The following is a 55037-nucleotide window of genomic DNA, read 5'->3' on the forward strand; positions in this document are numbered from 1 at the left end:
CATAAGATCCATAGCAATTTTGAATTTATTAGGGGTTTGCCCTTTTAAATCACGCTTGGCTTTTGTTTAGTTTTCAAGGAACATTCTCAGTCATCTCTATCAGACGACTTAAACAATTATACTTTCTTGTGTTTCTTTTGTCAATACCTTTTTTTGATTCAATTTCAATCACTCGATCACATCAAATCAATTTCCGGAAAGACAACAAAATTTATTCTACCATCTATCCGCAAAATGTCAACAGTTAATTTTCATTTTTTTATAAAGAAGAAGTTAATCCTTGTCCCATCGCGATACCTGATCAGTTCGCATATTCAGGAAAGCTTGCCCATAGAATGGTACAAACATCTGGAATGGAGTGGGTCACCCATGCTTTGGATCATCAATGGAAAAAGGTTGAAAAACATAATGCTGATTATCATCGCGGCTTTCTTTGCAGCGCTGATTTTATTCGTTCAAAAACAGGACACGGATGTTTTCACACCGATAAAACAACCCGGAGCACTTTCTAAAGTGATGACAAACCAAAAGCATCTCTCGCTTACCTTTGATATTAATTGGGGTGATCAGCAAATTCCGCTTATTCTAAAAACACTTAATGAAGAACACGTAAAGGCGACCTTTTTTATTTCCGGTGAATGGGCAGAACGTCATCCTAATATTGTCCGCGGCATTCTGAGAGGCGGCCATGAAATCGAATCCCATGGTATGCGCCATGAAGACTATACACAGCTGGATGCCCAGAGAGTCCGCTCGGATATTCTATTTGGCCGTGAGGCGATCTACAAGTCCGGTGGTGAAAGACCGGATATGATCCGTCCGCCATTTGGGAAGCTGAACAAAGAAGCTTTGAAGACAGCAACCGGTTTACACCAGCAAGTTGTTTTATGGAGTGTCAATCCGCAAGATGAAACGAATCCGGGCTATAAAACAATTGTCAGCCGTGTTCTTGAGCATGCAGGCAAAGGCGACATCATCAAGCTTCACGCTTCGGATGCTGCCAAAGGAACGGACCGAGCACTGCCGTTAATCATCAGAGAACTAGAAAACAGAGGGTATACTTTCGTTACTTTGAAAAGCTTGATTTCTGATACACAATCAAAGAGTAATCAAATGAATTAGGCTATTTCTGCTTTTCCTGCTCTTTTTTCAAGGTATCGACAATCACATCCGCAAGTTCTTTTTTGAAAAGCGGGGTTGCCATTAACTCGGCAATGCTTTTGTCAATCTGCTGGCGAAAAGGCTTTGTTTTTAACAGACTCAGATATTGCTGCTGAAGCTCAGGAGCTTTTAAAATATCCATCATCATTCCTTGGTAGCCGGGATCTTTCATCATCTGTTTCAGCAACTTTTCATTTTCACTTTCCATGGTCTTTGCCAGCTGTTCGGAGAAATCCGGATCTTTAAGGAGTTCCTGCCACAGCTTTTTTCCTTGTTCTGTGGTTAGGGTTTGGATGAGCGTTTTGCTTACGGCTTTATCATCAAGCATGATGGCTCCTCTCATCTCTTTATCTTTCAGCAACTCGCGAACGGCTTTTTTCCCATCATCCGTTTTCAGGATATCCAGCACCATTTTTTTGTTCTCCTGATAACTTGGCTGTTTCTGCTGCCCACCGCATCCCGCTAGGCCAATCAAAACGACCACACTCATGATCAAAGGTCCCACTCTAGCCATACTTTTTCCTCCCTGATCGCATATCCTTTGCTTAATATGTGTGAGTGATGATTTTTTATACGATGCGAGCAACGATAATCAACAGTAAGGGAAAAAGTTGGCAAGTATAAACTTAAGTTGAACGAACGTAGCCCCCTCATCAGTCTGGCGTTCATGCATATTTTCTCCGGCGCGCGCATATTTCCTGCTTTTCCACGCATAAATCCCACCGCGCCGCGCGCAAACAACAAAAAATCCCTGCCGCAGCAGAGATCTTCAACTATTTTTCTTTAGTTTTTGCTTAATTTATTAATTACCTTAATTGCTATATCGTCATAAGCCGGAGCGATCGGATCGTCTTTAAAATAAACGCCAGGAGCAAAAACGCCTTTCTTTTGCGCTGGTTGTGTGAGCGGCACCCGGCCAAGCAAATCCGTTTTCAGCAGATCACTGAGTTTGTCTCCGCCGCCTTTTCCAAAGACGTATTCGATTTCTCCCGTTTTTTTACTCTGATAGTAAGCCATGTTCTCGATAACGCCCAAAATCTCATGCTTCGTTTGCGTCGCCATCGCGCCCGCACGTGCTGCGACAAAAGCGGCGGTCGGATGCGGTGTAGTGACAATGATTTCTTTGGAATGCGGAAGCTTGTTGTGAATATCCATAGCCACGTCGCCCGTTCCCGGCGGCAAGTCTAGAACTAGATAGTCTAGCTCGCCCCAATCCACGTCGTTGAAGAAATTATTGAGCATCTTCCCAAGCATCGGTCCGCGCCAAATAACCGGTGAATTATTCTCAACGAAAAAGCCCATCGAAATCACCTTGAGACCAAAACGTTCAACTGGCATAATTTTTTCATCCTGAATAGCCGGCCGATTTTCAATACCCATCATATCCGGCACGCTGAACCCATAGATATCCGCATCAAGAAGGCCGACTTTCTTGCCCTGCCGTGCCAAAGCCAAGGCGAGATTGACCGAAACCGTTGATTTACCGACACCGCCCTTGCCACTTGCCACGGCAATGAATTCTGTTTTCGTTCCCGGCGAAAGAAGTGTCGGCCGTGCATTCGGAAATCCACCCAATTCATGAATCTCCTGCTCACTAAGCACCCCAAAGCGCACGATAACCGATTCAGCGCCTTGCTCCTTTAACTTAGAGGAGATCTCCACCTGAATCTGCATTTGTTTTACTTTATCCTGCTTCGATAAAGCAACTTCCAGTCTGACGCGTCCATCCTCAATAGATAACTTTTTTAACGCCTGTGTCTCCAAAAGATTTTTATGTAAAAAGGGGTCCTGAACGGTCTTTAACACGTCCAAAACCTTCTGTTGATCCATCATTGCGTCACCAGCTCTCCAATAATTTCACCTACAGTATAGCAGACCTTGGATTAGAAAACCCGCGTTTTGAATTAATCAGAGGGAACCTTTTCATTGGTGAAATAGCGCATGATGCCTTGACTGATCGAAGCAGCTGCCTGTTTCTGATAATTCCGCTGAATTAGTAATGCGCGCTCCTGTTCATTGGACAAAAAACCTACTTCGACTAATGCCGATGGTGATTCGGCTTTCTTTAATAAATACACGTGACTGATCGGCTTGGCATAACGGTTCGTATTGCCAAGGTTGCGTTTCAGGGAATCCTGAATAAATAACGCCAACTTGCGATTTTCAGCTGACTTCGGGTGATAAAACGTTTGCGCGCCATGTAGACTGGGCATCGGAATCGCATTCATATGCACACTGACAAAGGCATCAGGATGTGATTTATTAATAAGCTCTGCCCGACGTACAAGATCTTGTCTCTTGTGCCGGCCGTGATAATTCTCATCTGAGAGATCTGTATCTGTTTCCCGGGTCATGATTACAATAGCTCCGGCCTCCTGAAGATAATTGCGAAGATCTTTTGCGACTGTCAGTGTTATTTTTTTTTCCTCTGTACTCCCGCCTACCGCCCCGCCATCCGGTCCGCCGTGTCCGGCATCAACGACAATCACACGTCCTGCCAGCGGTGTGTGCCAGTTTTGGCTGGCATGCCAGCTCACGAGCCATTTAACGCCTGCAAGTGTCACAAATGCCAGAACAGCAATTGTGCATCCCCAGAAAAGCCATCTCCTTCTCAATCCAATCCCCCCAACTAGCAAGCCTGTCTCTATCTCATATATATGGACAAAGCCAGCAAATATGCGGGGTGTTCTCTTTTAATGAAGTTTCAGTCTCCAGCGTTTCAACGAGGCATTAAAGCCTTCCGTCCACCATGAATACAAATATTTCCGGCAAACGTCTTGCAATTCACTCAGCGATTCCTGATCAGATCCCCAGAACAGCCAGAAATCGAAAAAATCATCTAAAAGTGCATAAAATTCGATTTTGCTCCGTTCAAAAGCTTTTCCCATTTCTTCCCCATAAAAGCCGAAACGTCCCATTGAGGAGCCAAGAAGAAAACTCTCCAACGCATATTCCGCACACATTTCTTTTCCTGTTGCTCCTGCGGCAGGAACAAGCGCCAAATATTGATCAAAATAGCTGTGGACGGACTCTTCAATTTTTGTAAAAGATAAATCCTGCAGTGCGCGCCTTTCTGAATCCAACTGTTTGTGGCGCTGTTTCTCTCTAAAATCCATAACAATACCCATCATCGCTCCTCCTTTCCTTATTTAGCATCCGGCAAGAATCACGCGATCAAACGTAACAGCTTTTTCCATAGCGTAGCCGTAAGAACGGAAAGCAATGACAAGGTAAATGTTGGGGCTTATTTTTCATTGCAAGGTATTGAAAAAAAGGCGCTCAACCCAATCCGGTTAAACGCCTTGTATTATCAATTGATTTAATTTTCCAACCCTGACTTCATTTCATTACTGCTTTTCCATAAAAATCCTTAATGATTTTATTATCCGGTTTACTTACAAGAAGCGTCTTCTTTCCATTCTTCATTTTCAGCTCCATAGTCTGGGTCAATTTACCCCAGATCTGTGTTCCGTCACCGTGAAGCGTTACATGCTGCAAATACAAAGTATTATTTCTAACAACGGCATTCTTCGATTTGACAACCGCGATGACTGCTCCGGGATCATAATTAAAATAAATATAGTTTTTTGTAATTAAAATCTGTCGGGAAACATGTGCGTTAACTTTGCCTAAATACCATGATCCCTCAAAATCCTTATAAGTCGCAGCTTTTGATTTTGTTAGATTCTTCACATTGATGTACCCTGAACTTTTGCTGTACGTTACACGATAGAAACCCCGTGACGGCTTATGGCGAATATAAAATTTTGTATTCACCGACAGCGTGCGGATCGTTTTTACGCCCTTCTTGTCTTTATAAAGATGTGTACCTGCTGCTGTGTAGTAAATGGTAGCTTTGGCAGTTTCAGCAGAAGCAAATGACGAAAAACTCAAGCAAGAAATAAGTAGAGCAACAATGACCATTATTGAAAAACGCTTTTTCATTTTTCAATCTCCTCTGTAACATAAATGTAATATTATCGAAACAAATGTAATATAGTCGTTTTTATTTCCATCGTCAATAGTACTTTGGATGTTGTAACCGTTTAGTCATTTTCATGTATCATTCATGCCCGCGATTTATTCCACTGTCTCTCTTTACCGCGTTTCTTTATGCCTTTTTCTTTCTCGTAATTTTCTTATCAAAAACTTCATAAGTTATGGAATAAAACTTTATTGGGGTTGTGATAATGATGGCTCAACAGATCAGCATGGCGGAGGCTGAATTAAGAAATCATCTGAGAATGCTTTGGGAACAACATGTCTTCTGGACTCGGCTGACAATAAGCGGAATCGTGTTTGATCTGCCCGATATCACAGTCACTACAAATCGCCTGCTCAGAAATCCTAAGGATTTCGAACAACTTTTAGCCCCTCTGTATGGCCCTGCAATCGCTTCGAGATTTTCAACCTTGTTTACAGAACATCTGGTTATCGCAGCTCAACTCGTTAAGGCTGCGAAAGCCGGGAATAGTACAGCCGCTGCAGAAGCCGAAAAGAAATGGTATGCCAACGCCGATCAAATTGTCGCATTCCTAGGCAGCATCAATCCCTACTGGTCGGCAAGAGACTGGCAAACAATGCTGCACGCACATCTAAAAATGACTAAGGATGAAGCTGTTGCCTTCTTATCGAAAAAGTACGCAGACAGCGTCACAGTCTTCGATCAAATTGAGCAACAAGCCTTGGTCATGGCAGATGTTATGGCCTATGGAATTGCCCGGCAGTTTCCAGCGCAATTTTCTTAGAACAAGAGCCAAATCAGTATCTACATTTTTGATGTTTATCCGTTTGAAAATCAAGTATTCCGGTGATAATGAATGTATTCCCTCTGCTTTTTACCCTGTGCGCAGCATGGGGATTTTTTTATGTATAGTATAGTTTACTTTTTGGCATAATAAGGAAAATTTATTGCTATAATTAATTTCCGAAATGATGTTTATTACATATCACATCGTATTAGGGGGATTAATAAGTGATTCGTAACATGTACATTATTCAATATATTGATCACTCAACAGCCTGGCATTTAGATGAAACGGTACAAATCGACGCAAAAAGACGAAAGTATAAAAAGGGAGATGTTATCCTAGTTAAGGATAAAAAGTATGTCGTCATCGAAGATTTCACTCGTTTGAGAGTGAAACACTTTCAACGAGAAATAAATCCCCTAAAACCATTAATTTCGCAAATTCCTAATATATAAGTACATCCTCGATCAATAGATCCTATCTAATTATGTTCACCAATCGTTTATATCTTCTTCCAGTTCCTTGTGCTATAGCCACAAGGAGCTTTTTTATGGCTGCAATTATCTTGGGCGATAAGCAGCGAAGTTAAGTTACATTAAGGATGGCCTCTATAAAACAGATGATTTGATATTCTCGTCGTCTTAATCCTTTGAATAAATTAATGATTGCTTATGATACGTACGGAATGAATAAACATTATGCATTCCTGGACATCATTGACACTCAAACTAGCAAGTTTTTGATCAACCCTCGATTCAATTTTTTTAAGTTCGTTTAAGGTCTCTTAAATTTCAACTTTTTTCTTCTCAACCAAGCGAGTAAATGAAATAGAACGGATCTTTTTGTTTAATGTGTTTTCAGTTTAGATTCAGTTTTTTCCCTTAGAATAATCAATGTGATATATGAGTATGAAACAGAACCCAAGAGGAGGAACAAAAATGAGTTTTTCGAAAACCTTAGCCAATCGTTCAATTATGTTAATCATGTTAGTCATTGGTTACGAGATGCTAATGTCTGGTTTAAGTAAAGTGTTTGGTGGATTTGTCACGGGATTCCATCATGAACTAAGTACATCCATAACTGACGCGTTCGGATTTTATCACCCAATTCTTAAAGGTATTGTCTTGCCAAATTCAGTGCTGTTTGCTACGGGTGCAACACTCACTGAACTATTTGTTGGTATCTCTTTTATATTGATTCCCATACTTGGATCTCGTTCTTTTTCATCAGGATTAGCGAAATGGGGATTGGTAACATCTGTTATAGCCGCGTTTTACAACTTAAACCTCTTCTTATATAGTGGAGATCCCTTTTTTGTGAATCCTAGCGCTCCCTATGAGGAATCTGTATCAATTGACTTACTCTTAGCATTAATGGAGCTGGTACTGTTCTACCACTTTTATCAGGCAATTCGATGGATTAAAGAGGAGACTAACAACGAAGAACCAAAAATAGTTCACAGTGCTATACAATAAATACTGTAATAAAAAAATGAAATGCATTCCACTTCCCCGTGATTAATGGGGATTTTTTTATCCCGGCATAACCGGGGATACATACTGTAAGAAGGTCTCGGCTTTTTAATCTTTACAAGATCAATGTGATGTTTAATATGAATAACAAAAGTGCCACCAGTTACGGTAACAACTGTTTTTGCTGTCTGTATGTCCAATTGAAATGATTGTTTGAAACACGTAAGTCGCTTCCTTTTATTTTTTTAAACTTTACTGACCAAGCTCTAATACCAACGATGCCATCTATCGCAGGACCATGATTCTTTGAAAAGCCTTAACTACTGCAGCTGTTTTAACTCTATAAATCCCATCCGCTGTAATATTAAGCAACTTCTGGATCTTCTTCGCGTCGGAACCACGGCTACCAATCTGAATTAAATGTCTTGATAAAGATCACCTCACTTTTAATGAGATTTGCCATAAAAAATAGGACTCCGAAGGGTCCAGATTTGGAATATCCAAAATTAAATTAATTAGCCTTAGAGAATAAAAACGAAAGCCTGTTAAGCTTCGTTTATAATGATAATTAAACAAACTGAAAATCAAATGAATTTTTTCAATGCTTGGTCCCGCAATTCAATTTCTCATTAATATGTAGCGTACAAAAAAATGAACCCTGGAGATCCGTACAGGTAGTCAAAATGTAGCCATCCGATTTTTTTATAAGGAGATGCAGCTATCGTGAGTTATAAACAGTATCTATTGTTGGCGATACCCTTTGTATCTGCCTTTATCTTGATCACTTTATTTGGTCCAGCTGATCTCAAACTTTGGGCAGTTATTCTTATTACTATCCCAGGAGCCATTCGAGAAATAGTTAACTTCGTGCTCAAAAGGAAAGAGAGAAAGAAGCAGTAGGGTTGTACTGCGAATTAAACTTTTTTAAAGCATTCTTCGCAATATAATTGCCCATCTATTAACAGCCACTTTTTTATAAGGCAGTGTATCGTATTCTCTACCTAAAACAAAGTGATAATTGTTATGCCATTTAACATAAATAACTTTCATAAATACTCCTTCCTTGCTTCGCATTTGCTGTCTACATTACAATAAATCCATTATTAGATACCCTGTTCATCCAGACTCGGAGTATAATAATTCCATGTCAACTCAAAGGGATGTGCAAAAAATGAACTGGAAACTTTATGGTTTACTTACTATTCCCGCTCTTATCATCATGACAGTTCTAGTAGTTGTTAATCAGCATTTATTGTTCGCATGTGTTCCAATTATTTTTTGGATTTTTTATTATTCCATAAACTTCATCCAAAAGAGGAGACGTAGCAAGAATCAGAATAATGATTACTGATAAGATTGATTCATTCCGCCACAGCCCATCTGTATTTCTTAACGCACAGCTCCGGCATGTTCGCTCTCATCAATGCCTCGACATATTTCTGAGGTATAAATTTTATTGTAACTATTTTCTGATATCCTGCATAATAAGTTCTAGTCAGAGGAGCTGATCTCAGTGCTTGAAAAAGCAAAGCGTTATATCACCTCAAGACGGTTTCTGATCCTGGATGTTCCATTTTTATTGGCGGGCCCAGCAGCCATTTTTCTTCTTCACCGCCATGGATTTCTATCCTCTACTGTTACTTTTCTGCTCGTTGTCTCATACTCAATCGTGAATGGAATATTGGATAGGAAAGCATGTAAAAACCAGAAAGCAAAATAAGTTATTCCTGATAATAATGTGTGCTACTCTGCAACAGCCCACTTGTACTTCTTAACACATGGTTCCGGCAAATTTGCTCTCACCAACGCCTCTACAAACTGTAGATACACCGCGTTGCCGTATCATGCAACCTACTCTGTCTCCGGATGGTTAACCTTTTGCATCACTATGACATCTGGGTCGTGGTTGATAGCATGTTCAACCCTGTCGCCATTTCAATGCCGGTGCTCGCACCGCCTCCGCCGGCTAAATTATCTACTATGATCTCTCTGAATAAATCAAGCAGCTTAACTGGCAAACATATTCTCCCCCCGTATAAATAGTGATAAGATAAACAAAAATCATGTTTAGAGTAGTCATGCAAATCATAAAAAACGCGTTAAAGGTGATCTTTTTAAGCATATTACACGCTGTATGTCTATTTATCGTTACTTTCCCGATGTTCCGGCCTTATCAAATCGCTTCATGGTTTCATATCTCGGAGCAAAGCCTTGAACATCTTTACTTTGCAATTGTCATTATTGGTGCATTACTCTATTTTTTTGTTGTTGTGAAACTGACATCTTCATTGTTCAAAGGAAGTTTGCTCGTTTTGTTGTCTGCACTTTTGTGGTTCCCCTTTTGGCTACTACTCACCTATTATTCAACATGGATTCCAAACAATAATCCTAATGACGGAGATAACTATGGCGCTGCATTTTTTCTGTTGCTCCTACTCTTTGTATATCCAATCTTTATTGGTTTTTCGTGTGCTATTGGAATGTCATTGGACCACCATCAAAACAGGGATTCTTGATAAAGACCTGTCCGTGATACTAATAAGAGGTGATTCAAAATGAATTCAGTTATTAAATTCTTCATTTCATATAAAAAAGATTTCTTATATTTACTTGCTTTTCTTATTGGAATTTTAATTATGCTTTGGGCACCATTTCAATATCATTATCTTGCATTCTTGTGTCTTCTCATCGTTCAAACAGTAAATACTATTTTAGAGCACTTTGAGCGAAAAAAGAAAAAACGATCTGATAAGTGAGCTGTTAGGTAAGAAAAAAACAAGAACATTTTGGGGATACGATACATAGAGAGAGGCTGATAAAGCTTATAGAATAATTTAAGAGTTACAAACGATTAGCAACGACAATGAATAACTACCTATGTTGCTAAGCGAGTCAAATTTAAATAGGCAGGAAGGTATCAGGAATACATGAAAAGAACAATAGAGAACTGAAGATCCTCAAAATCTCGTCACGAGGCTGTTTTAGAGCATAAAAACGCCCCTTCCGATTGCTCGGTAAGGGGCGTGAAACGTTGATAAATCAGCGTTTTGAGAACTGTGGAGCGCGACGAGCGCCTTTGAGTCCGTATTTCTTACGCTCTTTCATTCTTGGGTCACGTGTCAGGTAGCCGGCTTTTTTCAAAACCGCGCGGTATTCAGGATCAGCTTCAAGCAATGCACGGGCAACGCCGTGACGGATTGCTCCGGCTTGGCCTGTGAAACCGCCGCCTTCAACATTAACAAGAACATCATATCTGCCTTCTGTTTCTGTTGAAACGAGCGGTTGTTTCAGAATCGTGCGAAGTGTTTCAAGGTTAAAATATTCATCGGCGCTGCGGCCGTTGATGACAACTTTACCTTCGCCAGGTACGAGTCTTACGCGAGCGACAGAACTTTTACGGCGTCCGGTGCCGTAGTATTGTACTTGTGCCATTATTCTTTTCCCTCCCTAATCAACCACGAAGCGTGTAAGCTTCTGGTTTTTGTGCGGCATGCGGATGTTCCGCGCCTTCGTATACATGAAGTTTCGTAGCCATTTTTCTTCCGAGACTATTGTGCGGAAGCATGCCTTTGATCGTTCTCTCCAGCATTTCACGAGCACGAGTTGCGCGCATATCTTGCGCAGAACGTGCTTTGATACCACCCGGAAAACCGGAGTGATGGATGTATTTTTTCGTCAGCAATTTCTTGCCGGTCAATTCAATTTTGTTCGCATTGATTATGATTACATTATCGCCACAATCAACATGTGGTGTAAAAGTCGGTTTTGTTTTACCGCGAAGAATGGCTGCCACTTCACTTGCCAAGCGGCCAAGTGTCTGACCTTCAGCGTCAACAACGAGCCATTTGCGGTCAACTGTAGCCGAGTTGGCCATAAAAGTTGTACGCACGTTTTTTTCCTCCTCTAAGCAAATCAAACATTCATTATTCTTTTCTCTCCGCGACCCACAACCGCTTTGAGATGAAAGTTTTGTCATCCAAAACTTTCTCACCGTTTCAGTCATCTATTTGAACCAATATCTTTGGGGCTAATAGTGGTCAAATTAGAAATGCCGAAGTATATAATATAATACCCTTGGCCCATTGTCAAGTGCTGCAGGACAGTTTATACAATGATTGCAAAAGCGTTAAAAATAATCCATATTTTTCAATAAGTGATGCTGATCTTATAATCATTTACAGATCAATAGAGTGATGTAACAAAACCGCTCAATAAGAGACCTTCCAAAGTGTCAATCCCTGTGCCGGAGCCGTTGCAGATGCTGCTTGCCGGTCGCGTCCGGCAATAATCTCGGCAACCCGTTCGGGTGCGATTTTATGTGTGCCGACATCGAGCAAGGTTCCGGTGATGATCCTTACCATCTGATACAGGAAGCCGCTGCCGACAATCCGGAGAACAATCTCATCCGCCCCTTCACGTTGAACGGATAATTGATAAACTGTGCGCACTTTATCTTTGACATCTGTGTTTGCCGCACAGAAGCATGTGAAGTCATGGGTACCAATGATCGCGCCCGCCGCCTGTTTCATTCTGTCCAGGTCAAGCGTCTCCTTAACCTGTGTTGTATACATTCTGCGGAACAGATCCGGTTCCATGCGTGTCAGCAACCGGTAACGGTATTCCTTCTTTTTCACGTCATACCTGGCATGAAACTGTTCAGGCACCTCTTCTGCATCACGAATATAGATATCATTCGGAAGGAGGCTGTTCAAAGCCAGCGGCCAGCGTTCCTTGGGAATATTGAGAGGCGTTTCGAAGTGAAAGACCTGACCATAAGCATGAACGCCACGGTCGGTTCTGCCCGAAGCAGCTATTTTGACCGGTTGTCCATGATGCATCCGGGCTAATGCCTCTTGAATTTCGCTCTGAACTGTTCGCTTCCCCGGTTGGACTTGATAGCCAAAGAACTGCGAACCATCGTATGCCACAGTACACTTCATCTTTGTCATTGTTCCACCCGCATTACTCTAATTTCTTGCGAAGATCAGCAAAAGTGCGAGTACGGCAACTGCCGCGATTAACAACGTATCGCGCCAGCCCCATCTTAGCTGATGCAACTTTGTCCGTCCCGTGTCACCGTGATATCCTCTCGCTTCCATTGCCATCGCCAGATCCTCTGCTCGTTTAAAAGCGCCGACAAATAACGGTACAAGAAGCGGTACAATCGCCTTGATCCGGCTTTTCAATGAACCGCTTGTAAAGTCCGATCCTCTGGCCGCCTGCGCTTTAATGATTTTTTCCGATTCTTCGAGCAAGGTTGGAATAAATCGTAGAGAGATCGACATCATTAACGCAAACTCATGGACAGGCAGTTTGATCCTTTTCAATGGATTGAGCAGACTTTCCATCCCATCCGTTATCTCAATCGGGGACGTGGTCAGTGTCAAAAGTGTTGTCACCACGATAATCACCAAGATACGAATTGAGATAAAGATCGATTGAAAAAGACCATTGGACGTGATATGAAGCCAGCCCCAACTAAAAAGGACCGTTCCACCAGACGCCAGAAAAAGATTAAGCAAAAAAGTGAGCAGTACAATAATGAAAACTGAGCGTAACCCTTTATAGATAAATGAGAACGGCATTCTGGAAAGCAAGATGCCGGTCAGGCAAAACAGGACCATTAACGCATTGGTGATCCAGTTATTTGCCAAGAAGACAATCACAACGAAAAGAAATACACTGACTAATTTTGAGCGAGGATCCAGTTTATGAACATAGGAATCAAGCGGCACATATTGGCCGATTACAAGATTAAACATGCTCCTTCCCCCCGTTCAAAATGTCAATAATTGCATCCGCAGTCTCATCAAGAGTAAACGCCGTAATGGTCCGACGCTCCCCTGTTTTCTCGGTAAGCATTTTCAGAAATTCCATACTTTCCGGAATATCCAGCCCTACCTTACGTAGCCGTTCTGCTTGTGCGAATACATTTTGAGGAGTATCAGCCATCAACGGTTTACCCCCGTCCATCACAATCACTTGATCCGAATAATTTGCCGCATCACTCATATTATGTGTCACCATAATAATCGTCATGTTCAAGTTTTTATGAAGATCCTTAAACAGGCTAAGGATTTCTTCTCTTCCTCGAGGATCTAGTCCAGCGGTCGGTTCATCAAGAATGATCGCCTGCGGACGAATGGCAAGAACGCCGGCAATCGCAACACGGCGCATTTGCCCGCCGCTCAGATCGAAAGGCGAACGATGCCAAAATGATGAAGGGAGCCCGACAAGTTTCAAACTTTCTTCCGCACGTTTGGTCGCCTCAGAGTCGGAAACGCCAAAATTCATCGGACCGAAGCAGACATCCTTGATGATGGTTTCTTCAAACAATTGATGCTCCGGATACTGAAAGACAAAACCGACTTTTTCTCTCAGTGCTTTTAGATTTTGTTTTTTTTCATTTGCTTTGATCACAAAATCGCCAATGGATATCGTACCGTTAGAGGGCTTTAGAATCCCGTTTATATGCTGAACTAACGTTGATTTTCCAGATCCTGTATGCCCGATAATTGAAGTGAAAGAGCCAGAAGGAATATGGATGCTGACATCATCAAGCGCGCGTTTCTCGAATGGGGTTTTTGGGCTATATACATGGGTCACATGTTCGAATGAAATGTCCATAACTCATCCACCAACTCTTCCTGAAATAATGCGGTGTCCTTTAATGGCACACCTTTGGCGCGCAGCGCGTTGCGCAGCTTTATAGCAAACGGCAAATCCAAGCCAATTTTTTTTAATAGATCAGTTGACTTAAAAATATCACGCGGCTGCCCTTCGCGTATAATCTGTCCATCATTCATAACGAGCAGACGATCGGAATGAATCGCTTCTTCAAGGTCATGAGTAATCGAAATCACGGTCAGATGATGCTCTTTATTCAATGCGCGTACGGTCTGAATAATTTCTTTTCTACCTTCAGGATCAAGCATTGACGTCGCTTCATCCATAATAATGATTAAAGGCTGAAGGGCAACGATGCCGGCAATTGCAACACGCTGTTTTTGCCCACCGGACAGCCGATGAGGTTCGCTTTTTGCAAAGGAATCCATTTTCACCAAGCGTAACGCTTCAGATAAACGCTTAATCATTTCTTCACGAGGAAGGCCATGATTCTCCATGCCAAAGGCGACATCATCCTGGACAGTAGCACCGACAAACTGGTTGTCCGGATTCTGAAATACCATACCGACCAAACGACGAACATCCCAAATCGTTTTTTCATCTGCAGTGTTATAGCCGCCGACCCGTACAATCCCTCTTTGAGGCAAAATCAGCCCGTTCAAGCATTTTGCCAGTGTCGATTTCCCGGAACCGTTATGACCGACGATTGATAACCATTCGCCTTTATTGACCGTAAAATTGATATCTTTCAACACCCATGGATGCTCTTCTGTGTAGCGGTACGATAATCCGCTGACTTCAATGATCTTCTCCATGTACTGTTTTCACTCCTCTCAGCCGCGTTTCCCGTCTACCTATGTATAGCGAATAGACTGGCTATCCGCTCTCATCTCTGCTCAGGTCATGCGCACGCAATGACTTTCTCTTTCTATTGATTTTTGCTACAGGGGATTATTCATCTAATCAATTTTTGATTTTAATTTGCATCACGAGTTTCAAAGGCACGTGATTTTCATAAACCTTGCTCTATAGTTCAAAATTAATACCATTTTATTCAACAAAAACGGTTATTAAAAAAGGCAGAAATCCAAGCTCATATGAACCCGGCTTCTGCCTCTCATAAATCACTGATTATTTAACCAGTTCAATGATTGCCAATTCGGCGCCATCGCCTTTGCGAGGGCCTACTTTCAGAACACGTGTGTATCCGCCCTGACGCTCTGCATAGCGCTTTGCGACTTCATCAAACAGCTTCTGAACCGCATTCTGGCCAGATTCCTGGTCAGCCACTTCATTACGGATAAAAGCCGCAGCTTGACGACGTGCGTGCAAATCACCGCGTTTTCCCAGCGTAATCATTTTTTCAACGATCGGCTGAAGCGCTTTTGCTTTAGAATGCGTTGTCTGAATACGCTCGTTAATAATCAAGTCGGTCGCTAGATCGCGGAACAGCGCCTTCCTCGCAGCTGAATCCCGGCCTAATTTTGCATATGCCATTTACTTGTACCTCCTTTATTCCTGCCTTGAATCTTTCTTTTTTGCGCAAAAAAGAAAAATAATCCCTTGTCTACCAACTGGTTACTCTTCCACTCTCAGCCCAAGGCCAAGGTCATGCAGCTTTTCTTCAACTTCTTCAAGAGACTTGCGTCCAAGATTTCTAACCTTCATCATGTCTTCTTCACTCTTTTGGGTCAGTTCCTGAACAGTGTTGATTCCGGCGCGTTTCAGACAATTGTAAGACCTTACAGATAGGTCGAGTTCTTCAATCGTCATTTCGAGCACTTTTTCTTTTTTATCTTCTTCTTTTTCGATCATGATCTCAGCTTTTTGGGCTTGATCAGTCAAACCGACGAAGATATTCAGATGTTCGGTCAGGATTTTGGCACCCAGAGCAATCGCTTCTTCCGGACGGATGCTGCCATCGGTCCAGACATCGAGTGTCAGTTTGTCGTAATTGGCTACCTGGCCGACTCTGGTTTTCTCCACTTGATAGTTCACACGTGTGATTGGTGTGTAAATTGAATCAATTGGAATCACGGCAATTGGCAGGTCATCGGATTTATTTCCTTCAGCAGGAACATAACCGCGACCTTTCTTAGCGAGCATTCTCAGATGAAAATGTGCACCTTCATCCAGCGTCGCAATTTCCAGTTCAGGATTCAGTATTTCCACATCACTGTCGTGGATAATATCAGCAGCTGTCACTTTTCCCGCTCTCTGAACGTCGATTTCCAATGTCTTCTCTTCATCCGAATACAGCTTCAAGCAAAGCTTTTTGATATTCAGGATAATCGCCGTTACATCTTCCACAACGCCTTCAATAGTGGAAAATTCATGAAGTACAGTATCAAATTGTACTGTCGTTACAGCCGCGCCTGGGAGGGATGAAAGTAAAATTCGACGTAAAGAATTACCCAGAGTCGTGCCGTATCCACGTTCGAGCGGTTCAACAACAAACTTTCCATAACTTCCATCGTCTGCTATTTCAACCGTGTCGATCTTTGGCTTTTCGATCTCAATCATCAAATATGAACCCTCCTTCAAAACGTCGATACTTTGGTCAGCGCGCGTTGGCCAAAATTTTCCAATAAAACTTCCTTCGGGCTTACGGCGTGCTTCTCTGATCGGTGTACACGTTTAGTCATAGTTGCATTATTAACAGATTAATAGCGAGCTATACAATCAAACGCGGCGACGTTTCGGAGGCCGGCAACCGTTGTGAGGAACTGGAGTGACGTCACGGATTGTGGTCACTTCAAGTCCAACTGCTTGAAGTGCACGGATTGCTGCTTCACGGCCGGCGCCTGGTCCTTTGACAGATACTTCAACACTCTTCATGCCACTGTCTAAAGCACTTTTTCCAGCTGCTTCCGCTGCTGTTTGCGCTGCAAAAGGAGTTGACTTCCTAGACCCTTTGAATCCAAGACCGCCTGAGCTTGCCCAGGAAATCGCGTTTCCGTGTGGATCAGTAATGGTCACGATTGTATTGTTGAATGTTGAACGGATATGAGCCACCCCGTTTTCAACATTTCTCTTGATACGACGCTTACGCGTACGTTGTTGTGCTTTTGCCATAAATGTTTAACCCTCCTTTACTTATTTCTTTTTACCAGCCATCGTGCGCTTTGGACCTTTACGCGTACGTGAGTTGTTCTTTGTGTTTTGTCCACGAACCGGCAAACCTCTGCGGTGGCGGATGCCTCTATATGAACCAATTTCAATAAGTCGTTTGATATTAAGAGAAACTTCGCGGCGAAGGTCTCCTTCCACACGGTAGTGGTCAACAACTTCACGAATACGTGTCTGTTCTTCTTCAGTCAGGTCACGTACACGTGTATCTTCGGATACGTTGGCCTCTGCCAAGATCTTCTTGGCAGTTGCCGGGCCAATGCCGAAGATGTAGGTTAGAGAAATAACCACACGTTTTTCTCTTGGGATGTCGATACCTGCAATACGAGCCATACGTCAAAACACCTCCTTATTAACCTTGTCTTTGTTTATGTTTAGGATTTTCACAAATCACCATGACAACGCCTTTACGGCGAACAATCTTACATTTTTCACAAATTTTCTTTACTGATGGTCTTACTTTCATTATTGAACCCTCCTTATACACCCGCAGAGCAATTATTTATGCCTGAACGTAATGCGGCCGCGCGACACATCATATGGCGACAGCTCGACCGTTACTTTATCTCCCGGCAAAATTCGGATGAAATGCATACGGATCTTGCCGGATACATGAGCTAAAATCTTATGGCCATTCTCCAATTCCACACGAAACATTGCATTTGGCAGTGGTTCGATAACGGTGCCTTCAACTTCAATGACATCTTCCTTAGCCATCCGCTGACTCACCCTTCCTCTTGTTACTGATTTCTCCATCTAAAAAATGAGCGATGGCAAAACGCAGTTTTCCGTTTGTCACGCGACCGATCTCGCGCAGACTTTTCTGTACTTCGACAGATATATATGTTTGAAGTTCAAGATGGCTGATGTTCTTCTTTTTCGCATTGTCAAACTTTCTCTTATCACCATCTGCGATTTCAACAAAACGATGATCAATAAGTCGCACAATGACAAAATAAGAACCCGATTCTTTCCCCTTCAGCACACATACAAGCTGACCGGGGACAGGTAAAGGGGCTTGATCACTACCCATCAATCATCACCTTCACTTATTGCTTTGTCAAGATTTCATTTCCATTTTCCGTAATAACAATTGTGTGCTCATAATGTGCACACATGCTTCCATCCTGAGTCATCAGGGTCCAGTCATCATCTTCAACCATCCAGATATCCCGGCTGCCCTCATTAACCAAAGGTTCAATAGCCAAAACCATTCCGGGTTTCAGCACCGGTCCCCGGCCTGGACGACCGTAATTCGGGACATCAGGCGCCTCATGAAGATCACGTCCAACACCATGGCCAGTCAGTTCACGTACGACGGAAAATCCATTTGACTCGGCGCATCCTTGAATCGCATGAGAAATGTTGGACAGCCGCATTCCCGGCTTAGCTTCAGCAATTCCTTTGTAAAGCGATTCTTCCGTCGTTTCCAGAAGTCTTCGGGTCGTCTCAGAAATCAAGCCCACAGGGAAAGTCCAGGCGGAGTCTGCATGAAAGCCTTCATACTTAGCACCAATGTCGATACTGATAATGTCTCCGTCCTGCAGAACATAGGAACCAGGAATTCCATGGGCCAACTGATCGTTGACGGATGTACAGATACTTTTTGAGAAACCATCGTATCCTTTAAACGACGGCTCAGCTCCCGCATCCCTTATCAAGCGCTCTGCCAGCGCATCGAGTTCAATCGTCGATATGCCGGGACGAATAGCCTGACGCAAGCTTTCCAGCGTGTCGGCCACTATTTTTCCCGCATGTCGGATCCTGCTGATTTCATCGTCCGTTTTCCGAGTAATCACTTGGCGAGAACGCCCAAGATCTCTGAAACTTCTTTGAAGACAGAATCAATTGCCTGATCTCCATTGATTGTCTTCAAAGACCCTTTTGCTTCATAGAAGTCAAGCAGCGGTTGCTGCTGACGTATATTGACCTGCAGCCGTTCATGAACAGTCGCTTCATTATCATCCGCGCGTTGTTTCAGAGCGCCACCACACTTGTCGCAAATCCCCTCTTTTGCAGGAGGATTGAACGTTAGGTGATAAGTTGCCCCACACTCGGAACAGATTCGGCGTCCCGTCAAACGGGCAAGCAGTTTCTCAGGATCGACATGGATATAAAGAACGGCGTCAATCTTCTTTCCGTGGTCCGCCAACATTTGGTCAAGCGCCTCAGCCTGCTCAACTGTTCTCGGAAAACCATCGAGAAGAAAACCTTCATTCGTGTCGCTCTTGGATAAGCGTTCGTTGACAATACCGATCGTCACTTCATCCGGAACAAGTGCGCCTTTATCGATAAAAGACTTCGCTTGTTTTCCAAGCGGCGTGCCATCCTTAATTGCCTGACGGAACATGTCGCCAGTCGAAATATGAGGATAACTGAATTTGTCAACAATCCGCTCAGCCTGAGTGCCTTTACCGGCACCAGGCAAACCCATCAATATTAGATTCATTGTACTCCTCCTGACTCTATCACCGTCAGTACCTTACCTTTTTCTGATAAAGCCTTGGTAGTTCTTCTTAATCAATTGGCTCTCAATACGTTTCATCGTATCCAATGCAACCCCGACAACGATTAACAGGCTTGTTCCGCCTATTCTGGCACTTGTCGGCAAGTTGCCGATTTCGCCAAAAACAATTGGAAGCAGAGAGATCGCCGTAAGGAAAATGGCTCCAAGGAAAGTCAGGCGGTAAAGAATCTTGGTAATGTACTTTTCCGTGCTCTTTCCAGGACGGATGCCAGGAATATAACCGCCTTGTTCACCAAGATTTTTCGCCATTTTCTCAGGGTTAACCTGAACAAACGTATAAAAATAGGTAAAGGCAATGATCAGTACCGCATAAATGATCATCCCGTAAACTGTAGAATAGTCGAACACACGGATAATCCACGCAGTCACATTATTCTCAGGGAAAAAACGAGCAATCGTTGGCGGTGTGATCATCAGTGAGATTGCGAAGATTACAGGGATAACACCGGCAGCATTAACCTTGATCGGTAAATGTGTCGGTTCCACACTGTACGTCTTCGTACCAACTGTCCGTTTTGCATATTGAATTGGAATTTTTCTTGTCCCTTGCTGAACGAAAATAGTTCCAACAACAATAAGCAGGACAATAACGACAATGGCGAGCAATCCAAGTACTTCCATAAATGTGTTGGTTGACGAAGCAAACCGCTGAGCATAAATTTGGCTCACAGCCGTAGGAATACGTGCGACAATTCCTGCAAAGATAATAATAGAAATGCCGTTACCTACGCCGTAAGCGGTAATCTGATCACCCAGCCACACGAGAAAAGCCGTACCAGTTGTCAGTACCAATGCAATGATCAGAAAGGTCCAGATGGTTGGATTGCTAACCAACCCTTGATAACTGTTACTGAACGTGTATGAAAGACCAAGTGCTTCGACAAAACCAAGCACAATCGTCCCATACCTTGTCAGCTGATTCAGCTTGCGCCTTCCCATTTCTCCTTGCTTTGACCATTCGGTCAGCTTCGGCACGACATCCATCTGCAGAAGCTGCACAATGATGGATGAAGTGATATAAGGCATAATGCCCATGGATAAAATGGAGAAGTTTTGCAGCGCGCCCCCGCCAAAAGTGTTAAATAAGCCAAAGGCACTGGAATCACTGAAATTGATCAGCTCTGTATTAATATCCGGAACGGGAATGTAAGTCCCGATCCGAAATATAATGAGCATAAGCAGTGTGAATACTATTTTTCGGCGAATTTCGGCTTCTCGCCACATACTGGAAAGCACTTGAAACATCAAATCACCTCAGTGTTTCCGCCGGCAGCTTCGATAGCTTCTATGGCAGAAGCAGAAAATTTATGCGCCTTAACTGTCAATTTTGCTTCAAGCTTGCCTTCACCCAATACCTTAACACCATCATTTAATTTTCTGATCACCCGAGTTTCAAGCAAAAGTTCTGGAGTGATCTCTGTTCCGTTTTCGAAACGATTCAGTTTCTCAACGTTAACAACAGAATAGATTTTGCGAGTCGGGTTCTTAAAGCCCTTCTTTGGCAGTCTCTGAAGTAATGGATTCTGTCCGCCTTCAAATCCGAGACGTACTCCGCCGCCCGAACGAGCTTTCTGTCCTTTTTGTCCTCGACCAGATGTTTTGCCAAGTCCTGAACCGTAGCCGCGCCCTACTCTTTTGCGAGCGAACCGGGAGCCTTCAGCTGGTTTCAATTCATGGAGTTTCATCTTGGCACCTCCTTATTCTCAGTTTCGTTCAAAATCAATCATTCAGTTCGCGTACTGCCAAAAGGTGGGATACCTTGTTGATCATGCCGCGAATTGCCGGATTATCATCCTGGACAACCGTTTGGTAAGTTTTTCTCAGACCAAGAGTTCTTACCGTCACGCGTTGTGATTCAGGACGTCCGATCACACTACGTTTGAGGGTGATTTCCAATTTTTTAGCCAATCCTGTTCCCTCCTTATCCGAGCAGTTCTTCCACTGATTTTCCACGCAGTTTAGCTACGTGTTCCACGCGTTTCAGGCTTTGCAAACCTTCAACAGTCGCGCGAACCATGTTAATCGGATTGTTTGATCCGAGTGATTTCGAGAGAATATCACCTAGACCAGACAGTTCGAGCACGGCGCGGACAGGACCGCCGGCGATAATTCCGGTACCTTCAGATGCTGGTTTCAGCAATACGCTGCCTGCACCTGAATGACCTGTTACTTGATGAGGAATAGTTGTGTTAACGATCGGAACGTTAAATACGTTCTTCTTCGCATCCTCAATCGCTTTGCGAATGGCTTCAGGAACTTCATGAGCCTTGCCCTGCCCATAACCTACATTACCTTTTTTGTCGCCGACAACAACCAGCGCTGAAAAACGGAACCTGCGTCCGCCTTTTACTACTTTCGCCACGCGGTTGATTGTTACGACGCGTTCTTCAAATTCTGATTTATTGCGATCATTATTAGCCATGGATTCCCCTCCTTAATCTTAAAATTTAAGTCCTGCTTCCCGGGCGCCTTCGGCTACTGCCTTAACACGTCCGTGATAAAGATAACCGCTTCGGTCAAACACTACCGTGTCAATACCTTTTTCCAAAGCACGTTCGCCGATCAATTCGCCGACTTTTTTGGCTGCTGCAACATCGCTGCCTTTTTCAAGATCAAATGCTTTATCAATCGATGACGAAGATACAAGCGTTACACCCTTCGCATCATCAATCAATTGCGCATATATATTCTTGGAAGAACGAAAAACATTTAAACGCGGACGTTCTGCTGTACCCACGATGCGGTGGCGCACATGAAGATGTCTTTTTTGACGAAGCGCGTTTTTGTCTTTTTTTGTAATCATACAGTCCGTCGCTCCTTTCTAGTAGAAATTGAAATGAATTACTTACCTGTTTTGCCTTCCTTGCGGCGCACTTTCTCGCCTTCGTAGCGAATACCTTTACCCTTATAAGGTTCCGGTGAGCGTACGGAACGAATGTTTGCGGCAACTTCGCCGACACGCTGTTTGTCAATTCCACTGACGGAAACTTTGTTATTGCCTTCAACAGCTAATTCAATTCCTTCTTCAGGAACGATTTCTACCGGGTGAGAGTAGCCAACATTTAAAACCAAGTTATTGCCTTGTTTGTTGGCACGATAACCAACGCCGACAAGTTCCAGATTCTTAACGAAGCCTTTCGTCACGCCTTCAACCATATTGCTGATCAAACTGCTCGTCGTACCGTGCAGAGCTTTGTGCTGGTTTGAGTCATCTGGTCTTTCAACTTTTATTTCATTGTTTTCTTGCTTGATGATCATGTCCGGGTGGAACTTCCGGGATAATTCACCTTTAGGGCCTTTGACTGTTACAGTCTGGCCATCAATCGTAACCGTCACACCATCAGGAACGGCAGTCGGTCTTAAACCAATACGAGACATTAGGACACCTCCATTCTTGTTTGCTAATTACCAAACGTAAGCGAGCACTTCGCCGCCAACTTTTTGCTGACGTGCTTCTTTATCCGTAATAATACCTTTTGACGTTGAAACAAGAGCAATACCAAGGCCGCCAAGAACTCTCGGCACCTCATCGGCTTTCGCATAAACGCGAAGGCCCGGCTTGCTGATTCTCTTCAATCCAGAAATAACACGTTCTTTATTACCACCGTATTTCAGAATCAAGCGAAGCACACCTTGTTTGTTATCTTCAATGTACTCCACGTCTTTGATAAATCCTTCGCGTTTCAGGATCTCAGCAATCTCCTTCTTGATTCTGGAACCTGGCAACTCAATCTGTTCATGGCGAACAATATTGGCGTTACGAATGCGGGTCAGCATATCTGCAATTGGATCTGTCATGACCATGCAAATCGACCTCCTTCCCTATCACTTAAAATTTTACCAGCTAGCTTTTTTAACACCTGGGATTTGTCCTTTATAGGCAAGTTCGCGAAAACAAATTCTGCATAATTTGAATTTCCTAAGAACCGAATGAGGACGTCCGCAGCGTTCACAGCGTGTGTATTCCTGCACTTTGAATTTTTTTGGGCGATGTGATGATACAAGCATTGATTTTTTTGCCAAAATTCATATCCTCCTTACGATTTTTTAACGAACGGCATGCCTAGCAATGTAAGCAATTCTGCAGCTTCTTCATCAGTGTTTGCTGACGTAACGATAACAATGTCCATACCGCGCACTTTATCAACCTTGTCATAATCAATTTCAGGGAAGATTAATTGTTCGCGGATACCTAGCGTATAGTTGCCGCGGCCATCAAATGCTTTCTTTGACACACCACGGAAGTCACGTACACGAGGAAGTGCAACAGTGACCAGCTTATCAAGAAAGTCATACATGCGTTCTTTCCTGAGTGTTACTTTCGTACCAATCGCAACACCTTCACGAAGTTTGAATGCAGCGATGGATTTCTTTGCGCGTGTAATTACTGGTTTCTGGCCGGCTAAAGCGGTCAGATCTTCAACAGCGCTGTCCAGGACTTTGGAGTTCTGGACTGCTTCGCCAACACCCATATTAATGACTACTTTTTCGATTGCTGGCACCTGCATAACAGATGTATAGTTAAACTTTTCAACTAAGGCCGGAACAACTTCCTTGTCGTACTTTTCTTTGAAACGGCTCATGTATTTACCTCCTTTCACAGACAATCAGCTTACTCGATGACTTCGCCTGATTTTTTAGAAACACGTACTTTTTTTCCGTCTACTATTTTATGACCCACGCGTGTAGGTTCATTTGTTTTTGGATCAAGCAGCATAACATTTGATACGTGAATTGGCGCCTCGTGTTCGAGGATGCCGCCTTGCGGAGCTGCCTGGCTCGGTTTCGAATGCTTTTTGACGATGTTGACACCTTCAACAAGCACACGTTCCTTCGCCGGGTAAGCTGCAAGAATCACACCTTGTTTGCCTTTATCCTTGCCGGAAATGACTTGAACCTTATCGCCTTTTTTCACATGCAGTTTTGCCATGTTAAATGCCACCTCCTTTTCCTGACCATTCAGAATTACAATACTTCCGGTGCAAGAGACACGATTTTCATAAATTGTCCGTCACGTAATTCACGGGCAACTGGCCCAAAGATACGCGTGCCACGTGGGCTTTTGTCTTCCTTGATCAAAACAACAGCGTTCTCGTCAAAACGGATGTAAGAACCGTCAGTACGTCTCACGCCATGTCTCGTACGAACGACAACTGCTCTCACAACTTCGCCCTTCTTGACAACGCCACCTGGTGTTGCTTGTTTTACCGAAGCAACGATTACATCGCCGATATTTGCTGTCTTGCGGCCTGATCCTCCCAGAACCTTAATGGTCAGGACTTCACGGGCACCTGAATTATCGGCAACTTTCAAACGGCTTTCCTGCTGAATCATACAGTGCAACCTCCCTTCGATCTTCGGACGTGTCCGACAGATCAGATAATAACGGATTCCTCAACGATTTTCACAAGACGAAAACGTTTATCTTTCGAAAGCGGGCGAGTTTCAACGATTTCAACGATATCGCCGACTTTAGCCTGATTATTTTCATCATGTGCTTTGAATCTCTTAGAATATTTCACGTGCTTTCCATAGAGACGGTGGTTCTTATAGGTCTCAACTAACACAGTAATGGTCTTTTCCATCTTGTCTGAAACAACACGACCGACCAGAACTTTTCGCGCGTTATTGCGTGCTTCTTCTGCCATTCAGATAACCTCCTTCTCAGCCGTTTTGAACATTCAATTCACGTTCACGCAAAATCGTTTTTGCGCGAGCAATGGATTTGCGGACTTCACGAATGCGAGCCGGATTTTCCAATTGTCCGGTAGCGAGCTGGAAACGCAGATTAAATAATTCTTCCTTCAAGGACTTAACGTTTTCTTCAACTTCAGCAGTGGTCAAATTACGAATTTCCTCAGCCTTCATTTGCGTCACCACCCACTTCTTCACGTTTCACGAATTTCGTTTTAATTGGCAATTTGTGGCTTGCAAGTCTTAAAGCTTCGCTTGCCACTTCTTCACTTACACCGCCGACTTCAAAAAGAACACGGCCTGGTTTTACAACAGCCACCCATCCTTCAGGAGCACCTTTACCGGAACCCATTCGGACATCAAGAGGTTTCTTTGTGTATGATTTTTGCGGGAAAATTTTGATCCACACTTTACCGCCACGCTTCATAAAACGTGTCATTGCAATACGCGCTGCTTCAATCTGGCGGCTCGTAATCCAAGCGGATTCAAGCGCCTGTAATCCGTATTCACCGAAAGTTACCGAAGCGCCGCCTTTTGTCTGACCACGCATTCTGCCGCGGTGCTGTCTGCGATACTTTGTACGTTTAGGCATTAACATAATTATTTGCCTCCTTCCTTCTTTGTCGTTCCTTTCGTCGGAAGGACTTCTCCGCGATAAATCCATACTTTAACACCGATCTTGCCATATGTGGTATCAGCTTCTGCTGTCCCATAATCAATGTCGGCACGCAAAGTATGAAGCGGAACAGTTCCTTCACTGTAATCCTCTGTACGCGCCATGTCTGCGCCGCCAAGGCGTCCGGCACATTGCGTCTTAATACCCTTTGCGCCTGCTCTCATTGCTCTTTGCAGTGTTTGCTTCTGTGCACGTCTCCATGAGATACGGCCTTCCAGCTGGCGAGCAATATTTTCAGCAACAAGTTTTGCATCAAGATCAGCTTGTTTAATTTCAAAAATATTAACGTGTACACGTTTGCCAGTAAGATCGTTCAGCGCTTTCCGAAGATTTTCAACTTCAGAGCCGCCTTTACCGATGACCATGCCTGGTTTCGCCGTCTTAATAGTTACGTTAATCCGGTTCGCAGCACGTTCCAGTTCAATGCCGGAAACAGCAGCGCCTTTCAGCTTCTTTTCGATATATTGACGGATTTTGATATCTTCATGAAGATATTCCGCATATTCTTTATCAGCATACCATTTGGATTCCCAATCGCGAATGACTCCGATTCTGAATCCAATAGGATTAATTTTTTGACCCACGCGTTATCCCTCCTTCTTTTCCGATACAATAATTGTAATGTGGCTGGTACGTTTGTTGATCTTGCTCGCACGTCCCTGGGCGCGTGGGCGGAAGCGTTTCAGTGTAGCTCCTTCATCAACAAACGCCTGCTCTACATACAAGGTATCTGTATCCATATCATAGTTATGTTCCGCATTGGCAACAGCAGATTTCAGTACTTTTTCAATGATCGGTGATGCTGCTCTTTGTGTGTTTTTCAACACAGCGAAAGCATAGCCGACATCCTTGCCCCTGATAAGATCAATCACAAGACGCGCCTTACGAGGAGCAATACGAATTTGTTTAGCGATAGCTTTTGCTTGCATCATAGTTCCTCCTTTCGTTAGCGTGCACTTGTTTTCTTATCGGAAGCAACGTGTCCGCGATAAGTTCTAGTCGGAGCAAATTCTCCGAGTTTATGTCCTACCATGTCTTCCGTAACGTACACCGGCACGTGCTTGCGTCCGTCATAAACGGCAATGGTATGGCCGATAAATTCAGGGAAAATGGTCGACCTGCGGGACCAGGTTTTAACGACTCTTTTTTCGTCTTTTTCATTCAACGCAACGACTTTTGTCATCAGGTGATCATCGACAAAAGGTCCTTTTTTCAGGCTTCGGCTCATGAGTAGGCCTCCTTCCAAATAAACTATTTATACGCACTTATTTCTTCTTGCGGTGTCTGATAATAAACTGTTCAGAAGCATTTTTCTTGCTACGTGTCTTGTAACCCATTGTTGGTTTGCCCCATGGTGACATTGGCGACTTGCGTCCTACAGGAGCTTTACCCTCACCACCACCATGCGGGTGATCGTTCGGGTTCATTACAGAACCACGGACGGTTGGGCGAATGCCTTTCCAGCGAGAACGGCCCGCTTTACCAACAGAAACAAGTTCATGTTCAAGGTTGCCAACCTGGCCGATTGTGGCGCGGCATGTTTCAAGCACCATACGCACTTCACCTGAAACCAGACGAATCAGCACGTATTTGCCTTCTTTACCAAGGATCTGAGCGGATGTACCTGCTGAACGCACGAGTTGTCCGCCTTTTCCAGGTTTTAATTCGATATTGTGAATCGTGGTACCAACTGGAATGTTCTTCAAAGGAAGTGCATTTCCGACTTTGATGTCAGCGTCAACGCCAGACATGATTTCAGTCCCCACTTGAATGCCTTTTGGTGCGAGGATGTAACGTTTTTCTCCATCCACGTAATGAACAAGGGCAATGTTTGCCGTACGGTTCGGATCATATTCGATTGTCGCGATCCGGCCAGGTACGCCGTCCTTATTACGTTTGAAGTCAATAATACGATATTGACGTTTGTGGCCGCCGCCTTGGTGGCGAACCGTTAATCTACCTTGGTTGTTTCGGCCGGCTTTTTTAGGAAGCGACGTTAACAATGACTTTTCCGGCGTATCCGTTGTAATTTCTGCGAAATCCAATGATGTCATGTTTCTGCGACCGTTGGATGTCGGTTTGTACTTTTTAAGTGGCACGATCAGTAACCTCCTTCTTTAATATTCCTTATTCGCCTTCGTAGAAGTTAAGTTCTTTACTTTCCGGCGTCAAAGTGACAATGGCTTTTTTGCGGTTATTTGTATAGCCTGAATAGCGGCCGTAACGTTTTGGCTTACCTTTTACGTTCAACGTGTTGACTTTAACGACTTTCACATCAAAGATGGCTTCTACTGCACGTTTGATCTCAGACTTGTTTGCCTTTGTATCAACGTCGAATGTGTATTTCTTATCGGCCATCTGGTCAGTCGTACGTTCAGTCAGCACGGGGCGCTTTATAATATCGCGAGGATCCTTCATTATCCAAGCACCTCCTCAAGCTTTGCCGCAGCTTCTTTGGTGACAATCAACTTGTTGTGTGCAACAACGTCAAGTACATTGACTTCGTTTGCAGCAAGCACCTTAACACCAGGAATGTTGCGGGATGACAAAACGGCTGTTTCGTCAACATCATTTGTTACAATCAATGCCTTTTCTGATACAGACAGGTTGTTCAGTAAAGCGACAATTTCTTTTGTTTTCGGAGCTTCAATTGTGAGTGCGTCCAGTACAATCAGGTCGTTGTCTCCAGCTTTTCCTGACAGTACCGACTTAATTGCCAATCGGCGCACTTTCTTAGGCAGTTTGTAAGCGTAGCTGCGTGGAGTCGGTCCGAATACCGTACCGCCGCCGACCCATTGCGGGGAGCGAATGGAGCCTTGACGTGCGCGGCCAGTTCCCTTTTGTTTCCACGGCTTGCGGCCACCGCCGCGTACAGCAGAGCGATTTTTTACAGCATGTGTTCCTTGGCGTTGGGATGCCTGTTGCATGACAACTGCTTGGTAAACGACATGTTCATTTGGTTCGATGCCGAATACAGCGTCTGCCAGTTCGACAGCTCCGACTTCAGCGCCTTTTTGATCAAATACAGTTAATTTTGGCATGGAAGCGTCCTCCCTTCTTATTTAGCTTCTTTTGCTTTAAGTGCAGATTTTATTGTAATATAGCTTTTCTTAGCGCCCGGTACATTACCTCTGATGAGGATCAATTTCCGTTCCAGATCAACTTTGGCAATCACGAGGTTTTCAACCGTTACGGTTTCTCCACCCATGCGTCCTGCCAGTTTCTTGCCTTTAAAAGTATGGGCCGGATCGATAACACCCATGGAACCTGGACGACGGTGGTAACGTGAACCGTGAGTCATTGGTCCGCGAGATTGGTTATTTCTCTTAATCGGTCCCTGATATCCCTTACCTTTTGACGTTCCTGTTACATCAACAACGTCTCCGGCTTTGAATGTATCTGCGGCAACTACATTACCTAATTCGTAGTCGTCTAAATTTACATTACGGATTTCTTTAATGAAGCGCTTAGGTTCGGCTTTAGCTTTTTCAGCGTGTCCTTTTGCCGGTTTGGTAATTCGAGAAGCTTTTGCATTATCAAAACCGATCTGTACGGCTTCGTATCCATCCGTTTCAACGGTCTTCTTCTGAAGAACCACATTGTCGGATACATCGACAACCGTAACAGGAATCACATCGCCGTTTTCAGCAAAAATCTGTGTCATGCCGATTTTCTTGCCTAAGATTCCTTTGCTCATCCGTAACACCTCCTGTTTGTTCTAAATGAATTATAATTTGATTTCAATGTCGACACCTGAAGGCAGATCCAGTCTCATCAACGAATCTACTGTTTGAGGTGTAGGCTCAACAATATCAACTAAGCGTTTGTGTGTACGCATTTCGAATTGTTCACGTGAATCCTTGTATTTGTGTACCGCACGTAAAATCGTATAAATCGATTTTTCTGTAGGAAGCGGAATCGGTCCGGATACTTTTGCACCTGAACGTTTTGCCGTTTCCACAATTTTTTCAGCGGATTGATCCAAAATACGATGATCATATGCCTTTAAACGAATGCGAATCTTTTGCTTTGCCATGTTGTATTCCCTCCTTTTTTCGTCCATTTTTCAAAAATAGACTTGCTCCACGAAAATTTCCAGATAGCCCGCCTTGGCAAAGGAGCCGGGTGTATCTGCAACCTCTCGCATCATTGCCAAAAAACCAACTTCACTATTATACCTAAATAATAGGCACATAGCAAGGCGAACCACCACTTTTTTCAGTGACTGTTACATTATAAAGAGTTTTTCATTAAAGATCAATTAATAAATACAATTTAAAAGGGTAAAAAAAAGAACCCCCCGAAGGGAGTTCTTTTTAATCAAGCAATTATTCAACGATTTCAGATACAGAGCCGGCGCCTACCGTACGGCCGCCTTCACGAATAGAGAATTTCGTTCCCTGTTCGATAGCGATCGGTGCAAGCAGATCAACGTCCATTTCAACGTTGTCACCAGGCATTACCATTTCAGTTCCTTCTGGAAGAGAGATAGTACCTGTTACGTCAGTCGTCCTGAAGTAGAATTGCGGACGATAGTTAGTGAAGAAAGGAGTATGGCGTCCGCCTTCTTCTTTTTTCAGTACGTAAACTTGCGCTTTGAATTTCTTGTGTGCTGTAACGGTACCTGGTTTAATCAAAACCTGGCCACGTTCAATGCCTTCACGGTCAACACCACGGAGCAGTGCGCCAATGTTGTCGCCGGCTTCAGCGAAGTCCATCGTTTTACGGAACATTTCAACACCCGTAACAGTGGACTTCTTAGGAGCGTCAGTCAAACCAAGGATTTCAACTTCGTCACCGATTTTAACCGTACCACGTTCAACACGGCCGGTAGCAACCGTACCACGACCTGTGATCGAGAATACGTCTTCGACAGGCATCATGAATGGCTTGTCATTTTCACGGACAGGAGTTGGGATGTATTCGTCAACAGCATCCATCAGTTCAAGGATGTGTTTTTCTTCTTCAGGATCGCCTTGCAATGCTTTCAAAGCAGAACCTTTGATTACAGGAACATCGTCACCTGGGTAGTCATATTCGCTGAGAAGGTCACGAACTTCCATTTCAACGAGTTCAAGAAGTTCAGGATCGTCAACCTGGTCAGTCTTATTCAGGAAGACAACGATCGCAGGAACACCTACTTGGTTTGCAAGCAGAATGTGTTCGCGAGTCTGAGGCATCGGGCCGTCAACAGCAGAAACAACGAGGATACCGCCGTCCATCTGAGCAGCGCCGGTGATCATGTTCTTTACATAGTCAGCGTGTCCTGGGCAGTCAACGTGTGCATAGTGACGTGCATCAGTTTCATATTCAACGTGAGCCGTTGAAATCGTGATACCACGTTCACGTTCTTCAGGAGCACCATCGATGGAATCATAAGCACGTGCCTGAGCTTTACCTGATTTCGCCAATACGGTTGTAATAGCAGCCGTCAGAGTTGTTTTACCGTGGTCAACGTGACCAATTGTACCGATGTTAACATGCGGTTTTGTACGTTCATAATGTTCTTTAGCCATGGATTGTATTATCCTCCTTTAATTCAATAGAAAGTTTAAAATTTATATGCAGTAAGAAAGTTGGCAAGCTTATGCCATCTTCCCTAGCTTACAATAAAACAAATGGTGTGACAATTATTTTATCAAGCGGGCAAAACTTTCAAATCATTATTCTCCAGTTGCCTTCTTGATAATTTCCTCACTGACACTCTTCGGCACTTCTTCATAGTGGTCGAATTGCATCGTGAATGTTCCACGGCCCTGAGTAGCCGAACGAAGGTTCGTTGCATAGCCAAACATTTCTGCCAGAGGAACATGGGCACTTACAACCTGAACGCCTTGGCGAGCTTCCATACCGTCAACGCGTCCGCGGCGGCTCGTGATATCACCCATAATATCTCCTAAATATTCTTCAGGCATGCTGACTTCCACTTTCATGATTGGTTCAAGAATGACTGGCGCGCAGACACTTTTAGCGGCTTTCAACGCCATTGAAGCTGCAATCTTGAATGCCATTTCACTGGAGTCGACATCGTGATAGGATCCATCAACGAGGCTTGCTTTCACATCGATCAGCGGATAGCCGGCAAGCAATCCGTTTTGCAGTGCGTCTTTAAGTCCTACTTCAACCGCAGGGATGTATTCGCGAGGAACCACACCACCGACGATCTTGTTTTCAAATACGAATCCTTCGCCTTCTTTTTGCGGTTCGAATTCGATCCAAACGTGACCGTATTGACCACGTCCACCGGACTGACGAATAAATTTACCTTCGGCTCTGCCGGCTTTTGTCAGCGTTTCACGATAAGCAACCTGCGGGTTACCTACGTTCGCGTCAACTTTGAATTCACGGCGCATACGGTCAACGATAATGTCGAGGTGAAGCTCACCCATACCACCGATAATGGTTTGGCCTGTCTCTTCATCAGTATGCGTTTTGAAAGTAGGATCTTCTTCAGCAAGCTTTGCAAGAGCGATACCCATCTTATCCTGGTCTGCTTTCGATTTCGGTTCGATAGCAACGTGGATAACCGGATCAGGGAATTCCATTGATTCAAGAACAATGAGGTTATTCTCATCGCACAGTGTATCTCCGGTTGTTGTATTCTTCAAACCAACTGCTGCCGCAATGTCACCGGAGTAAACCTTTTTGATTTCGCTACGGTGGTTAGCATGCATTTGAAGAATACGTCCCATACGTTCGCGGTTATCTTTTGTTGAGTTCTGTACATAAGATCCCGCTTCGATCGTTCCTGAGTATACTCTGAAGAACGTAAGTTTACCAACAAATGGGTCCGTCATAACTTTAAATGCCAATGCTGCGAATGGTCCGTCATCATCAGCAGGACGCAAAGCTTCTTCGCCTGAATCCGGCAAAGTACCTTTAATCGCAGGAACATCGAGTGGTGACGGTAGGTAATCAATGCAGGCATCCAAAACATGCTGTACACCTTTGTTCTTAAAGGCAGTACCACACAGTACCGGATAGAATTTAACTGCACAAGTCGCTTTACGAATTGCCGTTTTCAATTCTTCTACAGAGATTTCTTCACCATTCAGGTATTTTTCCATGAGTTCGTCATCTACGTCCGCAACGGCTTCGATGAGTTTTTCATGGTATTCTTCGGCTTGTTCCTTGTATTCAGCAGGAATCTCTTCTGCATCTACAATTGATCCTTGGTCATCTTCATAGACATAAGCCTGCATCGTTACCAAGTCAATTTCACCTTGATAGTTGTCTTCGGCACCCATTGGCAACTGAATCGGATGAGCATTGGCTTGAAGGCGTTCATGCAAAGTCTTGCAAGAATAAAGGAAATTTGCGCCGATTTTGTCCATCTTGTTAACAAATACAATTCTTGGTACGCCATAAGTCGTCGCCTGACGCCAAACGGTTTCCGTTTGAGGTTCAACGCCGGATTGTGCGTCAAGAACCGTCACCGCACCATCAAGTACACGAAGTGAACGTTCTACTTCAACGGTGAAGTCCACGTGTCCCGGGGTGTCGATAATGTTAATACGATGGTTCTTCCATTGCGCAGTCGTCGCCGCGGATGTAATAGTAATACCGCGTTCCTTTTCCTGATCCATCCAGTCCATTTGTGAAGCCCCTTCATGGGTTTCACCAATTTTGTGGATACGTCCGGAATAGAAGAGGATACGCTCAGTTGTCGTCGTCTTGCCGGCATCAATGTGCGCCATGATACCGATATTGCGCGTCTTTTCCAAGGAGAATTCCCTTGCCATGGTTTTCTCTCCTTCCTATTAGTTATCTTACCAGCGATAATGTGCAAAAGCTTTATTAGCTTCAGCCATTTTGTGCATATCTTCGCGTTTCTTAACAGATGCGCCTGTATTGTTCGATGCATCGATAATTTCATTAGCCAAACGTTCAACCATCGTTTTTTCTCCACGAAGTCTTGAATAGTTGACCAAGTAGCGAAGTCCTAAAGTCGTGCGACGTTCAGGACGAACTTCAACCGGCACCTGATAGTTAGATCCGCCGACACGGCGTGCTTTAACTTCAAGTACTGGCATAACGTTCTTCAATGCCTGTTCGAACACTTCCATAGGTTCTTGATTTGTGCGTTCTTTGATCAGATCAAATGCCTGATAGAGAATGGTTTGTGCCTTTCCCTTTTTTCCGTCTTCCATAATCCGGTTGATCAGACGAGTGACCAGTTTGGAATTATAAAGTGGATCAGGCAGTACATCGCGTCTTTCGACAGGGCCTTTTCTAGGCATGTTAATTCCTCCTCCCAGTTAGTAGTGATTAAGCCTTAGGTTTCTTTGCGCCGTATTTCGAGCGGCCTTGCTTACGGTCAACAACACTAGCCGTATCCAGAGCACCGCGGATAATATGATAACGCACACCAGGGAGGTCCTTCACACGTCCGCCGCGAATCAGAACAACACTGTGTTCCTGTAGATTGTGGCCGATTCCCGGAATATAAGCATTGACTTCAATGTTGTTTGACAGACGAACACGGGCATATTTACGAAGCGCAGAGTTTGGCTTCTTAGGTGTCATCGTGCCAACACGGGTGCACACGCCCCTCTTTTGTGGAGCGAAATCATCAGTCAACGATTTCTTGAAACTGTTGTAACCACTGTTCAACGCAGGAGCCGTAGACTTTCTGATTTTTGACTTGCGTCCTTGACGAATTAATTGATTAATTGTAGGCATTTACCTGTTCCTCCTTCCGATTTTCTAAACCCACTGATCCAGGCGGTTCTTTTCTCGCGCAAAAAAGTGTTTTTGCAAGATTTTCTCTTGCAAAAACATCATTTTTTTATCGCAACAGCCGATGCTCCGACTTCAATGCCGCAAGCCTGGCCTAATTTCTTCATTGAGGCCACAGTGCTCACAGGCACTTTCAATTCTTCCGCAAGTGTCAGTACTTTATTGGTGACTCGAACGTCAGCATCTTCAGCTATGATAACCTCTTTAACTCGGTTCTCTTTCAAAGCTTTAATTGCCTGTTTCGTGCCAATAATGATTTCGTCCTTTGATTGTGTCACTTTTTCATAAGACATCACCGTGCATCCTCCAAAGTAACAAGTGTAAAAGAACACTCAGATATAATAGCACCGGCGATTGACTATTGTCAATGGCGGAATCAACTTTCTTGTTTGATCAATGCTTCTGCCGGTTCAGCGTTTGTATCTGTTCCTTCTACACTATCTTCAGTTTCTACCACAACATTGCGATACTTCGGCATCCCTGTTCCCGCAGGAATCAGTTTACCGATAATAACATTTTCTTTCAATCCAAGCAATTCATCAACCTTGCCCTTGATAGCAGCATCCGTCAGCACGCGTGTTGTTTCCTGGAATGAAGCGGCAGACAGGAAGGAATCTGTTTCAAGCGCTGCTTTGGTAATACCGAGCAGTACCGGATGTCCGGTAGCCGGCATTTTACGATGAAGCAGTACATCACGGTTGTCGTCCTTAAAGCGGTGGATGTCAACAAGTGCTCCCGGCAATACGGAAGTATCACCACTGTCAATGACACGAATCTTGCGCATCATTTGGCGCACCATAACTTCAACGTGCTTGTCGCCGATTTCTACACCCTGCATACGGTAAACTTTCTGAACTTCACGAAGCAAGTAGTTTTGTACGCCTTGCAATCCGACAACGTGGAGCAATTCTTTTGGATCAATTGATCCTTCATTGATCGCTTCACCGGCTTTAATTTCACTGCCTTCGCCGACCTTCATGCGTGCACTAAGCGGAACAGTATAGTTTCTTGTTTCCATTGAACCCTTGATAACGACTTCTCGCTTATCTTTCAGTTCACTGATCGATGTGACGGTTCCCTCAATTTCCGAAATGACAGCTTGCCCTTTCGGATTTCTCGCCTCGAACAATTCTTGGATACGAGGGAGACCTTGAGTGATGTCGTCTCCAGCCACACCACCGGTATGGAACGTACGCATCGTCAGCTGGGTACCAGGTTCACCGATCGATTGAGCCGCGATAATACCAACAGACTCACCCACTTCAACTTCAGAGCCTGTTGCCAAGTTCCGGCCGTAGCATTTCTTGCAGACACCGTGTCGTGTTTCACAAGTAAATACTGTACGGATTTCAACTTCTGTGATTCCTGCTTCAACAATTTTCGACGCGATATCTTCAGTGATCAGCCCGTCTTTCTCAACCAGCACTTCATCTGTGTCCGGATGATATACGATCTGATTCGCCGTACGGCCAACCAATCGATCATAAAGACTTTCAATTTCTTCGTTTCCTTCACGGATTGCATGAACAACAATGCCGCGGTCCGTTCCGCAATCGTCTTCCCGGACAATAACGTCCTGGGCAACGTCAACAAGACGCCGAGTCAGATAACCTGAGTTTGCAGTCTTGAGTGCTGTATCGGCAAGTCCTTTTCGAGCACCGTGCGTTGAGATGAAGTATTCCAACACGGTCAAACCTTCACGGAAACTTGAGATAATCGGCAATTCAATAATACGGCCGGATGGATCGGCCATCAGTCCACGCATACCGGCAAGCTGTGTAAAGTTCGAAGCATTTCCTCGGGCCCCAGAGTCACTCATCATAAAGATTGGGTTCGTCTTAACCAGGGAGTTCATCAGCTTAGACTGAATCGTGTCTTTCGCGTCACTCCAGATGCCGACAACGCGTTCATAGCGTTCATCTTCGGTGATCAAGCCTCTGCGGAACTGTTTTGTTACTTTCTGTACGTTCTCTTCGGCTTCATCCAGGATTTCTTTCTTCTCAGGAAGCACGATAACGTCGGACACACCGACCGTTATGCCGGCCTTCGTTGAATATTGGAATCCAAGTGCTTTTAGACGATCAAGGAACTTAGAAGTTTCTGTAACTTTATAGCTTTTGAATACTTCTGCAATGATATGTCCCAGATAACCTTTTTTGAACGGCGGAATTTCTTCACGGGACGCGATTTCCTTTGGAATATCGGAGCCCATCGGAACAAAGAATTTGTCCGGAGTCGCCACTTGAAGATTTTGATCCGTTGGTTCATTAATATACGGAAACGCTGGTGGCAGAACGTGATTGAAAATCAGCTTGCCTGCCGTCGTCAGCAAATATTGCTTGTTCTGCTCTTCTGTGAACGTTGGATTATGTGTTGCAGCAGCAGGAATCGCAATACGTGAATGCAAGTGTACATAGCCATTGTAATAGGCGAGCATCACTTCATTAACGTCCTTGAAAATCTTACCTTCGCCAACAGCGCCTTTACGTTCAAGCGTTAGATAGTAGTTACCAAGCACCATATCCTGAGATGGCGTAACAATTGGCTTTCCGTCTTTAGGATTCAAGATATTTTGTGCGCCAAGCATCAGCAAGCGGGCTTCTGCCTGTGCTTCAGCAGAAAGCGGCACGTGAACGGCCATCTGGTCACCATCAAAGTCCGCATTGTATGCAGTACATACAAGCGGGTGAAGACGAATCGCGCGTCCTTCTACTATTCTCGGTTCGAAAGCCTGAATACCTAGTCGGTGCAGCGTTGGGGCACGGTTCAGCAATACAGGATGCTCTTTAATCACATCTTCAAGAACACCCCAAACATCAGCATGGATCTTTTCCACCTTACGCTTCGCACTCTTAATGTTGTTTGCGATGCCACGGCTAACCAGTTCTTTCATGACAAATGGTTTGAACAGTTCCAAAGCCATTTCTTTCGGCAATCCGCATTGATACATCTGCAATGTTGGGCCAACGGCAATAACGGAACGACCTGAATAGTCGACACGTTTTCCCAGAAGGTTCTGGCGGAAGCGGCCTTGTTTTCCCTTTAACATGTGGGAAAGTGATTTCAGCGGTCTGTTACCGGGTCCGGTAACCGGACGGCCACGACGGCCGTTATCAATAAGTGAATCGACCGCTTCCTGCAGCATACGTTTTTCGTTTTGGACAATAATACTTGGCGCACCAAGTTCAAGAAGGCGTTTAAGACGATTGTTCCGGTTAATAACTCTTCGATAAAGGTCATTAAGATCGGAAGTTGCGAAACGACCGCCATCAAGCTGAACCATTGGACGCAGTTCAGGAGGAATAACAGGCAGCACATCAAGAATCATCCAAGATGGTTCGTTTCCAGATTCGCGGAATGCTTCAACCACTTCAAGCCTTTTTACCGCACGGGTTCTTCTCTGGCCTTGAACACTTTTTAATTCCTCCTGCAGTGCTTCCGATTCTTTGTCCAAATCGACATCCTGAAGAAGTTTTTTAATTGATTCTGCGCCCATACCAGCTTTAAAGGCGTTGCCGTACTTTTCACGGTAACTGCGGTACTCTTTTTCAGACAGCAGCTGTTTTTTCTCAAGCGGAGTATCTCCCGGTTCAGTCACTACGTAAGATGCAAAGTAGATGACTTCTTCCAAAGCTCTCGGGGACATATCCATCAAGAGGCCCATACGGCTTGGAATACCTTTGAAGTACCAAATGTGAGAAACCGGAGCCGCAAGTTCAATGTGGCCCATGCGTTCTCTGCGGACCTTCGCACGTGTCACTTCAACACCGCAACGGTCGCAAACGACGCCTTTGTACCTGACGCGTTTATACTTTCCGCAGTGGCATTCCCAGTCTTTAGTCGGCCCAAAAATCCGTTCGCAGAAAAGGCCGTCCTTTTCTGGCTTCAATGTTCGATAATTGATTGTCTCCGGCTTCTTGACTTCGCCATGAGACCAGGACCTGATTTTATCAGGTGACGCTAAACCAATCTTCATAAACTCAAATTTATTGACATCCAGCAAGGGGGCAACCTCCCTTATATTTTCAGTGTCTGGCATAAGTGCCATCGCTTTAGTTCACCGAGTTGTTGTATGTTGGGCGGTGTGCACAGAATCGAAAGAACCGTCATTCTTGTCTTCCGATCCTCCTCATCGCGCCTTATAAGAGGTTGATTCAATGGTACTCAGACTTGCACGTTCAGGCTGTCATCTAGTGTCTCTTCTTCGTCCTCGAGTTCTTTGATGACAATTTCTGAATGATCGGAATCAAGAACCTTAACATCCATGCCAAGGCTTTGGAGTTCCTTAATCAGTACCTTGAATGATTCAGGCACACCTGGTTCAGGCACATTTTCACCTTTGACAATAGATTCATAAGTCTTCACACGACCGACAACATCATCCGATTTAACAGTCAGAATTTCTTGGAGTGTGTGCGCTGCGCCGTAGGCTTCGAGCGCCCAAACTTCCATTTCACCAAAACGCTGACCACCAAACTGTGCTTTACCACCGAGCGGCTGCTGAGTAACCAATGAGTATGGGCCTGTTGAACGTGCGTGCAGCTTATCATCAACCATGTGCGCCAGCTTGATCATATACATGACACCTACTGATACGCGGTTATCAAATGCTTCACCCGTACGTCCATCGTAAAGCACGGTCTTGCCGTCTCGTGACAATCCAGCTTCTTCAAGCGTGCTCCAGACATCTTCTTCTCGTGCACCGTCAAATACCGGTGTTGCAATGTGGATACCCATTTCGCGAGCAGCCATACCAAGGTGAAGTTCCAGCACCTGACCAATGTTCATACGTGAAGGTACACCCAGTGGGTTAAGCATGATATCAAGCGGACGTCCGCTTGGCAGGAACGGCATATCTTCCTCAGGAAGGATTTTGGAAATGACACCTTTGTTTCCGTGGCGTCCAGCCATTTTATCTCCTTCGTGAATTTTACGTTTCTGAACGATATACACGCGGACAAGTTCGTTCACACCTGGCGGCAGTTCATCGCCGGCTTCACGTGTGAAAATCTTGACATCATGAACAATACCGCCACCGCCATGTGGAACCTTCAGCGATGTATCACGTACTTCACGTGCTTTTTCACCGAAAATTGCATGGAGTAAGCGTTCCTCTGCGGTAAGTTCCGTAACCCCTTTTGGTGTTACTTTACCGACGAGAATATCGCCATCGCGTACTTCAGCACCGATACGAATAATACCACGATCATCCAAGTTCTTCAGTGCATCTTCGCCTACATTAGGGATGTCACGGGTAATGTCTTCCGGCCCGAGTTTCGTATCACGGGCGTCAGATTCATATTCTTCAATATGAATAGAAGTGTACACATCATCTTTTACAAGTCTCTCGTTCATGATGACGGCATCTTCATAGTTATATCCGTTCCAAGTCATAAAACCAACAAGAACGTTACGGCCTAGCGCGAGTTCGCCTTCGTCCATCGAAGGGCCATCTGCGATGATTTCGCCTTTATCAACGACCGTGCCTTTTTCAACAATCGGTTTTTGGTTGTAGCACATGCCTTGGTTTGAGCGTTCGAATTTCGAGAGCTTATAAGAAACTACATCGCCCTCAGTTTCATGTCCGTCAATCGTTTCCAATGTACGGATTTTGATTTGACGTGCAGAAACATATTCAACGCGTCCACGGAATTTCGAACGAATAGCAGCACCTGAGTCACGAGCTGATACATATTCCATACCCGTTCCAACAAGTGGCGCTTCCGGACGAAGCAGTGGAACGGCCTGACGCTGCATGTTAGCGCCCATCAAAGCACGGTTTGAGTCGTCATTGGCTAGGAATGGAATACATGCCGAAGCGACTGAGACAACCTGCTTTGGCGACACGTCCATGTAGTCAACACGATCTTTATGAACAACCAAGTTCTCGCTACGGAAGCGCGCGAGAATGTGGTCATCCAGAAATTCGCCGGCTTCACTCAGTTCAGCGTTTGCCTGAGCAACAACATAGTTATCTTCTTCATCAGCCGTCAGGTAATCAATATGCTCAGTTACCCTTCCCGTATCCGGATCTACGCGGCGATACGGTGTTTCAATAAAGCCGTATTTATTCACTCGCGCATAGCTGGATAGCGAGTTGATCAAGCCGATGTTCGGTCCTTCAGGCGTTTCAATTGGGCACATACGTCCATAGTGAGAGTAGTGAACGTCACGCACTTCCATGCCGGCGCGCTCTCTTGTCAAACCGCCAGGTCCAAGGGCAGACAGCCTACGTTTATGGGTCAATTCGGCCAGAGGGTTGGTCTGATCCATGAACTGTGAAAGCTGTGAACTGCCGAAGAATTCCTTAATAGAGGCGATAACCGGTCGAATATTGATTAGCGCCTGAGGAGTGATACTGTTCGTATCTTGAATCGACATGCGTTCACGAATCACACGTTCCATTCGCGATAACCCGATACGGAACTGATTTTGCAGCAGCTCGCCAACGGATCTGAGACGACGATTACCCAGGTGATCGATATCATCGGTATCACCGATTCCATGAAGCAAATCAAAGAAATAGTTGATCGAGGAAAGAATGTCGGCCGGCGTGATGTGCTTGATTGATCGGTCAATCACGCAGTTGCCCATAATGCTGACCACTTTTCCCTTATCTTCATCAAGTGGTGAGTAGACATTGATTTTCTGAACATTAATCGTCTGTCCCGCAATAACACCTTCAGTTGGTGTATAGTCCACAAATCCCAACTTTTTCTCGATCGTCGGCAATAGGCGGTCGAGTGTCCGGCGGTCAAGTAGCGTTCCTTCATCAGCAACGATTTCTCCGGTTTCCGGATCAACCAGTTTCTCAGCGAGTCTCTGATTAAACAATCTGTTTTTGATGTGAAGCTTCTTGTTCATTTTATAACGTCCGACATTCGCCAGATCATAGCGCTTTGGATCAAAGAACCGTGCTTCGAGCAAGCTCTTCGCGTTTTCTACAGTCGGCGGTTCCCCCGGGCGCAGACGTTCGTAAATTTCAACAAGCGCCTTATCCGTGCTGTCGGTGTTGTCTTTTTCCAAAGTATTTCTCAGATACTCGTCATCACCTAGAAGATCGATAATCTCCTGATCTGTGCTGAATCCAAGAGAACGCAAAAGAACCGTTACTGGCACTTTCCTTGTACGGTCGATTCTTACATAGACGACGTCTTTTGCGTCTGTCTCATATTCAAGCCATGCGCCGCGGTTAGGGATAACCGTTGCGCCAAAGCCTTTCTTACCATTCTTATCGACTTTCTCGTTGAAGTAGACACTTGGCGAGCGAACAAGCTGAGAAACAATAACACGTTCCGCTCCATTGATAATGAACGTCCCAGCCTCTGTCATCAGAGGGAAGTCACCCATGAATACTTCCTGTTCTTTCACTTCGCCAGTCTCTTTATTGATCAGCCGAACTTTAACGCGCAGTGGTGCGGCATAAGTCACATCACGCGACTTTGATTCGTCAACTGAATACTTTGGTTCTCCCAAACTATAGTCGACAAATTCCAAGATAAGATTTCCCGTAAAATCTTCCACCGGAGAAATATCCTGAAACATTTCTCGGATTCCTTCGTCAAGGAACCACTGATAGGAGGCGGTCTGAATTTCAATAAGATTAGGGAGTTCCAGCACTTCTTTAATCCGAGCGTAGCTCCTGCGTTGGCGGTGGCGTCCGTATTGTACGAGTTGACCTGTCAACTATTTCACCCCTCAAATCAAGCATATTGAAAAAATCGGCAAACCGAACATCTGAGCTTACCGCAGTCCAAAAATTATTTGATTAGTTTTCCCTAAAAAAGGGATCCCTATACCTACAAATAGATCAATGTTAGCATTAAGACATAATATCATAGACAATATTTGTTGTCAAACTTTTTTTGCGCAAAGAATATAATATCCTTTTTTCTTAGCGACAACATCGACACGGCCATACAGAGTCTGCAGCATCTTTAGTGCAGATGGTGCGCCCTGTTTTTTTTGAATCACAATCCAAAGCTCACCTTGTGATTTTAAGAATTGATGGGCTTCAGTAAAAATTTGCTGGACAACACGCTTTCCGGCACGGATTGGCGGATTAGTGACGATCGCAGCGAAATCGCCGGATACCCGTTCGAACAAAGAACTTTGAAATACAACTGCCTCCACTTGATTGTCCTTAACGTTTTTCTCGGTAAGCGCCACCGCGCGTTCATTAATATCGACCATTGTTACTCTCCGAGTGGGAAATGACTTCGCTAGCGTAATCCCTATCGGGCCATATCCGCATCCCATATCCAATAGATCTCCCGGAACGGCCGGCTCGCGAAACGTTTCGATCAGCAATTTCGAGCCAAAATCAATCGCATTCTTTGAGAAAACACCCGCATCGGTCGTAAAAATTAGATCTAGACTGCGTAATGTTGTTTTTAGGAAATGCGGGTTGCTCTCCACATGGGGGTGTTCCGAATAATAGTGTTCATTCATAAATCTCATTCCCTCTGAAAGTCGGACATTTATTATCCATAAGCAAGTTACAAGCTGCAATCAAAATTCATTCTATAACATACTTTTCCGAGAAAAAGAAAAGGCCCGCGCAAGCGCGGGCCTTAGCAAGAACTTATTTCAGTTCTATTTTTGCGCCTACTTCTTCGAGTTTGCCTTTAATTTCTTCGGCTTCTTCCTTAGCAGCGCCTTCTTTTACAGGGCTTGGAGCACCGTCAACAAGTGCTTTTGCATCTTTCAGGCCAAGACCTGTGATTTCGCGGACAACTTTGATAACCTTAATCTTTTGAGCGCCTGCGTCAGCAAGAATAACATCAAATTCTGTTTGCTCTTCTGCTGCTGCGGCACCTGCACCAGCCTGAACAGCTACCTGAGCTGCTGCAGTTACACCAAATTCTTCTTCAATTGCTTTAACGAGATCGTTCAATTCAAGAACGGACATTTCTTTAATCGCGCCAATGATTTCTTCTTTAGTCATTGTATATAATCCTCCTCATTATTCGTTTTGTTTTAACAAACTTCTTTAAACAATTTTCTTAAAGTTAAGCTTCTTGTTCTTTCTGTTCGGCAACGGCTTTGACACCCAAAGCGAAGTTGCGGATTGGAGCCTGAAGAACGTTGGCCAGCATAGAAAGAAGAGCTTCTTTCGATGGCAGTTCTGCAAGAGCCTTGATTTCATCAACCGAAGCAAGTTTGCCTTCGATGACACCTGCTTTAATTTCAAGAGCTTCATGATCCTTTGCAAAGTTGTACAATACCTTTGCTGGAGCAATAACGTCTTCTTTGCTGAATGAAACGGCAGTTGGTCCCGTCAGTGCTTCGTCAAGTTCTGAAAGGCCGGCAATAGCTGTCGCGCGGCGTGCAAAAGTGTTTTTGTATACTTTATAGTCCACGTTTGCTTCTCTCAGCTGTTTGCGCAGTTCCGTAACTTCTGCCACAGAAAGTCCGCGATAGTTAACAACGATCGTTGCCACACTGTCTTTTAACTTTCCGGCAATTTCATCAACGACTTTCTTTTTTTCTTCTAAGACTTTTTCGTTACTCATGGTTCTTCGCACCTCCTCGTTCGCATTTTATCCGTATCAGTTTTCCCCCACTTTTAGGCCCATCAAAAAAGCCCTCTGTCCGGAGACACGAGGGCGCGATCTATCAAACCAAAAGTTATCAAGAATTTGCTAAACCTCGGCCGGGATAATTTAAGCATGTACAATGCCCCTGCTGTCTACGGTTGTTCATTCAATTTATACAACACAAAACATTATATTGAGTTCGACACGGTCTGTCAACCCGAATTTCTCAAATGCTTTGTTTATCTTACAGAAGCAGTCGAAATCTTCACGCCAGGTCCCATCGTTGAAGAAATCGCAATATTCTTCAGGTAGGTACCCTTAGCTGCAGCTGGTTTAACCTTCACAAGCGTATCAATCAGCACCTTGAAGTTTTCAACCAGTTTTTCGTCTTCAAATGATACCTTGCCGATCGGAACGTGAACGTTGCCGTCTTTCTGAGCGCGGTATTCAACTTTACCTGCTTTGATTTCTTTAACAGCTTTATCAACATCAAAGGTTACCGTACCCGTCTTCGGGTTTGGCATCAGGCCCTTAGGTCCGAGCACACGTCCGAGACGGCCGACCTGAGCCATCATGTCCGGTGTCGCAACGACTACGTCAAAGTCAAACCAGCCGCCGCTAATTTTTTCTACATATTCTGCTTCACCAACGTAATCTGCTCCGGCAGCTTCCGCTTCCTTCGCTTTTTCACCCTTGGCGAATACGAGAACGCGCTGTGTTTTACCTGTACCGTTTGGCAGTACAACAGCACCGCGAACCTGTTGGTCATTTTTTCGTGTGTCAACGCCCAAACGGACAGCGACATCAACAGATTCATCAAAACCAGCAGAAGCGATTTTCTTCACCAAGCTAACGGCTTCGTCGATATCGTATGCTTTTGCACGATCAACTGCTTTAGCTTGTTCTTGATACTTTTTACCCTTTTTAGCCATTTGAATTCCTCCTTCGTGGTATTAACGGTTTGTATATGACCTCCCACCAACCATAAACAAAAAGACACGGACAAAACATCTGTTTTATCTGTGTTGTGCCTGATCAGTCTTCGACAACGATACCCATGCTGCGCGCAGTTCCTTCAACCATGCGCATCGCAGATTCAACATTTGCCGCATTCAGATCGGGCATTTTCAGTTCGGCAATCGCACGTACTTTATCACGTTTGATCGTCGCAACTTTTTTCGTATTCGGCGTGCCTGAACCGGATGGAATGCCGGTTTCTTTCTTAAGCAGAACGGCAGCCGGCGGTGTTTTTGTGATGAACGTAAACGAACGGTCTTCATAAACAGTAATAACAACCGGAATGATCAGACCTGCTTGATCTGATGTCCGAGCGTTGAATTCTTTACAAAAGCCCATAATGTTAACGCCCGCCTGGCCCAATGCCGGACCAACTGGCGGAGCCGGATTTGCTTTTCCTGCTGGAATTTGCAGCTTAACAAGCTTAATTACTTTCTTTGCCATGAGAGCACCTCCCTACACAATTTGTGGTACGGGTCTTCCCCTCCCACTCCTACATTACCTCTATGGCTTATTACACTTCATGTGACTTGCGATGGTGAGATCGGATTAAATCATACAAACATCAAGATTATACAATCGGCAGTCACAAATTGCAAGGATTGATCAGACAACTTTTGCGTTTACCCGTCAAAAATTTACTTAATCAAGTTTCTTAACCTGATTGAAATCAAGTTCAATCGGTGTTTCGCGTCCAAACATATTCACATGAACTTTCAGCTTACTTTTTTCTTCATCGATGCTCTCTACGCTTCCGATAAAGTCGGCAAATGGACCTTCTTTCACTTTAACTTGCTCTTTCAAAGCGAAATCGACATCGGTGACCCGTTCCTTGAGTCCCATTTGCTTGAGGATTGAATCAACCTCATCTGGCAGAAGCGGAATCGGTTTTGATCCGGCACCTGTTGATCCGACAAATCCTGTGACGCCCGGCGTATTTCGAACCACATACCAGGAATCGTCGGTCATGACCATTTCTGTCAGGACATAGCCAGGAAAAACCTTGCGCATTGCTGTTTTCTTCTGACCATTCTTAATCTCGGTTTCTTCTTCCATCGGTACAAGAATGCGGAAGATTTTATCCGCCATGCCCATGGATTCAACCCTTTTCTCAAGGTTGGTTTTTACTTTGTTTTCATAGCCCGAGTATGTGTGAACAACATACCAGTTCTTTTCCATATCTTTCTTCCTCCAAATGATTGACTGTTCGCCCGTTAGCGGGAAAAATCAATCATTGATTTGTGATCACGCGCAGAAGCTGGGAGATTCCCAGATCGATGACAACAAAAAAGAGAGCCAGGAAGATAACAGTCACGATTACCGTAACTGTGTACCTCAGCATTTCCTTGCGTGTCGGCCAAGTAATTTTTTTTGATTCAGCGACAATATCTTGGAAAAATTTTCCGGTTCCTTTGATAATGCTAGCCATAGCGTGTTACCTCCGCTAATCAGATAATTTCGGTGTCCGTTGCATTGTATTTGTCTTGCAATTTCAAAAAACTTTATGGATTTGCTCCATATTTCTTTTTCCCAGTTCTTTCTCTGAGACGCTAACTCATTTTCTTCGTTGCGAGCTGCGAAAGAAACTGCTCACATTTTTTTTACAAAAGAAAGAAAGGCGAAAATCCGCCTCTCTTGTTGTTCGTCATATACTGCGTTCACTGTATCACAAAGGATATAGCCTGTCAATAAAGCAATATGGAGCAGGTTGATACAGATTCATAGGCTGAATTCTTGAAGCTGCATGCAATGCTCGAGTTTTCTCTTCACACGCTGCAAAGCATTGTCAATTGATTTCACGTGACGTTTTAAATCAACAGAAATCTCCTGGTACGTCCTTCCATCAAGGTATTGCCTCAAAACCTGCCGTTCTAAATCGCTCAGAACACGTGAAAGTTTCTCCTCAATGTCATCGTACTCTTCACGGCTGATCAACATCTGCTCTGGGTCTGTTGATTGAGTCTCGCAAACGACGTCCATCAATGTGCGTTCGGATTCTTCGTCATAAATCGGTTTATCTAAAGATACATAGGAATTGAGAGGAATATGCTTTTGGCGGGTCGCCGTTTTGACGGCCGTGATCATCTGCCGCGTGATGCACAATTCCGCGAACGCCTTAAACGAGGCGAGCTTGTCCCCCCTGTAGTCGCGGATCGCCTTAAAAAGTCCGATCATGCCTTCCTGGATGATGTCTTCCCGATCCGCACCTACAAGAAAATAAGCTTTCGCTTTGGCGCGAACAAAGTTCTTATATTTAAAAATGAGATACTCCAGGGCCTGGTTATTTCCTTCATGAACCGCTTTCAAGATTTCTGCGTCATCTAGCGAAACAAATGCTGCATTTGCCTTAACTGGATCATAACTCATCTTTAATCCCCCCGAGCACAATGATGCCTTTTGTTAGAACATTATACATTAGAATTTTTTAAATCGTCAAGAAAATTCAAAAACCTCTGCGCATCCGCTCTAATTTTTCACGTGTCGCCTCGTCAAGGTAGATTTTTGTCTTTTGTGCCGCCGGCCGCTCATTCATGGTACTCTTCCCAATCTCACGCTCAATTTTGCCAATTTCTTCGATAAGTTCACGAGAAGGTTTACGCAAGGCCCCCTGTGAAAACACAGCCCACTGTTCGGCCATGTCCGAAGTTGCCACATGAATACGCGTCTTCACATTTTGCAGTTTTTTGATCAGTCCTTCAATTTTCTGATCTGCTTTCTCGCTTTTCTTGGTGTATATGACCTCGACCTTTGATTTCTTCGTTTTGGTCTCTTTTCCAGAAATCAAATAAGCATCAAAAATCAGGATCACGCGCCAGCCGGTTACTGCCTGGTACTCTGAAAGCTTATCAATCAGCATATCCCGGGCACTCTCAAAATCATTTTTCTGTAATGCTTTCAATTCAGTCCAAGCGCCTATGACGTTGTAGCCATCGACAATCAGGATATCGTTCATGAGCCTTCACCCTTGCTTTTCGCGGTGCCTGAGCACCTCATACATCAGCAAACTGGCAGCAACTGAAGCATTTAGCGAGGTTACTTTTCCTCGCATTGGAAGGCTAATCAGAAAATCACATTTTTTTCTCACTAACTGGGACATGCCCGCTCCTTCATTTCCGATAACGAGGCAGAGCGGCATTGAGTAATCCGCGGAACGGTAATCTTCGCTTCCGTCCGCTGCGGTTCCCGCAAACCAGATGCCCTGTTTCTTAAGACTGTCCATGGTATTAGCGAGATTAGCTACCCGGGCGACAGGAACATACTCAATCGCACCGGTTGAAGCTTTTGCAACCACAGAAGTCAGTCCGACAGAACGCCTTTTCGGAATGATAACACCATGACATCCCGATGCGTCCGCCGTTCTTAATATAGATCCCAAATTATGCGGATCTTCGACATTATCCAACATCATAAAAAAAGGCGTTTCGCCGCGTTCTTTCGCAAGCGCAAAAAGATCGTCCAACTCCGCGTAACGGTAAGCTGCGATTGACGCAACCACTCCTTGATGTTGAGCAGATTTAGATAATTGGTCCAATTTCTGCTTTGGCACAAATTGAACCGCAATTCCATTGGATTTAATCAAATCCAACAAGTCACCTAAACCGCGTCCCTCTTTGTTCAGCCATACTTTATTGATTTCTCTTCCCGATCGAATTGCTTCTGAAACGGGATGCCGTCCGACGATCCATTCATCACTCATTAATGCCCGCTCCTTTCGACCGGATGGTTAATAAACATCTTTTCCATGATTTCTTCAATTCTCTCCTGCTTACCCATAAAAAATAACACACCAATCAACGCCTCAAAGCCTGTGCTGAAATTGTAGGTCTGCACATCTGTGTTTCGTGGGACAGAATGTGATTTCGCATTTCGTCCTCTCCTGACGGCATTAAGTTCATCTTCGGTCAAAAATCCTTCATCCATCAGCTCATGCAGAAATCGGGATTGTGATTTTGCGGAGACATAATCTACAGCCTGTACATGCAGTGCATGAGGTTTCGTCACCCCGGAAGAGGAGATAATGGCTTTGCGCACATAAACCTCAATTACCGCGTCTCCCATATAGGCGAGTGCAAGACTATTCAACAGGTTTGGATCTGTATCTGTTTCGGTTTTTTTCATTCCTGGCCTCTCTTCCAGCGCACGCCCTGAGGAGTGTCTTCCAGGATAATACCCGCTTCTTTTAATTGATCACGAATACTGTCGGCAACAGCAAAATTTCTATTCTTACGTGCTTCTTCCCGCTTATTGATCAGGGCTTCAACCTCACTGTCTAATATACTGTCTGATGCCTCTTCGAGTTTCAATCCCAACACTCCAGAGAGTTCAGACAGTACCTGAAGATAAGCTGCAAGGTCATGTTCAGATGTTGTTTCGCTTTGAAGTGCGATATTTGCATCTCGAACGATATCAAACAGGACCGCTATTGCATTGGCGGTGTTAAAATCGTCATCCATAGCTTCAATAAATGGTTTTCGATAGTTTTCAGCAATCTTTTCATTGGCCTCTATGGATAGGTCAGCTTGCTTCAGACGATGATTCAAATTATAATTCGCTGTCTTTAAGCGTCCAAAAGCCTGCACCGCATCATTAAGTAACGTGTCACTGAAATTAATGGGATGCCGATATTGAACGGATAAAATGAAAAAACGAACCACTTGGGGATCAAACTTTTTGATTAGATCATGGACAAGAATGACATTTCCGATTGATTTCGACATTTTTTCATGATTAATCTGGATGTGCCCGTTGTGCAGCCAGTAATTGGCCATCGTCTGATGGTGCAATGCTTCGGACTGAGCAATCTCATTTTCATGGTGAGGGAACGTCAAGTCCGTTCCGCCCGCGTGGATGTCAATTGTATCACCTAAATATTTTTCGACCATGGCCGAGCACTCAATATGCCAGCCCGGCCTTCCATCACCCCATGGGCTTTCCCATTTTATTTCTCCCGGTTTCGCAGCTTTCCATAACGCGAAGTCGAGCGGATCTTCTTTACTCTCATCAATTTCAATCCGTGCACCTGACTTCAGGTCATCAATTGATTGATGGGATAGTTTTCCATACTCCTGGAACTTTCGTGTTCTGAAGTAGACGTCACCGCCAGATTCATAAGCATATCCGGCATCTACCAGTTTACTGATGAAGCGGATGATTTCAGGCATTGTTTCGGTCGCTCGCGGATGAACCGTCGCTGTTCTGACATTGAGTGCACTTGTGTCTTCCTTATAGGCTTTAATAAACTGGTCAGCAATCTCCGGTACTGAAATATGCCTTTCTTTCGATGCATTGATCAGTCTATCGTCTACATCTGTGAAGTTTGACACATAGTTCACTATATACCCGCGATATTCAAAATACCTGCGAACCGTGTCGAAAACGACCGCCGGACGCGCATTGCCGATGTGAATGTAATTGTAAACCGTAGGGCCACACACATACATTCGAACTTTATGATCTTCGATTGGTTTAAACGGTTCTTTCTTCCTTGTCAATGTGTTATACACCTTTAATGACATTGGATTCACTCCTTCTCTTTTTCCATCCTTTTCAACTCTTCAAATTTTGTCTGTAATTCCTTAATCTGTTTCTCTAAGTCATACATTTTTTCTGCAATAGGATCGGGGAGATCTGCATGATTCAAATCATGATGATGGACCTTGATACCATTTTGGCGAACGACGCGTCCGGGTATACCAACAACAGTCGAATGCGACGGAACGTTGTGGAGAACAACCGAGCCCGCACCAATCTTTGAATGATCGCCAATTGTAATTGATCCGAGCACTTTTGCGCCCGCTGAGATCAATACATCGTCGCCAATGGTCGGATGCCTTTTCCCTTTCTCTTTGCCTGTACCCCCGAGGGTCACACCTTGAAACAGCGTAACATCATTTCCAATTTCACAGGTTTCACCAATCACTATACCCATCCCGTGATCCATAAAGAATCGTCTGCCAATTTTGGCTCCAGGATGAATTTCAATACCTGTGAAAAAACGTGAGAATTGTGAAAGAACGCGTGCAAGAAAATAGCGTTTTTTCTTCCAGAGCCAGTGTGCTGCCCGATGCATCCAGATTGCATGCAATCCGGAATAGGTCATGATGACCTCCCACCTGCTTCTTGCCGCAGGGTCTTGGTCAAACACATTGCTCAGATCTTCTGCGATAATGCTTCGCACAGAAGTTGGCCTCCTTCGTGTAATCATACAGCTTGTTTTATAAAACATCGCTTTTCCATATCTCATTGATCCGGCCGCATCATGCTGCCGGAGATGCCACGGAACATGGCATTTTATCGTATGAGTTCATACGATTTCTCTATAAAAATTTATTTTAAAAAGGCGTCTTTGTGTCAACTGACACAAAGACGCCTCATAGACGCGGTTCCACTTTGCTTGAGAAAAATCTCCACTCATTGCCGATAACGGCGGCCGCCGTTTTCGCCTACTAATCACCGTTCAGCGATAAACTCAGAGGGGCAATTCAGTAATTCGCTTCCCGGACGGTTTTCAGCCTGATGACCCGCCCTCTCTGTCTGGGAACTGCGAATACTTACTCAACCTCTTCATCGTTTTCTATTAGAGGATGTTCAAAAAGTCCGGGAAAAATTGCTGTCGAATCTCTACGTCAACTTGTTTCTCCACTCCTCACGTATTTACAGGGGAACTTCGACTAACGACACTCACGTCCTGTGAGTAACGTCGAAGTCATCACATCCTGTGATAGTACGCTCCGGTGCTCGAAACTGCGTTTCCTTGATCTTCGACGCTCAGGACGAGCTAGTGTCAGGCATGCCACAGGACGTGGCGTTCTGCCTGACCTCGGCCCTTTTTTTCCTCCTTTTTGAACAGATCCTATTACACGTTATGCGTAGCTTCTTAAAAAGTCACTGTAAAGCGGACAGTCAGCTACAAATCATACAGTCTGCTGCGTCGCTAGGTAGTGATCGAGTCTTTTCAGAACGAGATCTCTGCCTAGCAATTCCAAAGCCTCTGGCAGTTCCGGTCCATGAGCGGATCCTGTCGCAATCACGCGAATCGGCATGTACAATTTCCATCCGCGCTGTTTCGTTTCTTTTTGTGTTACTTTTATTTTAGGTGCAATCGCTTCTGCTGTCCATTCAGCCAAACTTTTAAGCTCGCGGTTGAACACAGAAAGCACATCATTTACCTCTTCGCCTTCAAGGATTTTTTGTTCGTCCTTGGTTAATTCGGTTTTTTCGATGTCTTTATTAAAGAACATATCGCACAAATTGACAATATCCGCGCCAAAATGCAACTGTTCCTGATACAATAACACAACCCGTGTTGCCCAGTCACGCTGCGCGTCGGTCATTTCCGCGGGAATAAGTCCAGCATCCGCCATATAAGGAAGTGTCATTTTGGCATAATCTTCTTTTGACAGCTTTTTAATATACTGGCCATTCATCCATTCAAGCTTGGATTTATCAAACATTGCCGGAGATTTGCTTAATCGGCTTGCGTCAAATAACTTGATAAACTCATCACGGGAGAAGATTTCCTCTTCACCTTTTGGCGACCAGCCTAGCAATGTAATAAAGTTGAACAGCGCTTCAGGCAAAAAGCCCATATTTTTGTACTGTTCAATAAACTGAACAATACTGTTGTCGCGCTTGCTCAATTTTTTATGATTTTCATTAACGATCAGCGTCATGTGACCGAAAACCGGTGCTTCCCATCCGAATGCGTGGAAAAGCATGATTTGCTTTGGTGTATTCGAAATATGTTCTTCGCCGCGAAGGACATGGGTCATCTTCATCAAATGGTCGTCGACGACAACAGCAAAATTGTACGTTGGCACGCCATTCTGCTTGACGATCACAAAATCACTGACGTCGTTCGAGTCAAAGGTTACATGCCCCTTAACAATATCGTCAAATTCAATTTTCTGATCGCCAGGAATGCGAAAACGTATCGTTGGCTTTCTTCCTTCAGCTTCATACTGCGCAATTTGTTCGTCCGTCAAATGACGGCACTTGCCTGAATAGCCAGGTGTTTGTCCGTTCGCCATTTGCTCTTCGCGCTCTGCCTTCAGTTCTTCAGCCGTGCAGTAGCACTTATAAGCAAGCCCTTTGTCCAGCAATTCCTGCCAGTATTTTTTGTAAAGATCCAAGCGCTCCATCTGACGATAAGGACCATATTCGCCGCCTACATCAACACTTTCGTCCCATTCAAGGCCTAGCCATTTTAAGAACTTCAGCTGGCTTTCTTCTCCGCCTTCTACATTTCTCTTCAGGTCGGTATCCTCAATACGAATAATAAACTTGCCGCCAGCGTGACGGGCAAAAAGATAATTAAAGATTGCGGTACGTGCATTCCCGATGTGCAGAAATCCTGTCGGACTTGGCGCATAACGTACCCTGACTTCTTCTGTCAACGCATTCACCACTTTCTGTTATTCTTTCTTATTTTAGCACGTATGGCCCTTTAAATTTCAACTTGTTTCAACTTTTTCCAACAAACAAATGGCTTCGGCAGCGACGCCTTCCCCTCTGCCTGTAAAACCGAGTTTCTCCGTTGTCGTTGCCTTAACATTAACTTGCCCTTCTTCAATGTTCAGAACCCCAGCAATTGTCCGGCACATATCCGAGATATAGGGAGCAAGTTTTGGTTTCTGGGCAATCACGACACTATCGACATTACTGATTTCATACCCTTTAGCCCGGACGATCGCGATCACTTCTTCAAGAAGCTTTTTGGAGTCTGCATCTTTATAGGCCTCATCCGTATCCGGAAAATGCTTACCGATATCTCCTTCCGCAACAGCACCAAGCAGCGCATCGCTAATCGCGTGAAGAAGTACATCCGCATCGGAATGTCCGGCTAGCCCCAAATCATAGGGTATGGTGACACCGCCAATAATTAAATCACGGTCTTCCGCAAATTGATGGACGTCAAACCCATGACCAATTCTCATCGGCTACTCCTCTCCTCTCTGTAAAAATGTTTGCGCGATGACCAGATCTTCAGGCGTCGTCAGTTTGATATTTCGATAACTGCCCTCAACAATTTTCACCGGCAATCCCATCTGTTCCACCAAAGACACATCGTCAGTCCCCATAAAATGGGTTTCGAGACTTTCCTGATGCGCACGGCGGATCAAGAACAATCGAAAAGCCTGTGGGGTTTGTGCCGCCCACAAGCTTTTTCGCTCCAATGTTCGTTCGACTGTAAAATCAGCCACTTGTTTAATCGTGTCTTTAACCGGTACGGCAAGCAACGCGGCACCGCTTTCTGCTGCGGCTTCTGTCACCCTTGCAATTTCCCGATGCGTGATGAACGGACGCGCCCCGTCATGAATCAGCACAATCTCTTTCTGATCCATTTTAATAACCCCAAGTCCTGAGCGAACGCTCTCCTGACGTTCCTTTCCACCCTCGGCAAATGTCCGTACCTTTTTCAGCCGGTAATCTTCAACCAATGCACGGAACTGTTCTTTCTCATCATCTCGGATAACAAGAACAATCCCTTTGCAAGACGGATCCGTTTCAAAAACACGCAACGTATGAACGATGACTGGAGCGCCCGCTAAATCCAGCAGAACTTTATTTTCTCCAGCGCCCATGCGCCTGCCCTGACCCGCGGCGAGGACAACCACTTGATAGTCCATCTGATATGGCCTCCGAACTCAAAGGCGGCTTGTTGACAAAATTACAGCGCCTTCTCAAGCAATTTAGGCTTGGCAA

The 55037-nt window shown here is 44.5% G+C and carries 71 protein-coding genes, 2 pseudogenes and 2 other annotated features (1 of these 75 running past the window's edge); of the genes and pseudogenes, 6 read left to right on the forward strand and 67 right to left on the reverse strand.

Features of this window, described 5'->3' with window-relative positions; translation table 11 throughout:
- Positions 1-369: 369 nt before the first annotated feature.
- Positions 370-1122, forward strand: coding sequence for a polysaccharide deacetylase family protein (locus P343_RS34100; protein ID WP_023511408.1), 753 nt, complete (start codon positions 370-372; stop codon positions 1120-1122).
- Position 1123: 1 nt separating this feature from the next.
- Here P343_RS34100 and gerD read toward each other — a convergent pair whose 3' ends face one another.
- The 5 genes from gerD to P343_RS34125 all read right to left on the reverse strand — a co-directional run bounded on the left by gerD (position 1124) and on the right by P343_RS34125 (position 5106).
- Positions 1124-1675: a spore germination lipoprotein GerD gene (gene gerD, locus P343_RS34105; protein ID WP_023511409.1), complete on the reverse strand. Its 552-nt coding sequence runs from the start codon at positions 1673-1675 to the stop codon at positions 1124-1126.
- Positions 1676-1944: 269 nt separating this feature from the next.
- Positions 1945-2994, reverse strand: a complete 1050-nt coding sequence (locus P343_RS34110) for an Mrp/NBP35 family ATP-binding protein (protein WP_023511410.1) — start codon at positions 2992-2994, stop codon at positions 1945-1947.
- A gap of 71 nt (positions 2995-3065) precedes the next feature.
- Entirely contained in the window at positions 3066-3776 is a 711-nt protein-coding gene (cwlD, locus tag P343_RS34115; protein WP_023511411.1) for an N-acetylmuramoyl-L-alanine amidase CwlD, read from the reverse strand.
- Positions 3777-3854: 78 nt separating this feature from the next.
- On the reverse strand, positions 3855-4289 hold the full coding sequence (locus P343_RS34120) for a DUF2521 family protein (RefSeq protein ID WP_023511412.1): 435 nt from the start codon (positions 4287-4289) through the stop codon (positions 3855-3857).
- Positions 4290-4500: 211 nt separating this feature from the next.
- Positions 4501-5106 carry a hypothetical protein gene (locus tag P343_RS34125; RefSeq protein ID WP_023511413.1) on the reverse strand — a complete coding sequence of 202 codons (606 nt, stop codon included), beginning with the start codon at positions 5104-5106 and terminating at the stop codon, positions 4501-4503.
- A gap of 245 nt (positions 5107-5351) precedes the next feature.
- Here P343_RS34125 and P343_RS34130 point away from each other — a divergent pair, with 245 nt between their 5' ends.
- The 4 genes from P343_RS34130 (at position 5352) to P343_RS34150 (ending at position 9104) form a co-directional block, all read left to right on the forward strand.
- A complete protein-coding gene (locus P343_RS34130) occupies positions 5352-5909 on the forward strand; it encodes a hypothetical protein (RefSeq protein ID WP_023511414.1) in 558 nt (185 codons plus the stop codon).
- Positions 5910-6136: 227 nt separating this feature from the next.
- Complete coding sequence (locus P343_RS34135) at positions 6137-6367, forward strand: hypothetical protein (RefSeq protein WP_023511415.1); 231 nt, start codon at positions 6137-6139, stop codon at positions 6365-6367.
- A gap of 483 nt (positions 6368-6850) precedes the next feature.
- Positions 6851-7387, forward strand: a complete 537-nt coding sequence (locus tag P343_RS34140) for a hypothetical protein (protein WP_023511416.1) — start codon at positions 6851-6853, stop codon at positions 7385-7387.
- Between the two features lie 1510 nt (positions 7388-8897).
- Positions 8898-9104: a hypothetical protein gene (locus P343_RS34150; RefSeq protein WP_023511420.1), complete on the forward strand. Its 207-nt coding sequence runs from the start codon at positions 8898-8900 to the stop codon at positions 9102-9104.
- 134 nt (positions 9105-9238) lie between these two features.
- On the opposite strand, the pseudogene P343_RS36990 reads toward P343_RS34150, so the two are convergent.
- A pseudogene (locus tag P343_RS36990) lies at positions 9239-9390 on the reverse strand (DNA cytosine methyltransferase); the annotation flags it as partial.
- A 72-nt stretch (positions 9391-9462) separates the two neighbouring features.
- Here P343_RS36990 and P343_RS34155 point away from each other — a divergent pair.
- Complete coding sequence (locus P343_RS34155; RefSeq protein ID WP_023511422.1) at positions 9463-9900, forward strand: hypothetical protein; 438 nt, start codon at positions 9463-9465, stop codon at positions 9898-9900.
- Positions 9901-10423: 523 nt separating this feature from the next.
- Here P343_RS34155 and rpsI read toward each other — a convergent pair.
- The 61 genes and pseudogenes from rpsI to P343_RS34460 form a co-directional block, all read right to left on the reverse strand.
- Entirely contained in the window at positions 10424-10816 is a 393-nt protein-coding gene (gene rpsI / locus P343_RS34165) for a 30S ribosomal protein S9 (RefSeq protein ID WP_023511424.1), read from the reverse strand.
- Between the two features lie 19 nt (positions 10817-10835).
- The gene (gene rplM, locus P343_RS34170) at positions 10836-11273 is read right to left on the reverse strand and encodes a 50S ribosomal protein L13 (RefSeq protein ID WP_023511425.1); all 438 of its coding nucleotides are present in this window, start codon (positions 11271-11273) and stop codon (positions 10836-10838) included.
- A gap of 319 nt (positions 11274-11592) precedes the next feature.
- A complete protein-coding gene (gene truA, locus P343_RS34175) occupies positions 11593-12333 on the reverse strand; it encodes a tRNA pseudouridine(38-40) synthase TruA (protein ID WP_023511426.1) in 741 nt (246 codons plus the stop codon).
- Positions 12334-12351: 18 nt separating this feature from the next.
- Positions 12352-13146, reverse strand: coding sequence for an energy-coupling factor transporter transmembrane component T family protein (locus P343_RS34180; RefSeq protein WP_023511427.1), 795 nt, complete (start codon positions 13144-13146; stop codon positions 12352-12354).
- Complete coding sequence (locus tag P343_RS34185; protein WP_023511428.1) at positions 13139-14011, reverse strand: energy-coupling factor ABC transporter ATP-binding protein; 873 nt, start codon at positions 14009-14011, stop codon at positions 13139-13141. Before P343_RS34185 ends, P343_RS34180 begins: the two co-directional genes overlap by 8 nt.
- Entirely contained in the window at positions 13987-14826 is an 840-nt protein-coding gene (locus P343_RS34190) for an energy-coupling factor ABC transporter ATP-binding protein (RefSeq protein WP_023511429.1), read from the reverse strand. The genes P343_RS34185 and P343_RS34190 overlap by 25 nt, the downstream gene beginning before the upstream one ends.
- A gap of 316 nt (positions 14827-15142) precedes the next feature.
- Positions 15143-15508, reverse strand: a complete 366-nt coding sequence (rplQ, locus tag P343_RS34195) for a 50S ribosomal protein L17 (protein WP_023511430.1) — start codon at positions 15506-15508, stop codon at positions 15143-15145.
- 81 nt (positions 15509-15589) lie between these two features.
- Positions 15590-16534, reverse strand: coding sequence for a DNA-directed RNA polymerase subunit alpha (locus tag P343_RS34200; protein ID WP_023511431.1), 945 nt, complete (start codon positions 16532-16534; stop codon positions 15590-15592).
- 159 nt (positions 16535-16693) lie between these two features.
- Complete coding sequence (rpsK, locus tag P343_RS34205) at positions 16694-17086, reverse strand: 30S ribosomal protein S11 (protein WP_023511432.1); 393 nt, start codon at positions 17084-17086, stop codon at positions 16694-16696.
- A gap of 21 nt (positions 17087-17107) precedes the next feature.
- Complete coding sequence (gene rpsM / locus P343_RS34210) at positions 17108-17473, reverse strand: 30S ribosomal protein S13 (protein ID WP_023511433.1); 366 nt, start codon at positions 17471-17473, stop codon at positions 17108-17110.
- 19 nt (positions 17474-17492) lie between these two features.
- Positions 17493-17606: a 50S ribosomal protein L36 gene (gene rpmJ / locus P343_RS34215; RefSeq protein WP_023511434.1), complete on the reverse strand. Its 114-nt coding sequence runs from the start codon at positions 17604-17606 to the stop codon at positions 17493-17495.
- A 32-nt stretch (positions 17607-17638) separates the two neighbouring features.
- On the reverse strand, positions 17639-17857 hold the full coding sequence (gene infA / locus P343_RS34220) for a translation initiation factor IF-1 (protein WP_010024579.1): 219 nt from the start codon (positions 17855-17857) through the stop codon (positions 17639-17641).
- Entirely contained in the window at positions 17850-18173 is a 324-nt protein-coding gene (locus tag P343_RS34225; protein WP_023511435.1) for a KOW domain-containing RNA-binding protein, read from the reverse strand. The genes infA and P343_RS34225 overlap by 8 nt, the downstream gene beginning before the upstream one ends.
- A 16-nt stretch (positions 18174-18189) precedes the next feature.
- Positions 18190-18939 (reverse strand): type I methionyl aminopeptidase, encoded by a 750-nt coding sequence (gene map / locus P343_RS34230; RefSeq protein ID WP_023511436.1) that lies wholly within the window; start codon positions 18937-18939, stop codon positions 18190-18192.
- Positions 18936-19589 carry an adenylate kinase gene (locus P343_RS34235; RefSeq protein WP_023511437.1) on the reverse strand — a complete coding sequence of 218 codons (654 nt, stop codon included), beginning with the start codon at positions 19587-19589 and terminating at the stop codon, positions 18936-18938. Before P343_RS34235 ends, map begins: the two co-directional genes overlap by 4 nt.
- 33 nt (positions 19590-19622) lie before the next feature.
- Entirely contained in the window at positions 19623-20912 is a 1290-nt protein-coding gene (gene secY / locus P343_RS34240) for a preprotein translocase subunit SecY (RefSeq protein WP_023511438.1), read from the reverse strand.
- On the reverse strand, positions 20912-21352 hold the full coding sequence (rplO, locus tag P343_RS34245; RefSeq protein WP_023511439.1) for a 50S ribosomal protein L15: 441 nt from the start codon (positions 21350-21352) through the stop codon (positions 20912-20914). The genes secY and rplO overlap by 1 nt, the downstream gene beginning before the upstream one ends.
- Positions 21353-21386: 34 nt before the next feature.
- Positions 21387-21575 (reverse strand): 50S ribosomal protein L30, encoded by a 189-nt coding sequence (gene rpmD, locus P343_RS34250; protein WP_023511440.1) that lies wholly within the window; start codon positions 21573-21575, stop codon positions 21387-21389.
- A 13-nt stretch (positions 21576-21588) separates the two neighbouring features.
- On the reverse strand, positions 21589-22089 hold the full coding sequence (rpsE, locus tag P343_RS34255) for a 30S ribosomal protein S5 (RefSeq protein ID WP_023511441.1): 501 nt from the start codon (positions 22087-22089) through the stop codon (positions 21589-21591).
- Positions 22090-22107: 18 nt separating this feature from the next.
- Complete coding sequence (gene rplR / locus P343_RS34260) at positions 22108-22470, reverse strand: 50S ribosomal protein L18 (RefSeq protein WP_023511442.1); 363 nt, start codon at positions 22468-22470, stop codon at positions 22108-22110.
- A 38-nt stretch (positions 22471-22508) separates the two neighbouring features.
- Positions 22509-23045 carry a 50S ribosomal protein L6 gene (rplF, locus tag P343_RS34265; protein WP_023511443.1) on the reverse strand — a complete coding sequence of 179 codons (537 nt, stop codon included), beginning with the start codon at positions 23043-23045 and terminating at the stop codon, positions 22509-22511.
- A gap of 27 nt (positions 23046-23072) precedes the next feature.
- Positions 23073-23471, reverse strand: coding sequence for a 30S ribosomal protein S8 (gene rpsH / locus P343_RS34270; protein WP_023511444.1), 399 nt, complete (start codon positions 23469-23471; stop codon positions 23073-23075).
- A gap of 33 nt (positions 23472-23504) precedes the next feature.
- On the reverse strand, positions 23505-23690 hold the full coding sequence (locus tag P343_RS34275; protein WP_010024562.1) for a type Z 30S ribosomal protein S14: 186 nt from the start codon (positions 23688-23690) through the stop codon (positions 23505-23507).
- A gap of 14 nt (positions 23691-23704) precedes the next feature.
- Complete coding sequence (gene rplE / locus P343_RS34280) at positions 23705-24250, reverse strand: 50S ribosomal protein L5 (protein WP_023511445.1); 546 nt, start codon at positions 24248-24250, stop codon at positions 23705-23707.
- 29 nt (positions 24251-24279) lie between these two features.
- A complete protein-coding gene (gene rplX, locus P343_RS34285) occupies positions 24280-24588 on the reverse strand; it encodes a 50S ribosomal protein L24 (protein WP_031264214.1) in 309 nt (102 codons plus the stop codon).
- A gap of 44 nt (positions 24589-24632) precedes the next feature.
- Entirely contained in the window at positions 24633-25001 is a 369-nt protein-coding gene (rplN, locus tag P343_RS34290) for a 50S ribosomal protein L14 (protein WP_023511447.1), read from the reverse strand.
- Between the two features lie 41 nt (positions 25002-25042).
- Positions 25043-25315, reverse strand: a complete 273-nt coding sequence (gene rpsQ, locus P343_RS34295) for a 30S ribosomal protein S17 (RefSeq protein WP_023511448.1) — start codon at positions 25313-25315, stop codon at positions 25043-25045.
- A gap of 16 nt (positions 25316-25331) precedes the next feature.
- Positions 25332-25535 carry a 50S ribosomal protein L29 gene (rpmC, locus tag P343_RS34300; protein ID WP_023511449.1) on the reverse strand — a complete coding sequence of 68 codons (204 nt, stop codon included), beginning with the start codon at positions 25533-25535 and terminating at the stop codon, positions 25332-25334.
- Positions 25525-25959: a 50S ribosomal protein L16 gene (rplP, locus tag P343_RS34305; RefSeq protein WP_023511450.1), complete on the reverse strand. Its 435-nt coding sequence runs from the start codon at positions 25957-25959 to the stop codon at positions 25525-25527. The genes rpmC and rplP overlap by 11 nt, the downstream gene beginning before the upstream one ends.
- A gap of 2 nt (positions 25960-25961) precedes the next feature.
- Positions 25962-26621 carry a 30S ribosomal protein S3 gene (rpsC, locus tag P343_RS34310; RefSeq protein WP_023511451.1) on the reverse strand — a complete coding sequence of 220 codons (660 nt, stop codon included), beginning with the start codon at positions 26619-26621 and terminating at the stop codon, positions 25962-25964.
- Between the two features lie 3 nt (positions 26622-26624).
- Positions 26625-26966 carry a 50S ribosomal protein L22 gene (gene rplV, locus P343_RS34315; protein ID WP_023511452.1) on the reverse strand — a complete coding sequence of 114 codons (342 nt, stop codon included), beginning with the start codon at positions 26964-26966 and terminating at the stop codon, positions 26625-26627.
- A gap of 17 nt (positions 26967-26983) precedes the next feature.
- The gene (gene rpsS, locus P343_RS34320) at positions 26984-27265 is read right to left on the reverse strand and encodes a 30S ribosomal protein S19 (protein ID WP_023511453.1); all 282 of its coding nucleotides are present in this window, start codon (positions 27263-27265) and stop codon (positions 26984-26986) included.
- A 37-nt stretch (positions 27266-27302) separates the two neighbouring features.
- A complete protein-coding gene (gene rplB, locus P343_RS34325; protein WP_023511454.1) occupies positions 27303-28136 on the reverse strand; it encodes a 50S ribosomal protein L2 in 834 nt (277 codons plus the stop codon).
- Between the two features lie 28 nt (positions 28137-28164).
- A complete protein-coding gene (rplW, locus tag P343_RS34330) occupies positions 28165-28455 on the reverse strand; it encodes a 50S ribosomal protein L23 (RefSeq protein WP_023511455.1) in 291 nt (96 codons plus the stop codon).
- Entirely contained in the window at positions 28455-29078 is a 624-nt protein-coding gene (gene rplD / locus P343_RS34335; RefSeq protein ID WP_023511456.1) for a 50S ribosomal protein L4, read from the reverse strand. Before rplD ends, rplW begins: the two co-directional genes overlap by 1 nt.
- Before the next feature lie 17 nt (positions 29079-29095).
- The gene (rplC, locus tag P343_RS34340) at positions 29096-29734 is read right to left on the reverse strand and encodes a 50S ribosomal protein L3 (RefSeq protein ID WP_023511457.1); all 639 of its coding nucleotides are present in this window, start codon (positions 29732-29734) and stop codon (positions 29096-29098) included.
- Positions 29735-29764: 30 nt separating this feature from the next.
- A complete protein-coding gene (gene rpsJ / locus P343_RS0119240) occupies positions 29765-30073 on the reverse strand; it encodes a 30S ribosomal protein S10 (RefSeq protein WP_010024543.1) in 309 nt (102 codons plus the stop codon).
- A gap of 292 nt (positions 30074-30365) precedes the next feature.
- Positions 30366-31553: an elongation factor Tu gene (gene tuf, locus P343_RS34345; RefSeq protein WP_023511458.1), complete on the reverse strand. Its 1188-nt coding sequence runs from the start codon at positions 31551-31553 to the stop codon at positions 30366-30368.
- A 147-nt stretch (positions 31554-31700) separates the two neighbouring features.
- Complete coding sequence (fusA, locus tag P343_RS34350) at positions 31701-33779, reverse strand: elongation factor G (protein WP_023511459.1); 2079 nt, start codon at positions 33777-33779, stop codon at positions 31701-31703.
- Positions 33780-33806: 27 nt separating this feature from the next.
- Positions 33807-34277 (reverse strand): 30S ribosomal protein S7, encoded by a 471-nt coding sequence (gene rpsG, locus P343_RS34355; protein ID WP_023511460.1) that lies wholly within the window; start codon positions 34275-34277, stop codon positions 33807-33809.
- A 28-nt stretch (positions 34278-34305) separates the two neighbouring features.
- The gene (rpsL, locus tag P343_RS34360; RefSeq protein WP_023511461.1) at positions 34306-34719 is read right to left on the reverse strand and encodes a 30S ribosomal protein S12; all 414 of its coding nucleotides are present in this window, start codon (positions 34717-34719) and stop codon (positions 34306-34308) included.
- A gap of 98 nt (positions 34720-34817) precedes the next feature.
- Positions 34818-35069 (reverse strand): 50S ribosomal protein L7ae-like protein, encoded by a 252-nt coding sequence (locus P343_RS34365; RefSeq protein WP_023511462.1) that lies wholly within the window; start codon positions 35067-35069, stop codon positions 34818-34820.
- Positions 35070-35152: 83 nt separating this feature from the next.
- Positions 35153-38779 (reverse strand): DNA-directed RNA polymerase subunit beta', encoded by a 3627-nt coding sequence (gene rpoC / locus P343_RS34370; RefSeq protein WP_023511463.1) that lies wholly within the window; start codon positions 38777-38779, stop codon positions 35153-35155.
- A gap of 161 nt (positions 38780-38940) precedes the next feature.
- Positions 38941-42462 carry a DNA-directed RNA polymerase subunit beta gene (gene rpoB, locus P343_RS34375; RefSeq protein ID WP_023511464.1) on the reverse strand — a complete coding sequence of 1174 codons (3522 nt, stop codon included), beginning with the start codon at positions 42460-42462 and terminating at the stop codon, positions 38941-38943.
- 168 nt (positions 42463-42630) lie between these two features.
- Positions 42631-43227, reverse strand: a complete 597-nt coding sequence (locus tag P343_RS34380; RefSeq protein WP_023511465.1) for a class I SAM-dependent methyltransferase — start codon at positions 43225-43227, stop codon at positions 42631-42633.
- Positions 43228-43360: 133 nt separating this feature from the next.
- On the reverse strand, positions 43361-43723 hold the full coding sequence (gene rplL / locus P343_RS34385; protein ID WP_023511466.1) for a 50S ribosomal protein L7/L12: 363 nt from the start codon (positions 43721-43723) through the stop codon (positions 43361-43363).
- A 64-nt stretch (positions 43724-43787) separates the two neighbouring features.
- Positions 43788-44291 carry a 50S ribosomal protein L10 gene (gene rplJ, locus P343_RS34390; protein ID WP_023511467.1) on the reverse strand — a complete coding sequence of 168 codons (504 nt, stop codon included), beginning with the start codon at positions 44289-44291 and terminating at the stop codon, positions 43788-43790.
- Positions 44292-44346: 55 nt separating this feature from the next.
- Positions 44347-44491 (reverse strand) — a sequence feature (ribosomal protein L10 leader region).
- 63 nt (positions 44492-44554) lie between these two features.
- Complete coding sequence (rplA, locus tag P343_RS34395) at positions 44555-45247, reverse strand: 50S ribosomal protein L1 (RefSeq protein WP_023511468.1); 693 nt, start codon at positions 45245-45247, stop codon at positions 44555-44557.
- 103 nt (positions 45248-45350) lie between these two features.
- A complete protein-coding gene (gene rplK, locus P343_RS34400; RefSeq protein ID WP_023511469.1) occupies positions 45351-45776 on the reverse strand; it encodes a 50S ribosomal protein L11 in 426 nt (141 codons plus the stop codon).
- Between the two features lie 198 nt (positions 45777-45974).
- Entirely contained in the window at positions 45975-46511 is a 537-nt protein-coding gene (gene nusG / locus P343_RS34405; RefSeq protein WP_023511470.1) for a transcription termination/antitermination protein NusG, read from the reverse strand.
- A 52-nt stretch (positions 46512-46563) separates the two neighbouring features.
- Positions 46564-46761 (reverse strand): preprotein translocase subunit SecE, encoded by a 198-nt coding sequence (gene secE / locus P343_RS34410; RefSeq protein ID WP_023511471.1) that lies wholly within the window; start codon positions 46759-46761, stop codon positions 46564-46566.
- Positions 46762-47072: 311 nt separating this feature from the next.
- Positions 47073-47699: pseudogene (gene sigH / locus P343_RS34415) on the reverse strand (RNA polymerase sporulation sigma factor SigH); the annotation flags it as partial.
- Positions 47700-47775: 76 nt separating this feature from the next.
- Positions 47776-48285, reverse strand: a complete 510-nt coding sequence (locus tag P343_RS34420) for an NYN domain-containing protein (protein ID WP_023511473.1) — start codon at positions 48283-48285, stop codon at positions 47776-47778.
- A 6-nt stretch (positions 48286-48291) separates the two neighbouring features.
- Positions 48292-49029: a 23S rRNA (guanosine(2251)-2'-O)-methyltransferase RlmB gene (gene rlmB, locus P343_RS34425; protein ID WP_023511474.1), complete on the reverse strand. Its 738-nt coding sequence runs from the start codon at positions 49027-49029 to the stop codon at positions 48292-48294.
- Positions 49029-49451 (reverse strand): Mini-ribonuclease 3, encoded by a 423-nt coding sequence (locus tag P343_RS34430; RefSeq protein ID WP_023511475.1) that lies wholly within the window; start codon positions 49449-49451, stop codon positions 49029-49031. Before P343_RS34430 ends, rlmB begins: the two co-directional genes overlap by 1 nt.
- Positions 49448-50848, reverse strand: a complete 1401-nt coding sequence (cysS, locus tag P343_RS34435; protein ID WP_023511476.1) for a cysteine--tRNA ligase — start codon at positions 50846-50848, stop codon at positions 49448-49450. Before cysS ends, P343_RS34430 begins: the two co-directional genes overlap by 4 nt.
- A gap of 5 nt (positions 50849-50853) precedes the next feature.
- Positions 50854-51537 (reverse strand): serine O-acetyltransferase, encoded by a 684-nt coding sequence (gene cysE, locus P343_RS34440; protein ID WP_051384794.1) that lies wholly within the window; start codon positions 51535-51537, stop codon positions 50854-50856.
- A gap of 154 nt (positions 51538-51691) precedes the next feature.
- Positions 51692-51909, reverse strand: a binding site (T-box leader).
- 337 nt (positions 51910-52246) lie between these two features.
- Positions 52247-53728: a glutamate--tRNA ligase gene (gltX, locus tag P343_RS34445; protein ID WP_023511478.1), complete on the reverse strand. Its 1482-nt coding sequence runs from the start codon at positions 53726-53728 to the stop codon at positions 52247-52249.
- Positions 53729-53785: 57 nt separating this feature from the next.
- Positions 53786-54268, reverse strand: coding sequence for a 2-C-methyl-D-erythritol 2,4-cyclodiphosphate synthase (gene ispF / locus P343_RS34450; RefSeq protein ID WP_023511479.1), 483 nt, complete (start codon positions 54266-54268; stop codon positions 53786-53788).
- Positions 54269-54271: 3 nt separating this feature from the next.
- Positions 54272-54961 (reverse strand): 2-C-methyl-D-erythritol 4-phosphate cytidylyltransferase, encoded by a 690-nt coding sequence (gene ispD / locus P343_RS34455; protein WP_023511480.1) that lies wholly within the window; start codon positions 54959-54961, stop codon positions 54272-54274.
- Positions 54962-55002: 41 nt separating this feature from the next.
- Positions 55003-55037, reverse strand: the end of a protein-coding gene (locus tag P343_RS34460) for a PIN/TRAM domain-containing protein (RefSeq protein ID WP_023511481.1). The gene runs 1072 nt beyond the window's last position; only the last 35 of its 1107 coding nucleotides appear in the window; its start codon lies beyond the right edge, outside the window; its stop codon occupies positions 55003-55005.

This window comes from Sporolactobacillus laevolacticus DSM 442 (assembly GCF_000497245.1).
In the GTDB taxonomy this organism is placed as follows: Bacteria; Bacillota; Bacilli; order Bacillales; family Sporolactobacillaceae; genus Sporolactobacillus; species Sporolactobacillus laevolacticus.

What these genes read in the sequence shown, in the direction of transcription:
- rpsG (WP_023511460.1), bottom strand. Translation starts at nt 34,277, where the DNA reads ATGCCTAGAAAAGGCCCTGTCGAAAGACGCGATGTACTGCCTGATCCA.
- rplV (WP_023511452.1), bottom strand. Translation starts at nt 26,966, where the DNA reads ATGCAAGCAAAAGCTATCGCTAAACAAATTCGTATTGCTCCTCGTAAG.
- rplN (WP_023511447.1), bottom strand. Translation starts at nt 25,001, where the DNA reads ATGATTCAGCAGGAAAGCCGTTTGAAAGTTGCCGATAATTCAGGTGCC.
- rpsI (WP_023511424.1), bottom strand. Translation starts at nt 10,816, where the DNA reads ATGGCACAAGTACAATACTACGGCACCGGACGCCGTAAAAGTTCTGTC.
- rplO (WP_023511439.1), bottom strand. Translation starts at nt 21,352, where the DNA reads ATGAAACTCCATGAATTGAAACCAGCTGAAGGCTCCCGGTTCGCTCGC.
- gerD (WP_023511409.1), bottom strand. Translation starts at nt 1,675, where the DNA reads ATGGCTAGAGTGGGACCTTTGATCATGAGTGTGGTCGTTTTGATTGGC.
- P343_RS34140 (WP_023511416.1), top strand. Translation starts at nt 6,851, where the DNA reads ATGAGTTTTTCGAAAACCTTAGCCAATCGTTCAATTATGTTAATCATG.
- rpmJ (WP_023511434.1), bottom strand. Translation starts at nt 17,606, where the DNA reads ATGAAAGTAAGACCATCAGTAAAGAAAATTTGTGAAAAATGTAAGATT.
- P343_RS34365 (WP_023511462.1), bottom strand. Translation starts at nt 35,069, where the DNA reads ATGTCTTATGAAAAAGTGACACAATCAAAGGACGAAATCATTATTGGC.
- P343_RS34380 (WP_023511465.1), bottom strand. Translation starts at nt 43,227, where the DNA reads ATGAATGAACACTATTATTCGGAACACCCCCATGTGGAGAGCAACCCG.
- rplA (WP_023511468.1), bottom strand. Translation starts at nt 45,247, where the DNA reads ATGGCTAAAAAGGGTAAAAAGTATCAAGAACAAGCTAAAGCAGTTGAT.
- secE (WP_023511471.1), bottom strand. Translation starts at nt 46,761, where the DNA reads ATGGCTAGCATTATCAAAGGAACCGGAAAATTTTTCCAAGATATTGTC.
- rplE (WP_023511445.1), bottom strand. Translation starts at nt 24,250, where the DNA reads ATGAGCCGTTTCAAAGAAAAGTACGACAAGGAAGTTGTTCCGGCCTTA.
- cysS (WP_023511476.1), bottom strand. Translation starts at nt 50,848, where the DNA reads ATGTCATTAAAGGTGTATAACACATTGACAAGGAAGAAAGAACCGTTT.
- rpsM (WP_023511433.1), bottom strand. Translation starts at nt 17,473, where the DNA reads ATGGCTCGTATTGCAGGTATCGACATCCCAAGAGAAAAACGTGTGGTT.
- rplL (WP_023511466.1), bottom strand. Translation starts at nt 43,723, where the DNA reads ATGACTAAAGAAGAAATCATTGGCGCGATTAAAGAAATGTCCGTTCTT.
- rplW (WP_023511455.1), bottom strand. Translation starts at nt 28,455, where the DNA reads ATGAAGGATCCTCGCGATATTATAAAGCGCCCCGTGCTGACTGAACGT.
- fusA (WP_023511459.1), bottom strand. Translation starts at nt 33,779, where the DNA reads ATGGCAAGGGAATTCTCCTTGGAAAAGACGCGCAATATCGGTATCATG.
- rplK (WP_023511469.1), bottom strand. Translation starts at nt 45,776, where the DNA reads ATGGCAAAGAAAGTAATTAAGCTTGTTAAGCTGCAAATTCCAGCAGGA.
- truA (WP_023511426.1), bottom strand. Translation starts at nt 12,333, where the DNA reads ATGACAAAGATGAAGTGTACTGTGGCATACGATGGTTCGCAGTTCTTT.
- rplF (WP_023511443.1), bottom strand. Translation starts at nt 23,045, where the DNA reads ATGTCTCGTATTGGTTTAAGACCGACTGCCGTTCCTGATGGTGTGACG.
- P343_RS34200 (WP_023511431.1), bottom strand. Translation starts at nt 16,534, where the DNA reads ATGATTGAGATCGAAAAGCCAAAGATCGACACGGTTGAAATAGCAGAC.
- P343_RS34225 (WP_023511435.1), bottom strand. Translation starts at nt 18,173, where the DNA reads ATGGGTAGTGATCAAGCCCCTTTACCTGTCCCCGGTCAGCTTGTATGT.
- P343_RS34180 (WP_023511427.1), bottom strand. Translation starts at nt 13,146, where the DNA reads ATGTTTAATCTTGTAATCGGCCAATATGTGCCGCTTGATTCCTATGTT.
- tuf (WP_023511458.1), bottom strand. Translation starts at nt 31,553, where the DNA reads ATGGCTAAAGAACATTATGAACGTACAAAACCGCATGTTAACATCGGT.
- P343_RS34420 (WP_023511473.1), bottom strand. Translation starts at nt 48,285, where the DNA reads ATGAACGATATCCTGATTGTCGATGGCTACAACGTCATAGGCGCTTGG.
- nusG (WP_023511470.1), bottom strand. Translation starts at nt 46,511, where the DNA reads ATGGAAAAGAACTGGTATGTTGTTCACACATACTCGGGCTATGAAAAC.
- P343_RS34125 (WP_023511413.1), bottom strand. Translation starts at nt 5,106, where the DNA reads ATGAAAAAGCGTTTTTCAATAATGGTCATTGTTGCTCTACTTATTTCT.
- rplR (WP_023511442.1), bottom strand. Translation starts at nt 22,470, where the DNA reads ATGATTACAAAAAAAGACAAAAACGCGCTTCGTCAAAAAAGACATCTT.
- P343_RS34430 (WP_023511475.1), bottom strand. Translation starts at nt 49,451, where the DNA reads ATGAAAAAAACCGAAACAGATACAGATCCAAACCTGTTGAATAGTCTT.
- P343_RS34155 (WP_023511422.1), top strand. Translation starts at nt 9,463, where the DNA reads ATGCAAATCATAAAAAACGCGTTAAAGGTGATCTTTTTAAGCATATTA.
- rplC (WP_023511457.1), bottom strand. Translation starts at nt 29,734, where the DNA reads ATGAGCAAAGGAATCTTAGGCAAGAAAATCGGCATGACACAGATTTTT.
- rpsJ (WP_010024543.1), bottom strand. Translation starts at nt 30,073, where the DNA reads ATGGCAAAGCAAAAGATTCGCATTCGTTTAAAGGCATATGATCATCGT.
- infA (WP_010024579.1), bottom strand. Translation starts at nt 17,857, where the DNA reads ATGGCTAAGGAAGATGTCATTGAAGTTGAAGGCACCGTTATCGAACCA.
- rpsQ (WP_023511448.1), bottom strand. Translation starts at nt 25,315, where the DNA reads ATGGCAGAAGAAGCACGCAATAACGCGCGAAAAGTTCTGGTCGGTCGT.
- rplD (WP_023511456.1), bottom strand. Translation starts at nt 29,078, where the DNA reads ATGCCAAAATTAACTGTATTTGATCAAAAAGGCGCTGAAGTCGGAGCT.
- P343_RS34130 (WP_023511414.1), top strand. Translation starts at nt 5,352, where the DNA reads ATGATGGCTCAACAGATCAGCATGGCGGAGGCTGAATTAAGAAATCAT.
- cysE (WP_051384794.1), bottom strand. Translation starts at nt 51,537, where the DNA reads ATGATTACACGAAGGAGGCCAACTTCTGTGCGAAGCATTATCGCAGAA.
- rpsH (WP_023511444.1), bottom strand. Translation starts at nt 23,471, where the DNA reads ATGGTCATGACAGATCCAATTGCAGATATGCTGACCCGCATTCGTAAC.
- secY (WP_023511438.1), bottom strand. Translation starts at nt 20,912, where the DNA reads ATGTTTCAAGTGCTTTCCAGTATGTGGCGAGAAGCCGAAATTCGCCGA.
- ispD (WP_023511480.1), bottom strand. Translation starts at nt 54,961, where the DNA reads ATGGACTATCAAGTGGTTGTCCTCGCCGCGGGTCAGGGCAGGCGCATG.
- ispF (WP_023511479.1), bottom strand. Translation starts at nt 54,268, where the DNA reads ATGAGAATTGGTCATGGGTTTGACGTCCATCAATTTGCGGAAGACCGT.
- rpsK (WP_023511432.1), bottom strand. Translation starts at nt 17,086, where the DNA reads ATGGCAAAAGCACAACAACGTACGCGTAAGCGTCGTATCAAGAGAAAT.
- P343_RS34235 (WP_023511437.1), bottom strand. Translation starts at nt 19,589, where the DNA reads ATGAATCTAATATTGATGGGTTTGCCTGGTGCCGGTAAAGGCACTCAG.
- rpsE (WP_023511441.1), bottom strand. Translation starts at nt 22,089, where the DNA reads ATGGCTAATAATGATCGCAATAAATCAGAATTTGAAGAACGCGTCGTA.
- P343_RS34100 (WP_023511408.1), top strand. Translation starts at nt 370, where the DNA reads ATGCTTTGGATCATCAATGGAAAAAGGTTGAAAAACATAATGCTGATT.
- P343_RS34120 (WP_023511412.1), bottom strand. Translation starts at nt 4,289, where the DNA reads ATGGGTATTGTTATGGATTTTAGAGAGAAACAGCGCCACAAACAGTTG.
- rpsS (WP_023511453.1), bottom strand. Translation starts at nt 27,265, where the DNA reads ATGAGCCGAAGCCTGAAAAAAGGACCTTTTGTCGATGATCACCTGATG.
- P343_RS34185 (WP_023511428.1), bottom strand. Translation starts at nt 14,011, where the DNA reads ATGGACATTTCATTCGAACATGTGACCCATGTATATAGCCCAAAAACC.
- P343_RS34110 (WP_023511410.1), bottom strand. Translation starts at nt 2,994, where the DNA reads ATGATGGATCAACAGAAGGTTTTGGACGTGTTAAAGACCGTTCAGGAC.
- rpsL (WP_023511461.1), bottom strand. Translation starts at nt 34,719, where the DNA reads ATGCCTACAATTAATCAATTAATTCGTCAAGGACGCAAGTCAAAAATC.
- rplJ (WP_023511467.1), bottom strand. Translation starts at nt 44,291, where the DNA reads ATGAGTAACGAAAAAGTCTTAGAAGAAAAAAAGAAAGTCGTTGATGAA.
- P343_RS34190 (WP_023511429.1), bottom strand. Translation starts at nt 14,826, where the DNA reads ATGGAGAAGATCATTGAAGTCAGCGGATTATCGTACCGCTACACAGAA.
- rlmB (WP_023511474.1), bottom strand. Translation starts at nt 49,029, where the DNA reads ATGAGTGATGAATGGATCGTCGGACGGCATCCCGTTTCAGAAGCAATT.
- rpmC (WP_023511449.1), bottom strand. Translation starts at nt 25,535, where the DNA reads ATGAAGGCTGAGGAAATTCGTAATTTGACCACTGCTGAAGTTGAAGAA.
- rplQ (WP_023511430.1), bottom strand. Translation starts at nt 15,508, where the DNA reads ATGGCATATGCAAAATTAGGCCGGGATTCAGCTGCGAGGAAGGCGCTG.
- rplP (WP_023511450.1), bottom strand. Translation starts at nt 25,959, where the DNA reads ATGTTAATGCCTAAACGTACAAAGTATCGCAGACAGCACCGCGGCAGA.